Below are 55761 nucleotides of genomic sequence, written 5' to 3'. Positions count from 1 at the left end.
ATAGAACTCTTCACATCCTCTCCTGTGTCTCAAAAAGCATGGTCGGCCGGCGGTCCGGGATCGGCTCGGACCGCACCGCGCACGCATTCTTGGGGGGAGGGTCACCCGATCGGGGCAACCCGTCCACGCGGCGCGTAGTTTAACGGTTGCACCTCGAACGTGGCGCCAAAATCGATCGGCCCCTACAAAAAATTCGCATCGCTTGCAAGCTTTGTAAACCTGATCTCCGCAATAACCCTGAGAGCATGGGAATACGGTTGACCGTCAGACCGATTAGCCGTATAAAGGACTTCGCAGGATTTCAAGTGGCGAGTGAATTGGTTCTTTCGTAGTTCGCCCATCAACGGTACTCCGGTTGGTCCTATTACCCCTTCCTTGATTTTCCGCACACCATGGGCTTCGGCCCCGTTTTATTTTTTTAGGAACAAGTAACATGGCAACCGGTACCGTCAAGTGGTTCAATGACGCAAAGGGCTTCGGCTTCATCACCCCGGAAGGCGGCGGCGACGATCTGTTCGCGCACTTCTCGGAAATCCGCGTCGAAGGCTTCAAGACGCTGCAAGAAAACCAGAAGGTTGAATTCGAAGTGAAGACGGGCCCGAAGGGTCTGCAAGCTGCGAACATCCGTCCGGTCTAAGCTGGCGCGATCATTCGTGTAAAAAAGCCCCGCTTCGGCGGGGCTTTTTGTTTTTGGGCGCCGGTCATCCTGCATGGCGACCGGTAACCGCCCTCCACTCAGCCGAACAGTCGCTGCGCGTGAATACCGAGACCCGTCGCGACACTCGCGAGGCGATCGCCGAACACCGGCTGCGCATCCGGGAACGCGCCGGCGAGCGCGCCCGACAGGAATGCGAGCCCCGTCGAACCGCCGGTGAAATACAGCGCGCCGACATCGCGCGGCGCAACGCCCGCAAGCCGCACCGTCTCGCGCGCGGCATCGACGATGCGCGCGGTATCGTCCCGGCTCGCGTCGACGAGGCGATCCGCGTCGAACGCGATCAGCAGGTCTTCTTCCACGTCGTTCAGGTCGATCATCGTCTCCCCGCCCGCCGCAACGCCGATCTTCGCTTCTTCCGCGCGCGCCATCAGCGCATGCCCGAGCCGCTGCTCGACCACGCTCGTGAGCCGGTCGTACTGCCGCGGATCCTGGTACAGGTGCTTCATCAGCTTCAGCTCGCCGATCCGCTTCGGCGTGTAGACGGTATTGATCAGGTGCCAAGTCGCGAGATCGAAGTAGATCTTGTTCGGCAGTTCGCGCCCTTCCGGATCGAGCGAACGGTAGCCGAAGGCGGGCAGGATCGCCGCCAGCTCGACACGCCGGTCGTAGTCGGTGCCCGCGACGTGCACGCCGTGGTGCGCGAGCACGTCGTCCTTGCGCTCGAGCCGCGCCATCCGCTGCGGGCCGACGCGCACCAGCGAGAAGTCGGACGTGCCGCCGCCGATGTCGGCGACGAGCACCAGACGCTCGGCGGGCTGGCGCGATTCGTAGTCGAACGCGGCAGCGATCGGTTCGTACTGGAAGTGCACGTCCGCGAAGCCGACCGATTGCGCGGCCGCCTCGAGCTGAGCCTGGGCGAGGCGGTCGGCGCGCGGATCGTCGTCGACGAAGAACACCGGCCGGCCGAGCACCGCGCGGCCGATTGGCGCGCCCGCGCGTGCTTCGGCCTTGCGCTTCAGGTGCGTCAGGAAACGCGCGATGATTTCGGTGTACGCGATCGCACTGCCGTCGCCCAGATCGGTCGTCGTTTCCGCGAGCGGCGAGCCGAGAATGCTCTTCATCGAGCGCATCAGCCGGCCGTCGAAACCGTCGATATAGGAGGCCAGCGCCGCCCGGCCGTACTCGACCGTCTCTTCGTCGTTGTTGAAGAAGATTGCGGTGGGCAGCGTCAGATGGTCGCCCTCGACGGGCGCGAGGCGCATGCCGTCGCCGTCGGGCAGCGCCACGGCGGAATTGGACGTGCCGAAATCGATCGCGCAGTAAGTCATGGGAAGTTGCCGCAGCAGGCCGGCGCGAAAACGGAAAGGACGGGCTTTTTAACATGAAGCCCGCACGATCACAACCGGGCCGGCCACCGGGGCCGCGCAACGGGCACCGGCGGCGGCCGACGCGCGGCGTGGCGCGCCGGGAACATGCGCGGGCAGGATGCGCGACGCCGCCTGCTCGCCTGCAGGATCAGGCCGCCGTGTCGAAGCTCTTCTTCCACGCGCCCGCGTAGACCACTTCGCCGATCGCATGGCGCGTGCGCGGCGCCTTCTCGCGATCGCGCAGCACGGGATCGAGCTTGTCGACGTTGCCGTAGTGGCCGAGCGAGATGATCGACACGATCGCGACGTCCGCCGGAATTGCGAACGCGTCGCGGAACGCCTTCGCGTCGAACCCGCTCATCTGGTGCGCGGCGAGGCCGAGCGCGTGCGCCTGCAGCACCAGCGACATCGCGGCGGCGCCGGCGTCGTACAGCGCGGTCGGCGCCGGCTCGCCCTTCGGCGTCAACGTGTGCGCGGTGACCGCGATCAACACCGGCGCCGGTGCATTCCAGCCCTGGTTGAACGGCACCAGCGTCGCAAACGCACGCTTGAACGCGTCTTCGTCCTGGGTGCGATCGAATACGATGAAACGCCACGGTTGCGCGTTGTACGCGGACGGCGCCCAGCGCGCCGCTTCGAGCACCGCGTGGAGATCGCCGGCGCTGACGGGTTCATCCGAATACGCGCGCGGGCTCCAGCGGCCCGCGATCAGATCGTGAATCGAAACAGTGGTGGGAGCAGGTTTGACGGACATGCGGTTCCTCGCTGATATCGATGAAGGGGCGCGAACGCCCGGCGAACCGCAAGCATACCTGCTTGAGCGACAGCGCGCCCGATGCTGCCGCGCTATGCAAATATCCGTGCGTAAAATGGCCGGCCGCAGCGGGTGCGGCCGGCCGGGCCGCCGCGATCAGGCTGCCTGCGCGGCCGCGCGCGACGGACCGCGGTTGATCCGCAGCACGATCAGCGCGCCGACGATGCACAACGCGCCCGAGATCATCGACGCGATCGTATAAGTGCCGAGGCTCGCGCGCAACAGCCCCGCGCCGAGCGCCGCGAATGCCGCGCCGAGCTGGTGGCCGGCGACGATCCAGCCGAACACGACGGGCGCCGCGGCCTTGCCGAACACGTCGGTCGCGAGCCGCACGGTGGGCGGCACGGTCGCGATCCAGTCGAGCCCGTAGAACATCGCGAACAGCGGTAGCCCGAAGAAATCGATCCCGAACGCATGCGGCAGGTAGATCAGCGACAGCCCGCGCAGCCCGTAATACCAGAACAGCAGCACGCGGTTGTCGTAACGGTCGGACAGCCACCCCGACAGCGTCGTGCCGAACAGGTCGAACACGCCCATCGCCGCGAGCAGCGACGCGCCCTGCACTTCGGTCATCCCGTAGTCGCTGCACATCGCGATCAGGTGCGTGCCGACATAGCCGTTGGTGCTCGCGCCGCAGATGAAGAAGCTGAAGAACAGCAGCCAGAAGTCGCGCGAGCGGCTCGCCGTCAGCAGCGTGCGGAACGCGACCGCGAGCGGGTTCTCCTTCGTCGCATCGGGCGCGGGCGGCGCATCGGCCGGCTCGCCGTACGGGCGCAACTGCACGTCGGCCGGCCGCTCGGGCAGCAGGAACGCGACGAGCGGAATCACGATCGCGGCCGCCACCGCGACGACCAGCACGACCGGCCGCCAGCCGTGGCGCTGCGCGATCGCCGCGAGCATCGGCAGGAACACGAGCTGGCCGGTGGCCGTGCTCGCGGTCAGGATCCCCATCACGAGGCCGCGCCGCGCATGGAACCAGCGCGTGACGAAGGTCGCGGACAGCGTCAGCGCGACGACGCCGGTCGAGCAACCGACCATCAGCCCCCAGATCAGCACCATCTGCCAGCTCTGCGTCATCATCGACGACAGCGCGACGCCCGCGCTCATCGTCACGAGCGCGGTGAGGATCGTCGGGCGCAGCCCGAAGCGCTGCATCGCGGCGGCCGCGAACGGGCCCGTCAGGCCGTACAGCGCGATGTTCACCGAAATCGCCAGCGAAATCGCTCCGCGGCTCCAGCCGAGCTCGCGCTCGAGCGGCACCATCAGCACGCTCGGCGTCGCGCGCGTGCCGGCCGCCGCCAGCAGGATCAGGAATACCACCGCCGCCGCGAGCCATCCGTAATGGAAGCGCCCGCCGATTCGTGTCACTGCCCAGTTCATCTTCATGTTCTCCAGTTGGCGGTTCCGGTGTCGCCGCACCGGCTCCGCCCCAACCAGGCCACCTCCGCCGCACGCTGCATCGGCTGACCCGGGCCGATGCGTGGCAATTTTCCCGTCGATCCGGCCGGCATTGTTACCGGTCGGTCACAAGTGTGTTGCGATCGTAGTTACCAGTCGGTAACATGTCAAGCAATTCATCACGAAGTCGAGGGTCATCATGTCGGACATCGAGGCCGCCAAGCCGCTGGCGCGGCGCACGCGCCGGCCGATCGACGGCGCGACCGCGCAGGAGCACCTGCTGCGCGCCGCCGAGGAGCTGTTTTACAAGGAAGGCGTGCGCACGGTCGGCGTCGAGGCGGTGGTGGAGCGCGCGGGCGTCAACAAGATGAGCCTGTACCGCCAGTTTTCGTCGAAGGACGAGTTGATCCTCGCGTATCTGGAGCGGATGGACGCGTGCTTCTTCGAGCGGCTCGACACGAGCGTCGCGAAGCATCCGGGGCAGCCGAAGGCGCAGTTGATCCAGTACTTCGTCGATCTCGCCGAGCGGGCGACGCAAAAGGACTATCGCGGCTGCCCGTTCGTCAACGTCGCCGCCGAGTTCCCGGATGCGTCGCACCCGGCGCGCGAACGCGTCGCGCAGAACAAGGAACAGCTGATGAAACGGCTCGTCGCGCTTTGCGAAGGCGCCGGCGCGCGACAGCCGAAGGCGCTGGCCGATGCGCTCGCGCTGGTGATCGAAGGCATCTACGCGGCGAGCCAGACCTACCGGCACGGCGAAACGCCGATCGGCATTGCGCCCGCGCTCGTCACGCAGTTGATCGACGCCGCCTGCGCGTGACGGCCGGCGCGCGTTCGTCCCCGGCGCGCCCGCTACAATGCGGCCCTCTTCGCCCTTTCGCCCGACTGGCATCACGATGACCGACACCCGCCCCGACTCGCACGACGACATCCTCGCCGCCACGCGGCACTGGCTCGCGCGCGCGGTGATCGGGCTCAACCTGTGCCCGTTCGCGAAAAGCGTCTACGTGAAGGAACAGGTGCGCTACGCGATCAGCGAAGCGACGACGCTGGAAGACGCGCTCGCCGAACTCGAAACCGAGCTGCGCGCGCTGGAAGCGGCGGACCCGCGGCAGGTCGATACGACGCTCGTGATCTACCCGCATGCGTTCGCCGATTTCGTCGACTACAACGATGCGCTGTTCTTTGCCGAGCGGCTCGTGCGGCAATTGCGGCTCGACGGCGTGCTGCAGATCGCGAGCTTCCATCCGCAATACCAGTTCGAAGGCGCCGAACCCGACGACATCGAGAACTACACGAACCGCGCGCCCTATCCGATCCTGCACCTGCTGCGCGAGGACAGCATCGCGCGCGCGGTCGACGCGTTCCCGGACGCGTCCGCGATCTACGAAAAGAATCAGGAAACGCTACGCCGCCTCGGCCACGAAGGCTGGCGCGAATGGATGCGCCGGCCGGGCGACGACGTGTGACGCGGCGTACAACGCCAGGCGGCGCGGGCGCGATGCCCGCGCGGCCGCACGTCAGCCTTCGGCCGGCTCGACGGCGCCGCCGCCCGCCGCGGCGGCTTGCGCGACGAAGAAGCGCTCGTTGAGTTCGGCGAGCCCGAACATCCCGAGGATCTCGGTCAGCCGCTCGCCGGGCTTGCGGCGCGGCAGGTTCTTGTACTGCGCGATGATCAGCTCGTTCTTCATCGAATGCTCCCAGCCGACCAGCTCGGTCACGCTGACCTGGTAGCCGTGCGCTTCGAGCTGCAGGCAGCGCAGCACGTTGGTGATCTGGCTGCCGAATTCGCGCGTATGCAGCGGATGCCGCCACACCTCGGTCAGCGCATTCGCGAGCGACTTGCCCTTGTTCTTGCGCAGCACGCCCGCGACTTCCGCCTGGCAGCACGGCACCAGCACGATGTGCTGCGCGCGCTTCGCGAGCGCGAAGCGGATCGCGTCGTCGGTCGCCGTGTCGCATGCGTGCAGCGCGGTGACGACATCGACGGTTTCGGGCAGTTGCGGCGACGTGATCGAATCGGCGACCGACAGGTTCAGGAACGACATGCCGCCGAAGCCGAGCCGCGCGGCGAGCTCGGTCGAGCGCGTGACGAGCTCCTCGCGCGTCTCGATGCCGTACACGTGCGACGCGAACGCCGGCGTGCCGTGCCCCGGCTGCTGCTTGAAGAACAGGTCGTACAGGATGAAGCCGAGATACGACTTGCCCGCGCCATGATCGACGAGCGTCACGTCGCCTTTGTCGGCCTGCACGCCGGCGAGCAGCGGCTCGATGAACTGGAACAGGTGATACACCTGCTTCAGCTTGCGGCGGCTGTCCTGGTTCAGCTTCCCGTCGCGGGTGAGGATGTGCAGTTCCTTCAGCAGTTCGACGGACTGCTCCGGACGGATTTCGTGGGTCTTGTTCGACATCGTGAAGCGGCGCCGGGCCACGGTCTGTCGACCACGGCCCGCAGGCGGGAATTCGTGAGGAATGGCGGTAGTTTACCGAAAATACGCGCTCAGGCCCGGACGCCGAGCCGCCACAACGACGTGACCTCGGCGCGACGCGCCGCATGCAGCGGATCGTCGGCGTCCGTCGACTTCGGATGCGCGGGGCGGATGTCGTCGCGGCCGAGCACGACGAGGCCGGCTTCGTCGATCCACTGCAGCAAGGTGTCGCGCGGCCGCAGGCCGAGATGCTCGGCGAAATCGGACAGGATCAGCCAGCCCTCGCCGCCCGGCTCCAGATGCGCGGCCAGCCCGGCGAGGAAACCGCGCAGCATGCGGCTGTCCGGGTCGTAGACCGCGTATTCGATCGGCGCGCTCGGCCGGGCCGGCACCCACGGCGGGTTGCAGACCACGAGCGGCGCGCGGCCGGGCGGAAACAGGTCGGCCTCGACGATATCGACCCGGGCCGCGTGCCCGAGCCGCGCGACGTTCTCACGCGCACAAGCCAGCGCGCGCGGATCCTGGTCGGTCGCGACGATGCGCTCGACGCCGCGCGAGGCGAGCACGGCCGCCAGCACGCCGGTGCCCGTGCCGATATCGAACGCGAGCGACGTCGCCGGCAGCGGCGCACGCGCGACGAGCGTCACGTATTCGCCGCGCACCGGCGAGAACACGCCGTAGTGCGGATGGATCGGCGCGCCGCCGAGCGCCGGGATCGGCACGCCCTTCTTGCGCCATTCATGCGCGCCGACGAGGCCGAGCAGTTCGCGCAGCGACACGACCGACGGCGCACCGCCGGGGCCGTACGCCTCCTCGCAGGCCGCCCGCACGTCGGGCGCGCGGCGCAGCGGGATCGTGTAATCGGCGTCGAGCGGGATCAGCAGCATGCCGAGCGTGCGGGCGCGCTGCGATTGCGCGAGACGATGCAGGTTGAACGCATCGACGCCGGCCGCGGCTTTCGCCTTCTTCGGCTTGCGTTCGACACGGCGCGCCATCGCCTGCACGAGCTGGCGCGCATTCTGGAAGTCGCCCTGCCAGACGAGTGCGGTGCCCTCGCAAGCGAGACGGTAGGCCGCGTCGGCGGTGAGGCGGTCGTCGGCGGACACCGCGCGCTTCGGCGGTTGCACGCCGGCTTCGGAGCGCCAGCGCACGGCATGATCGACGCCGTCGGCGTCGGTCCAGTGGAAAACGGGGGAATCGGTCACGCGAACTCGGTACGGTTGGCTTCAACTGCGGCGAGAATTCACCGCGCGGACCACACCATACCGCGCTTTGCCCGGCCCGGCAAAACAGACGCCGCGACGGCCGCCCGAAAGCGTTCGTCGCGGCGCGACCGTCAATCAGGCGAGATCGAAGGTTTCCGCAACGGGCGCGTCGCGCTTGACGGCCGCGATGCCGTTCTCGCGTGCCTGCTCGCTGCTGTACGTCTCGCTCGTACCGATGACCTGGTGATTGGCCGCCTTCAGATTGAACATGGGCTCACCGTTGTGGGCGAGCTTCCGTTCGTAGCGCGCGTCGAGCGGCGCGTTTTCCCGTACGGACGCGATCCCGTTCCTCGCGCCGCTTTTCTCCTCGTACCGCTCGCTCGCGAGGATGATCTCGCCATTCGCCGACTTCAGGTGAAAGTAGTACTGACCGTTCGTGGCTTTCTTGAGCTCGAATTTTGCCGCCATGGATTTCCCCTAAAAGAACGTCCGACCCTCGGACATCGTCAAGTGTAGGGCCCACGCCGACGAAAATCGATATTCCACGGAGATAAGCGTTAAGTATTGTTAAATGGTGAATATTTAGACACATTTGACCGACGTTGCACACCGACGGACGATCTAGCCGCCCCACCCCGGCATGGTCGGCAGACGCAGCGTGCCCACGTCGCTGAAGTGCACCGTGCCCAGCACGCTGCCCGCGAGCCGGCCGCGCAGCGCATACGGCAGCTCGCCGTTCGCGGCCGCGCCGGGCAGGTTCCACGCCTGCCGCGCGGCCGCGAAAGCCGACACCGAAACCGGCACGTCGAGCACGGCCTCGCCGAACCGCGGCACGGTGCCCGCCCGGTCGCTGACGCCGCTCGCGAACGGCGTGCCGTTCAGATCGAGCGCGACCGAGATGCCGTCGTAGTCGATTGGCGCATCGTTCGGATTCTGCACGCGCAACTTCAGGCTGAAGCGCATCTCGAGGCCCTGCCCGACCAGGGGGTCGAGCCCGACGACCGACACGCGCGCCGGCTCGCGCGTGAGCGCCGCGCAACCACCCAGCAGGAACACGGCGGCGAACAGCAGCAGCACGGCGCGCAACGGCGCGATACGGAACAGGGCTCGCGGCATGGGACGGTCTCCTCGCGGCAATCGGTGAACGGGTTCGTCGCTGCATTGTACCGACCGTGCCGCCCTTCACCGGATTTCGTAGTTTTCGCGATGCCGCAAGATCGTTAATAGATTAAAACTACGAAATTTCCAGCTGAACGGAAAGCGCATTAATGCTTTTCAGCATTCAATGAAGCGCCAGGAATTCAATAGATGCGCTTTCTAATTTTTTCGTTTCCTTTACCCAAAACCATCAAGTATATTTACGCATCCTTGGAGCAAGCCGACAAACCTTGAAGCCGCATGACGGCGCACTTACGGGACGGCGACACGCTGTCCTTCCGTCCTGCGGACTGGCCCGGCCAGCCCCGTAGGTCGTCGGTTCAAAGGGATTGCGCGCCCGCACCGGGCGTGCGGCCCCGTGTCGTGCGCGCGAAATCAATTCAGTACAACACGCGCCCGGCCATTTTGAACCGGCCAGTTAAACGAAATCCGGAAATTCAGAGGGGGCAGTAAACCATGATTACCTTCACGTAGTCGGCCGCCGTCTTTTTCGAATAATCCGTCATTGGCATTTTTTCGCTGTTGATTAAACGGCGAGGGGATTGCTTTTGCCGGCGTTTTCGCAGCACTGAACGATTCTTTCAACAATCGAGGATTCAGTCATGTCGATTCATATTCGCAAGATGCGTTATCTGCCGCTCGTCGCCGCACTCGCGCTCGCCGGGTGCGGCGGCGACGACAGCGGTGCGGGCTCCGCTTCCGCGCTCAGCTCCGCCGGCGCGCCGCACACGGGCTCGTCGCCCGCCGTCACCGCGCCGCCGAGCGCATCCAACGTCGACAAGAGCGTGCAGCCCGTCGAACTGCCCGACACCGTGGTGCCCGTGAACTACCGGCTGTGGTTCCGCCCGAACGAAGCGCTGAACGCGTTCGACGGCCGCGCCGACGTCGAGATCAAGGTGCTGAAGCCGGTCAACAACATCGTGATCGCCGGCCACCGGATCAAGTTCACCAATGGCCGCATCACGCTGCAGCCGGGCAACATCCAGCTGATCGCAACGCCGCAGGACAAGGGCGACTTCTATCAGTTGCGCCCCGCCGCCGGCACGATCGCGCCGGGCAACTATTCGCTGCACATGGAGTGGTCGGGCATCATCAACTTCAAGTCGTACGACGATCCGGTCAACCACACGGGCGGCAGCTGCGGCGACGATCCGTATCCCGGCTGCTCGGCCGCGGAAGGCGTATTCCGCGTCGACCTGAAGGGCACCGACGGCAAGACGAGCGGCGCGATCCTCACGCAGGGCGAAACCAACCTGTCGCGCCAGTGGTTCCCCGGCTGGGACGAGCCGGCGTTCCGGCCGACCTATGAAGTGACGGCCGAAGTGCCGCAAAGCTGGCGCGTCGTGTCGAACGCGGCCGAGAAGCCGTCGACCAACGTCGGCGGCGGCTACAAGCTCGTGCAGTTCGAGAAGACCCCGCCGATGCCGTCGTACCTGCTGTTCTTCGGCGGCGGCATGTTCGACACCTACGAGGACGACTTCACGAGCCCGCTGCCGGGCGGCAAGGGCGGCCTGCACCTGCGCGTGTTCACGCCGCCGGGCATGAGCGAGTGGGCGAAGCCGGCGATGGACCGCACCAAGCAGGCGCTCGACTTCTACTACCGCTACACGGGCATCCCGCTGCCGCTCACGAAGTTCGACACGGTGGCCGCGAACGACGCGTTCAAGGAGCAAAAGGACCTGAACTTCGGCGGGATGGAGAACTGGGGCTCGATCCTCGAATTCGCCGACGACATCCTCCCGCAGCCGGGCCAACCGATGTCGCACTACGGCAACGAAGTGCTGACGCACGAAGTGGCGCACCAGTGGTTCGGCGATCTCGTGACGACCGACTGGTGGGACAACGTGTGGCTCAACGAATCGTTCGCGACGTTCTTCGAGACGAAGACCACGATCCAGTTCTTCCCCAACGAGTTCAGCTGGCTCGACCAGGTGAAGAACAAGTACCGCGTGATCAATCGTGACATCGGCCCGAACGCGTTCCCGGTCGCGCCGAACTTCAACGACTGGGCGTCGAACGACTTCGTGCTGAGCGCCAGCGCGTTCACGTACGACAAGGGCGGCCACGTGCTGAAGACGCTCGAGAACTATCTCGGCGAGCAGACCTTGCGCAAGGGGCTGCAGCAGTACCTGGTCGACTACTCGTTCGGCAACGGCACGCCGAAGCGTCTGTGGGATGCGCTGTCGAAGGAAAGCGGCCAGGCGGTCGGCCCGATCGGCGACAGCTACGTGCGTCAGACCGGCGTGCCGCTGATCTCGCTCGACACGCAGTGCGACCTGACGAAGAACCAGACGGTCGTCACGCTGAAACAGCAGCCGTTCCCGAACAAGAACGCGTATCCGGGCCTGCAGTGGACGGTGCCGATCACGCTCGCGTACGGCCAGGGGCTCGCGAAACGCACGACGCTCGCGCTGAAGGATACGCAGGCACAGACGCGGATCGACGGCTGCACGGGCGTGGTCGCCGATCCGAGCGGTCTCGACTACTACGTCGTGAACTACAGCGACGCGGCCTGGAGCGGGCTGCTCACGCAGGTCAACAGCTCGACCGATCCGGTGCTGCTGGCGAACCTGAAGAGCGAAGCCGCGCTGCTCGTCGCGAACAACCTCGCGCCGGCCTCGCGCTCGACGTCGATCGGCTCGGTCGCTTCGCCGGCCGCGATGAAGCTGCGCCAGACGCCGACCTTCGGCGGCATCGAACCGGTGACGAAGGAACGCCCGGCACGGCAATACCAGGGCATCTTCCGGCCGCGCAAGGTAGTGACGCAGTAACGGTGCGACTCCGGCCGGCGCCGCGCCACCCGCGGTGCCGGCCGGCGTACCGGTTTCTCCGACCTGTTGACGGGCCTCGCATGCGAGGCCCTTTTTTCATCGGCGGCGCCTCTGCCCGCCGTCCCGCCCACGCGGCGTTCCCGCGCCGGCTGCGCGAACCGCGCGGCGAAACGCGCTGCTGCGTCGATGCGTCGATGCGTCGCCCGATGCCGCGCTAGCGATCGTCGCGGCGCCGGAACGCCCACCACGCGGCCAGCGCGGTGAAGCCCGCGACGAGCAGCACCATCAGCCAGAACCCGTGCTTGTTCTCCGAGAACGGCACGCCGCCGACGTTCATCCCGAAGAAGCCCGCGACGATGTTGATCGGCAGCGCGATCACGGTGACGAGCGTCAGCGTGAACAGCGTCCGGTTGTTCTGTTCGTCGAGGCGCGAGCCGATCTCTTCCTGCAGCAGCTTGATGCGCTCGTTGAGTCCCGCCAGGTCGGCGAGCACCAGCGAGAATTCCTCGGTCGACTCGCGCAGCTCCTGCACGTCCTCCGTGTGCAGCCACGCGGGCGGCTTCGCGAGCAGCCGGAAGATCGACCCGGGCTCCGGCGCGAGCATGCGTTGCAGGCGCGTCAGCGTGCGGCGCATCGCACCGAGCTCGATGCGGTTCGACGTGAGCCGCTGCGACAGGAAACGATCCTCGATGCGGTCGACGTCGACGCTCGTGCGCCGCATGATCTGGATCAGCAGGTCGGCCTGGTCGCGCAGCAGGTGCACGAGCAATTCCGCGGGCGACCGGAACTGCTCGCCGTCGCGCACGCACGCGCGCAGCGTGTCGACCGAGCGCAGCGGCTTGAGCCGCGCGGTCACCATGATGCGCCGTTCGACGTGGACGAACAGCGTCGCGATCTCCGACGGCGTGAGCTCGAGATTGAACATCACGTCGTTGACGATCGCGCGCAACGCGCCGTCCTCCTGCTCGATGCGCGTCGAGCGCGAGCCTTCGTGCAGGAATTCGAAGAAGCTGTCGGGCAACCCGAGATGCGTGCGCATCCAGCGCTCGCTCGCGCCATGCGCGAGATTGAAATGCAGCCAGACGAAATCGTCCGACGCGGCCGCGCCGTGCTCGCGGCACGTGCGCAACCACGCGGCGGCCGCGTCGGCATCGAGCATCGTGCCGGCGCCGCCCGGAACGAAGCGGAATCCGCACACCATGCCGGACGTATCGGCGCCGTAAGTCTGTACGATCAGGTCCATCGTGTCGAAGGTCGTGCGGCGCGCGCCGCGCCGCACATCGCGGGTCGCGGGCCCGCGCCGGGAAAAGAAAGGAAACGTATGCCCGACGGGCGTGACGCGTTCGTGACACCGTCACGCGGCATCATACCGGCGGTCGCTCCATGCCCCAAAAACAACGCGCCGCCCAGTGGGCGGCGCTGACAGGAAAGACCTCGCGGCGTGCGCGGCACGCGTTACTGCCGCGTCTCCGACTGCGCGGCGCTCGGACACGCGGGGTCCTTGCCCCAGTGGCCGTCGCAGACGCGCCAGCGGCACAGCTGATCCTCGAAGAAACCGCGCTCCGAACACTCCTTCACGCGCGACGCCAGCGAGCCGCCGGTCGCCGCCGCCGTCTTGGTCGGCACCGCCTGCCCCTTCTGCGCGGCGAGTTTCTTGTCGGCCGGCTTCGTGCGCGCGACGAGCGCGGCGAGCAGATCGGCATCCGGATCGTCCTTCCCGGCCGCCTTCGCGGTTCGGGTCGGCGTCGCGTCGCGGCGCTTCTTCGCCTGCGCGAGCTCGGCCTGCTGTTCCTTGCGATGCTTGCGGGCTTCGGCCTTCGTGTCGGCCTTCGCATCGGTCTTGCCGTGCGCGGCGACCTTCGTGCCCTTCGACGCGTCGGCCTTCGCGGTCTTGGCCGTCGCCGCCGCGGCGGCCGCCGTTGCGGCTGCGCCGGCGGTGGCCGCGCCCGATGCGTCGTCGGCGCCGTTGGCAAGCGCACGCGACAGGCGGCCGGTGTCCGCGGACGCAGTCGAAGCAGACGCAACGGCCTGGGACGCCGAATCGTCGTTGACGATCGTGGCCGGTTGCACGGCCGATGCGGCGGACGCGCCGTTCTGCGCGACCTGCGCGGCGCCGCCGCTGGCCGGTGCGGCCTTCTCCGGCGCAGCCGCCGCGGGTGCCGGCGCGGCCGCGACGACCGCGGGCCGTTCGCCCGACGACTGCTGCATGCGCCACGCGCCCCAGCCGCCGACGGCCACGACCAACGCCACCACGGCGGCGATCGGCGCCTTCAGCGAACGGCGCGGCGGCTCGGCGGGCGGCGTGACACGCCCTTCCAGATCCGCGAGAATGCGCGACTGCCGAGGTCCTCCCTCGCCTGCCGGTTTGGTATCGGACAGCAGGCTGGGCGGAGTTTTCGAATTTGAATTTTCCGGCGCACTCATTCAGCGTCTCATTGAATCCTGGTTTAATTCACCGCGATAATATAGCCCGGCTTCTCGAAGCAGCCTGATTCTAAGAGCAAGCATTGCAAAACACAATCAATTCCAATTTCCGGGGATTTCGTTGATTGCCGTCGCACTCGTCGCCTATTTCGCCCTTGCCGTCGCCGTCGCGGCACTGTTGCTTTTACCGGGTATCCGCGCGACCGTTTTCGAATCCGTCGCCCAGTTTCACGGCCGCCTTACGCGTCGTGCGAACGATCGCGCCGCGCGCACGCGGAGTCAGATTGTTAAATCGGCAAGCGCGACGCGCGGCGCATTAAGCGATGTGCAAAATTTACTGATTCGGCGACGCTTGATGATTATGGTATCGGCAGGTATTCTTGCGACGCCGCCATTGGTCGCCATTGCGTTACGCGGCCGGCAATTGTTCCAGTACGACGACACGGCGCGCGTGCCCGACGAGAAAATCGCCGCGCTGCTGCAGGGCGAGCAACTCGTGCCACCCCCGCCGCTGCCGCCGGAAGTCTTCGCCACCAAGGAGGTCGAGCAGGTCCGCCCGGCGCTGAAGGATGCGAGCCGCGACTGGAATCTGCTGGACCCGGATTTCCGTACGCGTTTGCTGCTGGTCTACAAGATCATGCACGAACAGCACGGTTATGAAATGGCGTTGCTGGAAGGTTACCGGAGCCCGGAACGGCAGAACCGGCTGGCGCAGATGGGCAGCAACGTGACCAACGCGGCAGCCTTCCAGAGTTATCACCAATTCGGGCTGGCGGCCGATAACGCATTCCTGCGCGACGGCAAGCTGGTCATTTCCGAGAAAGATCCGTGGGCGATGCGCGGCTATCAGTTGTACGGCCAGGTCGCCGAGCAAGTCGGCCTGACCTGGGGCGGCCGATGGAAAATGATGGATCTCGGGCACGTGGAATACCATAAACCCGGTTTTAAACTGGGACGCGGCAGCTAGCCAGGGCTGCCGGACAAGAAATAATGAGGGCGGCATGGGGCTTTTTAATCACCCGGCAGGAAACGATTTGAGCGGCGCAAACAATCGGGCATTCCGGTGCGCGATTTTTTCCGGCCGCCGCTTCCGTTTTAAATCTCACAGCGTCCTTTCGTTAATGCGCGCGCCTTCTCCGATGCCGCGAGCGCGTTGATGCCAGCCTCCTTCATCCCGTTTGACAGCATGGCGACACATCGCGGCGCCACCCTTGCCGCTCGGCGCGCCTGCGTCGCCTCACCGAATCGCACCGGAACCTGAACGTCCTATGCAACGCATCCTCAACGTGCTGACTCATCCGCGTACGCTCTCGATCGTCGGGATCGTCGCGCTAGCGGCCATCCTGTTCATCGTCGCCGACATGCTGCAGTTGCCGCTCCTGTGGGCGGCGCTCGCGTTCGCGGCGGTCCTCGCGCTGTGGCTCGTCGTCGCGCTGTGGCGCCGCTGGCGCGTGAAGCGCGCGAACCAGCAGCTCGGCCAGGTGCTGGAAGAGCAGGCGGAAACCGGCAAGATCGCCGCCCCGGCCGCCGCGGCGCTCGCACCGGACGCGAAGACGGCCGACCTCGACGTGCTGCGCACGCGCCTGTCGGATGCGGTGAAGACGATCAAGACGTCGAAGATCGGCCAGGTGTCGGGCGGCTCCGCGCTGTACGAACTGCCGTGGTACATCGTGATCGGCAATCCGGCCGCGGGCAAGAGCAGCGCCGTGCTCAATTCCGGCCTGCAGTTCCCGTTCGCGGACAAGAACAGCGCCGTGATCCACGGCATCGGCGGCACGCGTAACTGCGACTGGTTCTTCACGACCGAAGGGATCCTGCTCGACACGGCCGGCCGCTATTCGGTGCACGAGGAAGACCGCAGCGAATGGCTCGGCTTCCTCGGGCTGCTCAAGCGCTATCGTCCGAAGGCGCCGATCAACGGCATCATCGTCACGGCCAGCATCGCCGAACTCACGGGCAACCGCCCCGAATTCGCGATCAACCTCGCGAAAAACCTCCGCCAGCGCGTTCAGGAGCTGACGGAGAAGCTGGAAGTGTTCGCGCCGGTCTACGTGATGTTCACGAAGGCCGACCTGATCACCGGCTTCACCGAATTCTTCAGCAGCAGCGACAAGCACGAGTACGACCGCGTGTGGGGCGCCACCCTGCCCTACGAGCCCGACGACAAGCGTGACGTCGTCGCGCAGTTCGACACGCACTTCGAGGAACTCTACGAAGGGCTGAAGGAGATCAGCGTCGCGCAGCTGTCGCTGTCGCGCGGCAACCAGCTGTCGCCGGGCCAGTTGAGCTTCCCGCTCGAATTCTCGACGATCAAGCCGTCGCTGCGCGCGTTCCTCGCGACGCTGTTCGAGAACAACCCGTTCCAGTACAAGCCGATCTTCCGCGGCTTCTACTTCACCAGCGCGCTGCAGGAAGGCGAAACCAACAGCGCGGCCGCGCAGCGCATCGCGCACCGCTTCGGCCTCGACGGAAGCGCGCTGCCGAAACCGCACAGCGCGTTCTCGAAGAACGGCTTCTTCCTGCGCGACCTGTTCTCGAAGGTGATCTTCGCGGACCGTCAGACGGTGCGCCAGTTCGCGAGCCCGACCAAGACGCGGCTGCGCTACGCGACCTTCTTCGGCTTCGTCGCGGCGCTCGCGCTCGCGCTCGGCGGCTGGACCTGGTCGACGATCGGCAACCAGCAGCTCGTCGCGAACGTGCAGGCCGACCTCGACAACGTCACGCGCCTGCAGCAGGGCCGCAACGACCTGCAGTCGCGCCTGCAGGCGATGGACATCCTCGAGGACCGGATCGAGCAGCTCGAACAGTTCCGCCGCGACAAGCCGCTGTCGGTGTCGCTCGGCCTGTACCAGGGCGACCGCCTCGAACAGCACCTGCTGACCGAGTACTACAACGGCGTGCGCCAGATCCTGCTGGCGCCGGTGTCGCAGAACCTCGCGTCGTTCATGAAGGACGTGAACGCGCACCCCGAACAGCTCGTGCCGATGACGCGCCCGCCCGAATCGGGCGCCGTGCAGGGCGGCACGCTGCCGGTCTCGACGAACGCGGCAGGCGCCGCGCCGCAGGCCGGCGCCGTGCCGGCCGCGTCGGGCGCCGCACCGGCCACCGCCCCGCAACAGGCGGCCGCGCCGCAGGGCGGCCTCTACAGCGACGCGTCGCCGACCAACGTGCAGGACGCGTACAACGCGCTGAAGACGTACCTGATGCTGTCCGACAAGCGTCACGTCGAGCAGGCGCATCTGACCGACCAGCTCGCCCGCTTCTGGCGCGGCTGGCTTGAGACGAATCGCGGCAACATGCCGCGCGACGAGATGATCAGGAGCGCCGAGCGCATGATCTCGTTCTACCTGTCGCGCGTGAACGACAACGACTGGCCGATGATCGACGCGAACCTCGCGCTCGTCGACCAGACCCGCGAGAACCTGCGCCGCGTGGTGCGCGGCATGCCGGCCCGCCAGCGCGTCTACGAGGAAATCAAGGCCCGCGCATCGACCCGCTTCGCGCCGATGACCATCGCGCGCATCGTCGGCGACGGCAACCAGTCGCTGGTTGCCGGCAGCTACGCGATTCCGGGCACGTTCACGCGCGAAGCGTGGTTCGACTACGTGCAGCCGGCGATCCGCGATGCCGCGACCAAGGAACTGCAGGCGAAGGACTGGGTGCTGAACACGTCGACGCAGGACGACCTGACGCTCGAGGGCAGCCCCGAGCAAATCCAGAAGACGCTCGTCGGCATGTACAAGACCGAGTACGCGCAGCACTGGCAGAAGTTCATGCAGGGCATCGCGGTACAGGGCTTCACCAGTTTCGGCCAGGCCGTCGACGGGATGAACCGCCTCGGCGACCCGCAGGATTCGCCGATCCGCAAGATCCTCGAGACCGCGTACGACCAGACGTCGTGGGACAACCCGTCGCTCGCGAACGTGACGATCAAGAAGGCGCAGACGGGCGTCGTGAACTGGGTCAAGCAACTGTTCTCGCGCTCGCAGGCCGGCCAGGTGGCGGCGGCCAACATCGACATCAACGGCAATCCGGCCGAGGTGCCGATGGGTCCGATCGGCCAGGAGTTCGTCGGGCTCGCGCGGATCGTCGCGACGCATGACGGCACGTCGATGCTGAAGGGCTACATGGAGTCGCTGTCGAAGGTCCGCACGCGCTTCAACGTGATCAAGAACCAGGGCGACCCGGGCCCGGGCGCGCGCCAGCTGATGCAGCAGACCCTCGACGGCAGCGGTTCGGAGCTCGCCGATTCGCTGAAGCTCGTCGACGAGCAGATGCTGACGGGCCTGACCGATTCGCAACGCAAGTCGCTGCGCCCGCTGCTGGTGCGGCCGCTGATGCAGGCGTTCGCGGTCGTGATCCAGCCGGCCAGCGCCGAAGTCAACAAGGTGTGGAACGCGCAGGTCTACCAGCCGTTCCAGAGTTCGCTCGCGACGAAGTACCCGTTCGCGGCGAACGCGAAGGTCGAGGCCGGCGCCGGCGAAATCGCGCAGGTGTTCGGTCCGGACGGCTCGATCGCGAAGTTCGTCGGCACGACGCTCGGGCCGCTCGCGGTGCGCCGCGGCGACACGCTCGCCGCCCGCACGTGGGGCGACATGGGCATCGGGCTCACGCCGGAGTTCACGAACGGCTTCGCGCGCTGGGTCGCGCCGCTCGCCGGCGGCGCCGCCGGCAGCGCGGCCGCGTCGGCCGAGCCGCAGACCGTGTTCCAGATCCTGCCGCAACCGAGCACGGGCACGACGGAATACACGATCGCGATCGATGGCCAGCAACTGCGCTACCGCAACACGCCGCCGCAGTGGACCAACTTCGTGTGGCCGAACCCGCAGGGCTCGCCGGGCGCGACGCTGTCCGCGACGACCTTCGACGGCCGCACGGTGCAGCTCGTCAACGAGCCGGGCCGCTACGGCCTCGAGAAGCTGATCAACTCGGCGCAACGCAAGCGCCGTCCGGACGGCACCTTCGACCTGACGTGGGCACAGGGCAGCGTGAACGTGTCGGTGACGATGCGCATCATCAGCACGTCGCAACCGTCGGCCGGCGGCGGCGACCAGCCGCAGCAACAGAGCCTGCGCGGCCTGCAGCTGCCGTCGTCGGTCGCCGACGCGAGCGCGGGCGCCGCGCAGAACGCGACGCAGTCCGCAACCGGCACCTCCGCCACCGGCACGCCGGGCGCAGCGCCGGCCGTCGCGGCCGCCAACGCAACGAATGCACAGAGGGCGCAATGACGCAAACGGTACAGGCGCAAATCGCCTACTTCGGCAAGATTCCGTCGCGCGGCGACTTCGTGAAGAGCGCGCACAATCCGCAGTTGCTGCAGACGCTCGATCGCTGGATCGCGCAGGCGCTGGAGCTGCTCGCGGAAGATCCGCGCTGGAAGATCGTCTACGAGGATGCGAAGCCGATGCATTTCGCGTTCCTCGGCTCGCGCAGCAAGCTCGCGATCGCGGGCCACATGGTCGCGAGCCACGACGTGTCGATGCGCCGCTTCCCGTTCCTCGGCGCCACCGCGCTGGAGGTCGACCGGCCGCTCGCGTTCCTCGCGCGCAGCCCGCTCGCGTTCGCGCGGCTGTGGTCGCGCGTCGCCGCGCAGATCCCGCCGCTGCTCGGCAAGGACGAGCCGCCCGGCGCGCTGCAGGCGCTCGGCGACACCCAGGTGCCGATCGACATCGGCGGCCCGGGCACGTCGCATGACGGCACCTTCAACGATTTCGTCGAACACCAGTCGCTGTACGGCCTGCAGCAGATGCTGCTCGAAAGCGGTCATCCGGTGCGGCTGCGCGGCGCGATGCTCGCGCTCGGCTCGCTGCTGCGGCCGGTGATGCAGAGCGGCTCGTCGCACATCGAGCGCGGCCTCACGCTGCCGCTGCCGGTCGATCCGTTCTACCGCAGCCTCGTCGCCGCGTTCTGGCTCGAGCTGATCGCGCCGTTCGTCGCGCAGGCCGACTTCGAGCTCGCGATCTTCATCGGCACGATCGCCGAACGCGAACGGCTCATCATCGGCTTCAACGGTGCGTCGGCGAAAACGCTGCTGAGCGTCGTCGACCCGCAGACCTACGCCGCCCACAACATCGACATCGACGATCCCGAGTGGATCGACGCCCATGCGCAAAACGATCAGCAGATCAGCAAGCTCGTCAGCTACCTCGACCAACCGCAACTCTCGCTGCGCGTCGCCATCGACGCGTTCCGCGAAGCGTTCATCGGAGGCTGACGGCATGCATCGCACGATTCAGGTCCGGCGCGCGCGCCTGTCGGCCGCCGTCTCGCCCGCCCTCGCCGCACTGTTCGCGGCCGGCCTCGTCGCGAGCGGCGCGGCCTTCGCGCAGAACACGGGCGCGACCGTCACGCCGGTCGGCAACGGCACGGTCGCGACGACCGTGCTGCCGCAGGCCAACCCGAACGCCGGCGGCGCGTCCGGTACGGCGGTACACGGCACCGCCGGCACGATCGCGCCGCCGCCCGCGAACGCGACGCCCGGCCAGGTGGTCGTCGGCGGCAAGGTGCCCGACGAAGCGACCAAGGCGGCCGTGCTGCAGAAGCTGCGCGACACCTACGGCGCGACGAACGTCGTCGACCAGATCGAGGTCGGCGACGTCGCGACGCCGCCGAACTGGAGCGCGAACGTGCAGAAGCTGCTCGGCGCGCAGCTCAAGCAGATCAGCAAGGGCCAGTTGAGAATCAACGGCACGCAGATCGAGATGAAGGGCGAGGTGCACAACGAGGCGCAGCGCCAGCAGCTCGCGAGCGACATGGCGAACACGCTGAACCCGACGTACACGATCAAGAACGGGCTGCGCGTGTCCGCGTCCGAACAGGGCGTGCTCGATCAGACGCTCGCGAACCGGACGATCGAGTTCGAGACCGGCAGCGCGACGCTGACGCCGCAGGGCAAGCTGATTCTCGACCAGATGGCGGCCGCGCTCGCGAAGATGCCGAACCGCACGGTCGACATCATCGGCCACACCGACAACTCGGGGAATCGGACGTCGAACATCGCGCTGAGCCAGGCGCGCGCGGACGCGGTGAAGGGCTACCTGATCACGAAGAGCATTCCGCCGCAGCAGATGACGACGACGGGCGTCGGACCGGATCAGCCGATCGCGCCGAACGATACGGCGGACGGACGGGCGCGGAACCGGCGGATCGAATTCCGCGTCGGGCAGTAACGGGAAACCGGCCAGCCGCTCGCGCGACGGCGATGCGGCACGGCGCGGCACATGACGGGCGGCGGCAGCAATGCGCCGCCCGTCCCGCGTTTACGACTGCTCGTCGGGCCGCACGCCCAGCAGCTCGCGAATGTGCGACAGCGAGCCGTCGTCCTTCACGACGCTCTCGAGCCACTTGTGCAGCGGCATGTCGGCCCATTCGGCCGCCTTGTCGGCGAGATACGCGACCGGGCTGTGCGGCTCGGTCTGGCGGAAATAGCGCGCCACCGCGCGCAACTGATCGACCGCCTGCGCACGGTTCTGGATGCCGGCGATCATCGGCGTCGCCGGAGGACGCGAAGCGGTCTGCTGCGGCACGTGAGTCTCCTCGGTCTGGATCGGCTGGCCGAACACCGGCTCGATGCGTTCGGGCTGGGCCTGCGGCGCCACCTGCGCGTGCGGCGCGCTGCCCGTATAGCCCTGTTCGCGCGCAAAGCGCTCGGCGAGCCGGTACACGGTCTCGAACGCGTCGCGCGCCTGCCGGAAGCTCGGCGCCGAATCGCCCGCGCGCTCGACGAGCCGCTCCTCGAACGCATCGAGCGCGAATTCGAACGCCTTCAGGTTCGCCAGCAGCGCCGTGTAGAACGCGATCGACGTCATGCGCCGCGACGCATCGATCTGCTCGATCGACGGCTTGCCGCGCGCGATGTCGTCCGCGTGCTCGGGGTCGCGCTTGATCGACTGCGCGACGTGCTGCGCGACTTCCCAGTCGAGCGTGCTGAACGCATTCGATGCGCCGTCCGTCAGCGGCACCGCGCGCAGCAACTCGGCCGTGCGGCCGGACAGCCACGCGACGTTGCCGAGCCGGTGCTCGATGTCGTCGTCCTCGGGCAGCGGATGGAAGGTGTCCCAGAACTCGCGGCACAGGCCCTCGAGCAGCGCATAGCCTTCGGTGAGGCCCGTGATGCCGTCCTCGAGCGCGAGCGCCTCGGTCAGCCATACGGCGAGCCGCAGGTCCTTCGTGCGCGTGCGCAGCAGCTCGCCCGCACGATCGACGACGAAGCCCCAGTCGGCCTCCTTGATCTCGGTCACCCATTCGCCCTGGTCGAGCGTCGGGTCGTCATAGCGCCGCGCGTCCTGGATCGCGTCGAATTCGTTCGAAAACAGCAAGTCGTCGCCGCTGGGCGACGTCTCGCTGATCGGCGTCAGCAGCTCGGGGAGATTGATCGGCATGGTTCGGTCAGTTCATCAATGCTGGGCTGGGCGCGGCCGCGCTCATTCGACGGTGTACGCGAATTCGCCGGCCTCGTCCGCGCGCACCGCGATGCGCGCGATGGCCGCGCCGTCGGCGATCCGGCCGAGCACGTGGCCCGCGATCTCCGGCAGCAGCGTGCCGTTCAGGATGTGGTCGACGTTGCGGGCACCCGAGTCGACCTCGGTGCAGCGCGCGAGCACCGCGTCGACGAGCGACTCGTCCCATTCGAACGCGGCCTTGTGGTTCGTCTCGATCCGGCGGCGGATGCGCTCGAGCTTCAGCTCGATGATCTCGGCCAGCACGTCGTCGGAAATCGGATAGTACGGCACGACCTTCATCCGGCCGAGGAACGCCGGCTTGAAGGTCTTGTACAGTTGCGGACGCAACGTCTCGGCGAGCGCGTCCGGATCGGGCAATTCGTCGGCCGGCTTGTTCAGGCAGGCCTGCATCACCGCGGCCGAGCCGACGTTCGACGTCAGGATGATCAGCGTGTTGCGGAAGTCGATCTCGCGGCCTTCGGCGTCGTCCATCGTGCCCTTGTCGAACACCTGGAAGAACATTTCGAGCACGTCCGGGTGCGCCTTCTCGACCTCGTCGAGCAGCACGACGGAATACGGGTTGCGGCGCACGGCCTCGGTCAGCACGCCGCCTTCGCCGTAACCGACGTAGCCCGGCGGCGACCCCTTCAGGCCCGACACGCTGTGCGCTTCCTGGTACTCGCTCATGTTGATCGTGACCATCTTGCGCTCGCCGCCGTACAGGATGTCGGCCAGCGCCAGCGCCGTCTCGGTCTTGCCGACGCCCGACGGCCCGACGAACATGAACACGCCGCGCGGCTTGTTCGGATCCTCGAGGTTCGCGGTCGCGGTGCGCACGCGCTGCGCGATCGCCTCCAGCGCATGGTCCTGGCCGATCACGCGCGCGGCGAGCAGCGGCTGCAGGTTCAGCACGGTGTCGATCTCGTCCTTCACCATCCGGCCGAGCGGAATGCCCGTCCACGCGGCGACGATCTCGGCGACCACGTGGCCGTCGACCTGCAGCGGCACCATCGGCTCGCCGCCCTGCAGCGCATGCAATGCCGCGACGCGTTCGGCGAGCTTGTCGCGGGTGGCCTGCACGTCGACCGGCTGGCCGTCTTCCGACGGGCCGCGCGCGCGATCGAGCGCGTCGCGCAGTTCGGTGATCTCGGCGACGATCGCCCGCTCGGCTTCGTAGCGTTCTTCGTCCTTCGCCAGTTGTTCGAGCGCCGTGTCGCGCGCGCCGCGCAGCTCGCCGAGCCGCTCGTCGTGCACCGCACCGCCCGCCGCCTCGCGCTCCAGCGACGCGATTTCCGCATCGATACGCTCGATGCGCTTCTTGGTATCGTCGATCGCCGCCGGCGTCGCGCTGTGCGCGAGCGCGACCTTCGCGCACGCGGTGTCGAGCACGCTGATCGCCTTGTCCGGCAACTGGCGGCCGCTGATGTAGCGGTGCGACAGGCGCACGGCCTCGGTGATCGCGTCGTCGAGAATCCGCACGTCGAAATGCTTCTCCATCAGGCCCGACATCCCGCGCAGCATCGCCGCGGCCAGCGGCTCGCTCGGCTCCTCGACCTTCACGACCTGGAAGCGCCGCGCGAGCGCCGCATCCTTCTCGAAGTACTTCTTGTATTCGCTCCACGTCGTCGCGGCGATCGTGCGCAGCTCGCCGCGCGCGAGCGCCGGCTTCAGCAGGTTCGCCGCGTCGTTCTGGCCGACCTGGCCGCCCGCGCCGATGATCGTGTGCGCCTCGTCGATGAACAGGATGATCGGATGCGCGCTCTTCTTCACCTCGTCGATCACGCTCTTCAGGCGGTTCTCGAACTCGCCCTTCACGCTCGCGCCGGCCTGCAGCAGCCCCATGTCGAGCACGTGCAGCGCGACGCCGCGCAGCGGCGGCGGCACGTCGTCGGCCGCGATGCGCAGCGCGAGCCCTTCGACGACCGCCGTTTTGCCGACGCCGGCCTCGCCGGTCATGATCGGGTTGTTCTGGCGGCGGCGCATCAGGATGTCGATCGCCTGGCGGATCTCCGCTTCGCGGCCGATCACCGGGTCGATCTTGCCGTCGCGCGCGCGCTGCGTGAGGTTGGTCGTGTACGTGTCGAGCGCGGGCGTCTTCGACGGGCCGGCCGCGGGCGCCATGCCGTCGGCGACCGGCGCGACGTCGCTGCCGTCTTCATCCGCCTGACGCGGCTCGGCTTCGCTCGAACCGGCCATGATTTCGTCGAACTTGTGCTTCAGGTCCGTCACGTTCATTTCCGCGAACCGCGACGACATCCGTTGCGCGAACTGCGCGAGATCGGGCGCGGTCAGCAGCGCGAGCAGCAGGTGCCCCGAACGGATGCGACCGAGCTGCGAATCGAGCGACGCGATCAGCCACGCCTGCTCGAACAGCGCGATCAGATGCACGGAGAACACCGGCGTGCGCGTGTTGCCCGTCTTCAGGCGCGTCAGCTCGCGTTCGAGATCGGCATGCAGCGCATGCGGGTCGACGCGGCTCGCGCGCAATGCGAGCGGCAGGTCGCCCGTCGCTTCGTCGAGCAACGCGAGGAACAGATGCTCCAGATCGACCTCGTAGTGGCCGCGCGCCAGGCACGCGCTCGCCGCGCGCTCGGTCGCGTGGCGGCACAGCGGGTTCAGTTTCGTGATCAGGGTCTTCAGAGGCGTGCTCATGGCGTCGATCTCAGGTTCGATTGCTTGTTGTTGTCAGGGTCAGTGAATCACGTGCAGTTCGTAGCGGGCGTCGGAGCGGTCTTCGGCGGCGTCGCGCGTGCAGAGAAACGCATCCCAGCCGAGCCGCGAGCCCGTGCCGAGCATGCTCGCGCCGACTTCCGTGCGCTTCAGCACGAGCCTCACCTCGTACTCGAGCGTGACGCCGGCGAGCAGCGTCAGCATCCGCTCGAGCGCGACGGCGTGCGCGCCGCCGGGCAGGAACGCCTCGTAATCGCGCTTGGACAGCGGGCCGACGACGATCCGCGCGCGCATGTCGCGCTGCCACACGCGCTCGCCGACGAGCGCCGTCGCGCCGAGCACCGCGTTGACTTCGCCGAGCACGCTCAGTTGATCGTGCGGCACGTCGTACCACTTGCCGACGAACTGGTCGATCTTCACCGGCACGCGGAAGTAATCGGACAGCGTGCGCTGCAGGTAAGCCGCCGACATCGGCCGGTGCCGCGCGGCCAGCGCGTAGCCGGCCACGGCCTCGTCGAGCACGCCGCCCGGGCCGGCGGCGAGACTGTCGCGCACCTCGTCGCTCGGCACGCCGGCGATCGCGAGCAGCAGCGGCAGGTAGCGCTCGTCGCGGTCGAGTTCGTAATGGAACGGCAGCCGGTATTTCTTCCACGCCGCATAGAACAGCGCGGTCGCGCGGTTCGAGAACACGTCGAAGAACGCACGCGCCGCGTGGTCGCGCCTCAGATGCTCGCGCGCGACGATCTGCTCGGTGTAGTGCAACGGCAGCGCGCCCTGCCCGCCGAGCAGCCCGAAGAACGCGGGCGTCAGCTCGACGCGGCCGAGCTCGCCGGCGGCCAGCGCGGCGTCGCGCTGCTCGTCCGAGTTCAGCGGCGTGCCGTCGTCGTGGTACGAACGCGCGCCCTCGATCTCGCTCGGCGGGAAGCCGAGCGACAGCGTGTTGCGAAATGCGATGCGCTGCGCGACCACGTCGCCCTGCCGCCACGCGCCGGGCGCATCCGATGCCTGCCGCGCGAACAGCCCTTCGAGCACGCGCACCGCCTGAAAGAACTCGAAGCGATGCGGCTCGTCGAGCAGCGCGTCGACTACGCCAGGATCGATTCGCCGGTTCGGGGCTTGCATCGAATGATCTCCTCGCCGGTGCGCTTCGACACGACGACCAATTGAACGAAACTGTTGAGGTGGACGTACAGCCCGAAGAAGCTGTCGAGCACGCGCACGAACGACGCGAGGCTCGCGCCGACGAAGTGTTCCTCGTCGATCGTCAGCCGGATCTCGATGCCGCGCACGAACGTCGCGAACGGCTTGCCGGGCAGCCACTGCACGGCGCCGCGCTGCTCGATGCCGGCGAGGCCGTCGATCTGGCGCATCGACACGGCGGTGCGTCGCAGGTCGTACAGCGTCAGCATTTCCTTCAGCGGCGCGAGGCCGTGCGCGACGAGCGACACGTGGTTGAGCGCGAGGTGCGACACGAGCCGCCAGTGCGCGGCGCGGCCGCGCTCGAAGCGCACGCTTTGCGTCGGGCGGCGCAGCAGCGAGATGCCGCTCGTCTGCGCGCCGCCTTCCTGGAACAGGTCGCCGCCTTCGAGGCCGAACGCCAGCATCGCCGGCAGGTCGCGGTTCGTGCAGGTGAGGTCGAGGCTCAGCGTGTCGGTCTGCGGCGACGTCGGCTCGAAGTCGATGTCGACGATCGAGATCTCGGTTTCGTAGCCGGGGCTTTTCTGCGCGACCCAGTCGTTGCGGCGCGCGAACCAGTAATGGCCGATCCGCGCCGATTCGCCGTGATGCAGCGAATAGAACGGCCGGAACTCGATCACCGATTCCTCGTGCGCCTGCTGCCGGACGAGCTTCACCGAATCGATCGAGTACACCTCGTACGCGAACGCGCGCCGCGCCTCGGCGATCACCGGATACGACACCGCGCGGTGCGTGATGCGGATCGGCTCGCCGTGCTGCTGGAACAGGTTGACGATCGGCGTGCAGAACAGCCGGAAATGGCTCGCCGTCAGCAGCTCGAGCAGGCGCGCGACGTGCGAATCGCTGCGCACGTCCTGCAGCACGAGGTGCAGCGTCGCGCGCTGGCAGCGGCCGGCCGCGCGTGCGATCGCCGCGAGGTCGAAGTCGACGAAATCGAACTTGTCGGGGAACGCGAAGTATTCGGTGAGCAGCCGGTACGCGGGATGCGATTTCGCCGGATAGTCGATCAGCGCGTCGTCTTCGGCGAAGCCGGCCTGCGCGATCGGCAGCTTGCGCAGCGCGGTCCAGCGGCCGTTGCGTTCGGGCTCGACGTACGCGCCGAGCACGTTGACGAACAGGCAGTCGGTCAGCGCGGCGACGAACGACTGCTCGCCGTGCAGATGCGCGCGCAGCGTCGACACCTTCAGCGCGCCGAGATCGAGCTGCGCGGCGAGCGATTCGAACGTGATCGAGATCACGCCCGTCGCGTTCGACGGCAGCACCGTCGCGCTCGGCGCGAGCGCGACCGGCGTATAGCGCGCCTCCGAGATGCGGATCGGCGCGAGCGTCACGTCGTAGGCGGTACGGAACCGGCATTGCACGCCGCGGATCGGGCGGCTCTTCAGCTCGGTGCCGCGATCGACCACGACCGGTTCGGTCTGCTGGCCGGGCGAAGCCGGCGTGAACTGCGCGATCGAGCACGACGGAAACGGCCGCAGGTAGTGCGGATACAGCACTTCCAGCAGCGCTTCGGTGAATTCCGGGTAGTCGTCGTCGAGCTTCTTGTTGATGCGCGCGCCGAGCAGCGCGAACGATTCGATCATCCGCTCGACGTGCGGATCCTCGCAATGCTCGCCGGACAGCGCGAGGCGCGCGGCGATCTTCGGATAGCGTTCGGCGAAATCTCGCGAATAGCGCCGCAAAAACGATAATTCGCGTTCGTAATACGGCAGCAACTCTTCCATCGACGACCCCGAACCTCAATGTTTCATGCCGGACCTGATCGACCACCGGGCGGTCCGGCCCGCTCGGCGGCTTGATTTACTGCATTCGTGCCGCGCGTGCACGCGTGACCGAATATTGCAGCGTCGACGGTTGCAACATCGCGTCGAAACTCACCGGCTCCTCGGCCGGGTGCACGACGAGCAGCGCCTGGATCGCGAAGTAGAGCGCGTTGGTGGCTTGCTCGTTCAGCTCGAACGTCACCTGCACCTGCTGCAGGCGCGGCTCGTGGCGCGCGATGGCCTGCTGGATCGACTTGCAGATGAACGCGCGATCGTAGTGGCTCGCGAGGCTCAGCCCCGCGAAATCGTTCAGTCCGTAGGTCAGCACCGATTTCTGGCATTCCGGCAGGGCGGCCAGCTCGTCCTCGGTGTGCGCGATACGGGTGTTGAGGATCGCCTCGACGTCGCGGGCGACCGTATTCTTGAGCTCGTCCAGCGACAATTGCCGCATCGCGGCCGTTGCCGGCAGATGCGGTTCGTCGTCGAACAGCTTGTCGAGAAAACTGGGTTCGAATCGTTTCATGACGAAAACGGCAACGGGACGCGACGCGCCCCGTTGCCGCAACCGACCTTAGACCGCGTAGGTCTTGTCGTTCTTCGTCAGGCTCCAGGCGCCTTGCGTGTTGCCGCCCTGGTTGCCGCCGATCTTCTGCTGGGTTTGCTTCCACTGCACGGCTGCGTACTTCAGCGAGAACGTCTCGAGCGGCAGACCTTCCTCGCGAACGCTCGGCGCGATGCTCGAGATGATCACGTACTTGAGCTTGACTTCCAGATACTGCACGCGCTTGCCTTCACCGTCCGCGCGCGAGAAATGGACCGTCACTTCGTCGAACGTGGTACCGCCCGAAGCGTGCTGATACAGCAGCGGGCTCGACGAATCGATTTCCTTCGTGAAGATCATGTCGCCGTGCTCGCAACGCGTCATCGTGTGACCGCCAGCGGTCGATGCGGTTGCCGAACGCGGCTGAATGATCGAGTGATCCCACGATTTCAGTTCGATCCAGCCCTGATGGTCTTTGTCCGCGGACTCGCCCTTCACCGCGGGACTACCAAACTGCAAGTGCATATGTAACATGGCCCTTCGACTCCCCAAAGAGGTGGTTTTAACGTCCTACCCAGGCGGCCCGCCCGGGCGATTTACTCGCTTATGAATTTGCCGGTTTGGGCAGATCAGCGACAAGTCGCAGAGAAATCGAGAGTTCGTCGAGCTGAAAGTGCGGACGCAGGAACGCGACCGAACGATACGAGCCCGGCTTGCCCGGAATCTCCGACACTTGTATGGATGCCTCGCGCAGCGGAAATTGCGCTTTCTGTTCCTGCGAGGCGTTGTCGTCGAGCAGGACGTATTGCGAAATCCACCGGTTGAGGAAAGTCTCCACGTTCTGCGCCGATGCGAAGCTGCCGATCTTGTCCCGCATCATCGCCTTCAGGTAGTGCGCGACGCGCGATACCGAGAAGATGTACTGAAGCTGGGCGGACAGGACGGCGTTCGCGTTCGCGCTGTCGGTGCTGTATTTTTTCGGCTTCTGCACCGATTGCGCAGCGAAGAACGCGGCGTAATCTGAATTCTTGCAATGGACGAGCGGGATGAAACCGAGGTCGCTCAGCTCCTTCTCGCGGCGATCGGTGATCGCGATCTCGGTCGGGCACTTCAGCGCGACTTCACCGTCGTCGGTCTTGAACGTGTGGGTCGGCAGATCCTCGACGAGGCCGCCGCCTTCGACGCCGCGGATCGCCGCGCACCAGCCGAAGTCGTCGAACGCGGCCGTCAGGCGCGCCGCGAAGGCCCATGCCGCGTTGCACCACAGGTATTTGTCGTGATCGGTGCCGTCGACTTCCTCGACGAAGTTGAAGTTCTCCGCGGTCTGGCCGTCCTTCGGATTGAACGGCAGGCGGCCGAGGAAGCGCGGCAGCGTCAGGCCGACGTAGCGCGAATCCTCGGCGTCGCGGAACGACTTCCACTTCGCGTATTCGACGGTATCGAACACCTTGCCGAGGTCGCGCGGCTTGCCGAGGTCGGCGAACGACTCGAGACCGAGCAGTTCCGGCGACGCCGACGCGATGAACGGCGCATGCGCGGCCGCCGCGACGTGCGACATCTGCTCGATGAAGTACATGTCTTCCGGCTGGCGCGAGATCTCGTAATCGCCGATCAGCGCACCGAACGGCGAGCCGCCGAACGTGCCGAATTCCTCTTCGTAGACCTTCTTGAACAGCGCGCTCTGGTCGAACTCGCTCGCGCCCTTGAAGTCGCGCACGAGGTCGCGCTTCGGTGCGTGCAGCGCCTTGATCTTGATCGTCTGGCCCGTGTTGCTTTCCTTGACCAGATAGTCCATCCCGCGCCACGTGCTTTCGAGGCGCTGGAATTCCGGCGCGTGCATCACGGCGGAAAGCTGCGTGGAAATCAGGCGGTCGAGTTCCGCGACGCGTGCGTCGATCGTGGCCGACAGGTTGTCCGACACGATCACCGTGCCGTCGAGCACCTGGTGCACGAGTTCGCCGATCAGGTCCTTCGCACGCGCATGCTCGGAATCGGATTTCGCGACCTTGCTCTTCTCGACGATGTCGTCGAGCAACGAAGTCCCGGCGGCGTATTCCGCGCCGCTCGCTTGGGCCGCAGCCGTTTGCTGGTTCATCTCAACACTCCGTCGTCATTCGCCGTCTTTGTCGCCGCCGGTGCCCTTCGCGAGCTCCTGCAGCTGCTGCGTGTTCTTCAGCACCTCGGACAGCAGATCCTCGAGCTTGTCGTTGCCGGCGAGCTTGTTGCGCAGGTCGGCGAGCTTCGAGCGCGCCTCGAGCAGGCGGCGCAGCGGCTCGACCTGTTCGACGACCTGGTCCGGGCTGAAATCCGACAGCGAGCGGAACTTCAGGTCGACCGCGAACTTGCCGCCTTCCGGGCTCAGGCGGTTTTCCACCTGGAACGCGGCACGCGGCTCGATCGCCTTCATCACGTCGTCGAAATTGTCGCGGTCGATATTGACGAACTTGCGGTCGCGCAGCTTCGGCTGCTCGATTTCGGACTGCCCCGCCAGATCGCCGACGACCCCGACGACGAACGGCAGTTCCTTCACCTCGATCGCATCGCCCTTCTCGACCTCGTAGGTCAGCTGGACGCGCGGCGGCCGTATTTTCTGCAAGCTTTTCTGAATGCTTTCTTTCTTGGCCATCTCGACGGCTCCCAGGTTAGTTGTGGTTATCGCGTCAGTTGCGGTTTCAGTTGCGCAGTGCGCCGAACGGATCCGCGCTGCCCTTTTGCGCCGCGGGCGGCGTCGGCATGGTCGACGCCGCCGCCTCGGCGGCCGGTGCGGCACCGCCCTTCGGACGATGGACGACCCGGCGCGGCGGGCGCGGTTTCGCGACCTTCGTTTCCGGCGGGAACAACGCCGATTCGCCGAGCGTGTCGCGCAGCTGCTTCGCGAGCGCCTGCGCGTCGGACTTCGCGTCGCCCGCGAGCGACGCGTCCTGGCGCAGCTCGCCGAGCGACTGCGTCGCGATCCGCAGGCCGGCGACGGCCAGCACGCTCTTCGCCTGACGATCGGTCGCGTCGCGCTGCAGCGCTTCCTGGGCGGCGACGATCGCCTGCCCGTAATGGTTTTGTGCGAACTGGATTTGCGCGATGCGCGACCACGGTTCCTCGCGCGTCGGATCCGACTTCGCGAGCTGCTGGTACAGGCCGAGCGCCTTGTCCTGGTCCCCCGCCTTCGCGACGGCGTCTGCATCGGCCAGCGACTTGTTGAACACTTCCGCAGTCGGCGGCGCGGGAGGCTGGCTCGCACAGCCGGCGATCACGCCGCAAGCCACCACTACCCCAGACAGTTTTGCGAACAGACGGTCTTTCATCGTTATATCCACCGGCGCGTGAGTTTTAAATCGTTGAGAATCTGGTTCTTTTGCTTTGCAAGAAGCGCGCGGGTATAGTACCGATCAATTTTTCATAATTCAATCGTCGTGTGAAGAGTAATTCCTTTTAAAACCGGGCGCTACCCCCTCGAATGGCCTCTCGCCGCGGGCTCGCGGCGGTTTTTCCTTTCGACCGGAATGCGCAAGTTTTACTGGCCGCACGACCCGCCGCCCGGATGGCGGAAAAAATTTCCGAACGCTTGCCTGGCGCGGGCGGGCTTAATAGTTGAACGATGCAATGTCGGGGATACGCAGCGAACGCGGCAATATCCCGGCAGTTTTGACAGGGATAAAGGCGGCACGCCGGAAAAACGATGAGATCGTCCATGATTCGCTACGCGCTGCCGCTGGTTGCGTGCGCCCTTCTGGCCGGATGCGCGGCCGCCCCGCTGCTCGGCTCGGCCGCCAGCGCCGTGATGTCCGCGGCCGGCATCGGCAAGCCCGAGGTGCCCGACGCGCAGAAGCCGCCGCGCAACATCGGCCTCACGCTGGCCGCCGCGCCGAACCTGAATGCCGCGACCGACCACAAGCCGCTCGCGCTCGTCGTCCGGCTCTATGCGCTGAAGGACCCGACCTCGTTCCAGCAAGCGCCGTTCGACGCATTTACCGATCCGACCAAGGAAAAAGCCGCACTCGGCGCCGATCTGCTGAATGTGCGCGAAATCACGCTGATTCCGGGCCAGCGCTATACGGCAACCGAGAAGGTGTCGCGTGAAGCGCAGGCATTCGGCATCGTCGCGCTGTTCCGCGATCCCGCAATACAACGATGGAAACTGACGTTCGATCCGGTGAAGTCGGAGAAATCCGGCATAATCGTCGGCCTGCATAATTGCGCGATGACGGTCACCGACGGTACGGTCATCGCTCCGCAGCAGGGTGCGCCGTCGCAACCGCTGAATATGCTTTCTTCGGTCTCCTGCGGTTAAACATGACGCACGAATGTCAATTAACAAGAGTTAACAATTGGCGATTTAATTCGGGCACGAACAAATCGATTACATCGCAACGCCACATTAACCGGATTTGACATGAGTTATTCGGCCAAGGTGCTGTGGGGGGAAGGGCTGTTCCTCCGGCCTCAACACTTTCAGCGGCAGGACGCGTACCACGAGGCGCGCCTGTTCGAGTCCATCCAGGCGATCCAGCCGTACAACTGGGGCGTGCGCTCGGTGCGCATCGACCGCGACGCGCTCGGCAGCAACGTGCTGCGGGTGGCCGAGCTCGCGCTCGTGTTCCCGGACGGCGCGCTGTATGCCGCGCCGCAGGCCGACGATCTGCCGCCGCCGATCGCGCTGGATACGTTGCCCGACGGCATCAACGAATTCGTGTTCTATCTCGCGCTGCACCCGCTGCGCGAGAACGGCACCAACTACAGCGACGATCCGGCCGCCGGCTTCATGACGCGGTTCGTCAGCGAGCAGACGAGCGTCGCCGACAACTTCACCGACGCCGCCGAAGCCGACATCACGTTCCTGAAGACGCAGGTCAAGCTGATCGCGCACAGCGAGCCGCGCGACCAGTTGCTGTCCGTGCCGCTCGTGCGCGTGCGCCGCACCGCGACGTCCGGTTTCGAGATCGACGACAGCTTCGTGCCGCCCTGCCTCGCGATCGAAGCGTCGCCGATCCTGCACCAGCGGCTGCGCCAACTGGTCGACGCACTGCAGGCGAAGGTGAACGCGCTGTACGGCTTTCACCGCGAGCCGTCGAAGAACATCATCGAATTCCGCTCCGGCGACATCGCGTCGTTCTGGCTGCTGCACACCGCGAACGCCGCGTTCGCGACGCTCGCGCACCTGCACCAGCACGCGGCGCTGCATCCGGAGCGGCTGTTCCACGAACTGCTGCGCCTCGCCGGTCAATTGATGACGTTCTCGAAGGGCTATACGCTCGCCGACCTGCCCGTGTACCGCCACGACGATCCCGGGCCGAGCTTCGCGCGTCTCGACCTGATGCTGCGCGAATTGCTCGACACCGTGATCTCGACGCGCTATTTTGCGATCACGCTCGACGAGGTGCGCCCGTCGTTCCACCTCGGCCGCCTCGATTCCGGCAAGATCGACGACAAGACCGAGTTCTACCTCGCGGTATCGGCGGACATGCCGAGCGTCGAGCTCGTCGATGCGGTGCCGGCCCGCTTCAAGGTCGGTGCGCCCGACGACGTCGACAAGCTCGTGCTGTCGGCCATGCCCGGCGTGCGGCTGTCGTACACGCCGCAGGTGCCGCCCGCGATTCCGGTGCGCCCCGGCGCGTGCTACTTCGCGCTCGATTCGCGCAGCCCGCTGTACGAGCGCATGCTGCAGGCCCAGTCCGCGATGATCTACGCGCCGACTGGCATCAATGACCTGAAATTCGAACTGATCGCGGTCACATCATGAGCTACGCGCCCTCCCTGTTCGGCGACAACGTGCCGCCGCCCCAGCATAGCCCCGCGTCGACGGACTCCGCGTTCCAGGCCCGCTCGCTGCTCGATCTGCTGTACGACGGGTTCTTCATGCTGTTCCTGCTCAAGAACGGGCGGGAGCCGGACAGCGCCAGCGAGTTCAGCACGCGGATCCAGGAATTTCTGTCGGATTTCGAGCGCGGCGCGAAGAAGCTGAACATCGCCGCCGAGGACGTGTACGGCGCGAAGTTCGCGTTCTGCGCGGCCATCGACGAGATGGTGCTGTCGTCGCAGTTCAAGATCCGGACCGACTGGGAACGCCGGCCGCTGCAGCTCGTGCTGTTCGGCGAGCAACTCGCGGGCGAGAAGTTCTTTCAGTATCTCGAGGAAGGTCGTGCGCAGGGTGCGGCCCGACTGCAGTCGCTCGAGGTGTTCCATATGTGCCTGCTGCTCGGCTTCCAGGGCAAGTACCTGCTCGAGGGGCCGGAAAAGCTCGCGTATCTGACCGCGCGGCTGGGCGACGAGATCGCCCACATGAAGGGCAAGCGCGCGCCGTTCGCGCCGCATTGGCCGCTGCCCGATCAGATCGCGCATCGGCTGAAGCGCGAGGTGCCGGTCTGGGCGATCGGGGCGGTTTTCGCGCTCGTCGCGCTGCTCGCGTTCATCGGGCTCAACACGTATCTGAAGGACAAGACGCTGCAGACGCTCGCGCCCTATTCGCAGGTGATCAAGGTCGGGCCGGAGTCGGCTAATTTGACGATTTCGCTGCCGTAACGGGCATACGTTTTTCGAACGCCGTTTCATGGGAAAAGGACCGCTTGGCGGTCCTTTTTCGCTTCTGTCGGCTTTGTCCGGACAACTGAAGAAGACCGACGGCGTACCGATTCGTCACGCCATCCAGACGTCTTCGTAGCCGGCATCGTCGATGATGAAGCGTGCGCCTGGCGGCAACCGCAGATAAGGCAGAACCCATGGCAGGCAGGTCGACAAGTGCGCGGCGTGCACGGGCTGATAGAAGTCGGCGGCGTCGCTGTATTCGCCGCAATGGAAGAACCAGCCGACGTTGTCGCCTTCGGACAGCGCGATGCGCGTGCCGTAGACGGGCATGCGCCCGAGCGTCGACAGCGCGACGGCAACCATGTCTTCCGGTTCGACGGCATGCAGCCCGTAACGTGCGCAAACGGCATCCTGTTGTGCGCGCAGCGCTGCCGGATCGTCGGCCATGTTCGTTTTCTTCCTGTCTTGCGGCGAGTCAGCCGGGTTGCCAGCACAACCGCGGATCGGCGCCGCCGGTCGATACGAAATGGGCAGCCGCCTGCGCCGCCGTCGCGCGGTCAACGCACTGCCGCGCCGGATAGGTGCCTCGCTGCCCGCCTGCCACGAGTTCGATCGTTTCATCTGCCGGCGCCTCGGGCGTCGTCAGGGTCAGCAACGCTGCGTCGATCTCCGATGCGATGAAGACGACGTATCGACCGTCGTGGCCACCGCCGATCGTCATCACCGTTGCGTCGCTCGCGTCGAAGGCGACGGTCGAGCGATCGCGGCCATTCAGTCGTTCGACGGCCGCGATCGCCAGCGCGGGATCGTCGCACGGCGCTTCCGTCACGTGCGACCGGTTGCCGACGATCGCTTCCTCGATCACGATCGTCGTTCGCATTCGCCGGCTCGTCGTCATAACAGGATGAACGCGTCGTTCTCGACGTAGAAAACGAACGCGTCGAGCAATTGCGCGACGCTCGGCTCGTCGACCTGATCGTGCGCGTTGATCACGATGTCCTCGATCGTCGCGCTGTCCAGCGTGACCTTCCAGCCAGGCCGGGCCGCGATGGCAGACGCAACGTCCGCTTGCGCGTCATCGGCATCTTCGAAAAACGCGCCCTCGGTGTCGAGCGTCCACGGCATCGGCGGCAGGTAAAGCCACCCGGAGAAATCGCCGGGACGTTCGAGAATATGGTGCAGCGACACTGCGCTAGGTGAATCGAGCGACATGGGTATTGCGGTGGTATCCGGATTGATTGCGTTGCATCGGCCGCGCGCGACCCGCGGCAGGCCGTGATTATGCCAATTCCCGGCGCGCCCGCCTCCGCGCGCGCGTCAGTCGATGCGCAGCGTGACCGGTGTTCCCGCAAAAACCGCCGCCAACCCCTGCTTCACGTGTTCCAGTCCGTCCGTCGCGCGCACCACGATCGTGACCCGCGCCAGCCCTTGCGCCCATCGCGCATCCGGCGCCAGTTGGATATTCAGCATTTCTCCACGCAACGAGACGGACTCGACACCGCCGTAGCCGGCCACCCCGCTCTCGCACACTTCCATGTGATACGTGCCGAGGCCGAGCGCCTCGTCTCGTTCGTCGTCTTCGGCACCGCGCTGCAGGATCACGTAGTGTGTCGGCGGGTCGCGATCCGCCACGCCGACGACATGAACGCCGTCCTCGAACGTGTAAGCCGCGACCTCGGCGAAAAAACTGAAATCCATGTCGATCTGCTCCCGGCCCGATGATTTCGGCGCCCTCCGGCGCACTATTTTCGTCAGATTATTCGGCCTGCGCGAGCACGTCACCGGTTTTTCGTGAAATCGATTGCAATCAGGGCCACTTCGACTTCCGGTAAGGCACGGTTGCGAGTAGTGTCTACGTGCCCGTATTTCGGCTCAGCCGGGCCCGACCGCGCCCGGCGCTCATTACCCCACGCTGCACACTGGAGATCTGCGATGAAACGTTCGAAGTTCCTGTTGTCGGGCCTGCTGCTCGCGTCGGCCCTCGGCTTCACGGCCGTCGCCGCGCACGCGGACGACCTGCTCGATTCCGTGAAGAAAGCCGGCGTGCTGCGCGTCGGCCTCGAGGGCACGTATCCGCCGTTCAATTCGCGCGGCACGTCCGGCCAGCTCGAGGGCTTCGACGTCGACGTCGCGAACGCCGTCGCCGGCAAGCTCGGCGTGAAGACGCAGTTCATCCCGACCGAATGGAGCGGCATCATCGCCGGCCTGCAGGCCGGCAAGTTCGACGTGATCGTCAACCAGGTCACGATCACGCCGCAGCGCAAGGAAGCACTCGACTTCAGCGAACCGTACACGTACTCGGCCGCGCAGCTGATCCAGCGCAAGGACGACACGCGCAACTTCAAGTCGCTCGACGATTTCAAGGGCAAGAAGCTCGGCGTGACGCTCGGCACCAACTACGACCAGATGGCGCGCACCGTGCCGGGTATCGAGGTGCAGACGTATCCGGGCGCGCCGGAGAAGCTGCGCGATCTCGCCGCGGGCCGCATCGAGGCGACGCTCGACGACCGCTTGATGCTGCCGTACATGATCAAGACGTCGAACCTGCCGCTGCGCGCGGGGGCGGTGCTGAACGGCGGCAAGCAGGAAATGGCGATCCCGTTCCGCAAGGGCAACCCGAAGTTCGAGAAGGCGATCAACGACGCGCTCGAGTCGCTGCGCAAGGACGGCACGCTGAAGAAGATCTCGACGCACTGGTTCGGCAGCGACGTGACGGTGCCGGTCGCGCAGTAAGCGATCGGGCGCTTCGACGCGTCGCGCCGGTCATGTCGACGAAGGCGTGACGCGTCTCCTCAAGCCGCTTCGTCGAAGCGCGCGAGCAGCATCTGGCCGATCGGCGTCAGCGCCGGACGCACGGCCACCGCATTCACGCGCACCTGCGTCGGGTCCACCAACCGCTTCTCGACCAGCACGGCGAAAGCGGGATTCGATTGATCGACACTGTCCGGCGCACGTGCAATGCGCAGCAGCATCGAGAATTCATGCGGGCTCAGCATGGTTCGTGTCTCCTGATCGTCCGCGATCCGGTCCGAACCGGCGTCGATCGTGTTTTCGAAGGAAATGGCGCGATGCATGATCGCTGCAGCGCCGGGAGCGAGATCCCGGTGGTCTGCCTGCGACGCGGGCACGTCGTCGCCTGCAGGTTGCGCGGTCGCGATCGGGCAAGGTCGCCGCGACGGGAACGTAACGTTAGGGGTGCACCGTGACGCGGGCGTGACAGCGAAACGGGGGCGAAACGACGGCAGCCGTCCACCACAGGGAGCGTGCTGCAACTGATATGCGTGGTCGCACGTCGAGCATGGACTTCGAGCAGAATCGAAAAACTGCGTCAGTCCTGCGTGAACTGTTCGTGGAGCCGCCCCGGCTTCGCTTTGCCTTTCGCAATTGCTCAACCGCATCGGACGCATTGGCGTAGGTTTAACGCCGTCGGGTTCGAGCACGTCGAGAGCTTGTCGTCACATAGCCCGATGCGCGAGCGATGGGCAACCCAAAGTTCTGTTCGAATCGGACAACGACAACGCAATCCTGGACATCCGAGAACCCTACTTGCTCTTCTGCATGCGTTGGTCAGACGCAATAGTGCAGCCGAATTGATTCTCTCGAGACGCGAGAAGTGCGCCAGAAAAGACGAAGGGCCGGGAGAACAAATCTCCCGGCCCTTCGTTCAATGTGGTGCGGCTGCAGGACTCGAACCCGCCACCTGATGATTACAAAGCTCCGGATGAATATTGGAAAATCAAGGTGTTAGATGAAAATTCATTCTACATAGACGCCGCAAGGGGAGCGCTGAAACGCAGTGCCGACAAGGCGTCAACTTTGGTTGTAGAACAGCACGCGGCCCCTCCGCGCCGGCGCTCGGACGGTTTCGGACCATCGAACCGAGGATCGGCATCACCGGCAGAATCGAAAATCTGTTCACTCTCTTTTTTCAAACAGATCGCCAAACAACGTATCGGAGTTGTCAATTAGCCAATTCACCTCCCCGGCTGGGGGTTTTATATTTCCCGTATGTTTGGTCATAAGACAAACCCAACATTGTCACACCATTGCAGGTCGAACCAATGCCGCCGACAGCCCGACCAACATTATTAACGATCCGCTCAGGATGAAGATCATCAAATGGACTAGGGCGAACAGCATAATAAAATTCCGCGACACATATTGTTACCTTGGCGATCTGCTCATCGACATACTTGATAGAGAAAATTTTACTAGCGTTTTGGCATTCAACTTTTTTCCGAGTCACCCCGGCACTTATAACATCGACCACCTTCCCGTAATTAATACAATCCGTAATTCGCGCGGCACCGATACGCATAAGGCTAGTACTAAGCTCGAACGCACCACCTATCCCAAGGGGCATGGCCTGTCGTATGCGAGGAGTCTCAATTGCCAGCTTACTGTTAAGGCTCCGCTTCGCCTTAAAAAAAACCTCTCGATCCTCCTCAACGCGCTTATCGTCTGCGCCCGACGTTAAATCGTCGCTCAATGTTGACGCCGCGTCGAGAAATTCGTCAAATGCCTGATTTGTTGTATCAATTGACAGACGAACTTCATCCATATTTTTCCGCATTGCTTCCTGTTGACGCTGCTCCTGTTGATAACGCTCAGAAAGCCATGTTCCAACGAGTCCAGAAAATATGAACGCAACGATCGTCAAGGTGATCGGATGTCTAGCGATTGGGTCTGCTCGCTCAAAAAAACCGCGCTTATCGGACGTTACTACCGTGAATCCAATTTTTCTGAGCGTCGGCGGCAGGCGGTTTTTGAACATACATTTAGGGAGATTGTGCTTGGTTCTCGGGAAATTGTATGCTCAAAGTTCAGCCCGTGGTGAGGTCCGATATCCTGACCAGGATGCAACGGTCCAGTCGCCAGATTTGTGATTTTGTGTTTAGCACTCAGCCAGATAAAAGGGTCACATATCTGTTGCGTATATGTTGATAGCCGACCAAAAGTGACCCGTTTGCAGCAAGTTTTTTCATCGAAAATTGACCCACATGTTCGAATACCTGCTTGGGACGCCAAGCAGGAGAACCGGAGTGATTACGGTGAGCATGTTGGCCAAAATACGGCGGATGCACTTCCGCGATGGCGTCCCTCTCCGGGACATTTCTCGACGTACAGGGCTGTCCAGAAACACGATTCGACGATGGCTTCGAGAGCCATCCACTGGCGAGCCAAAGTATCCGAAACGTGCAAGCAAGAGTGTCATCGACGCTTGGGCGGAGCAACTGCGTCAGTGGTTGATTGCTGACTCACGCCGGCCGAAACGGGATCGGCGGACTGCAACGCAGATGTAGGAGGAGTTGCGTGCCGCTGGCTACGACGGGAGCTACTTGATCGAATCTCTGCGCGCATAGGTGGCGACACATGCCCGTTGGCAGCATCCGTCAGGCCGGTGGCGAGCCAGAACGCGTATTCCGGCCATTGAAGTGGTCGGCGAACTCGCAAAGTTACTTGGTGAGCTTTCCCTAAGAAAGACCGCGCACAATCCAAGGTCAACTCGGTTGATCGTCGACGAACACGGCAAGCCTTTGGGGCAAGCGGCACTACGGTTCAGATTTGACCGCGCACGTGACGCCACAGGAATCAAGAAAAATGATTTCCAGTTTCGCGACCTGCGAGCCAAAGCGGCAACCGACAAAGAATCATCCGATGATTTGAGGTCAGCTCAAGCTCTGTTGGGCCACGGCAATGTTTCAATGACGGAGCATTACGTTCGCACGCGTGGAAAGAAGGTGACACCGACACGCTGATATTTTCTTTTTTGTCTCCTTGATTCAGCGCCAGTAAAACAGCTTTGCAAACACATATTTTTTGCCGCCTGATACAATCGCGAGCACCTGGAACCAACGTTGCCTACTTGTTTGGGTTGTGCGTTGATACTGGCTTGGTTTCCAAAGCAACCGCACTCTTGCCTCTCAGAGTGCGTCAGAAACATTTCACACGCTGAACAACAATACAAAATATGAGCAAAGATACGGAAACAGTCGAGCAGCTTATCTCAAATTTGAGAAAGGCAACGAAGTTCGGGTACGTTAGGGCCGTTGTCGAGGGCGGCGGTGGGATCCCGAACCGTAGCTGGGATCTCTTCCGAAGAGACGTACTTGCCGGCGTCGTCGGGTTGCCGTTGGCAAAACTCAATCCTCTGCTGAGTGGACTGTATGCGGATCAGTTGGTCGGTGGTGAACGCTACATTCGCGTTCACCAGCCAGCCAAAGCCGATCGCGAAGTGCTTTGGAACTTGGTGAGCAAGGCGAAGCCTGCGAAAACCACAGCTTCGCAACGGTTCCCCTATTTCCTGTCCGATTCGGAGCTCGCAGACATCCCCACTCGACCTACTTTCACGGGACGGTCAGAGCTCGACGATGGGTCTATCGCGTTGACTTTTCTGTCCGGCCGGTACATCGATGAGCGTATCAAGTACAGGCAGGACGAAGTTTCGGAGGCAGTTCAAAAGGCGTTTGCCGGGTTCGACGAATTCATCGTCGTCCGCAAGATCTTCAAGCAGTGCGCAGATGCGGTCGTGGTCTCGCCGAATGGCAAGAGAGTGGAACTTCGGCTCGATGTACCGAGCACAAACAACATCGAATTCGGCGAAATCTGCGCCCAACAGCTCACAAACGAGCTTAACGCACTCGTTCATGGACCAGGCGGCGCTCCGTTGCTAGGCAATCGGGTCAATTTTTTTCCCGCGATCCATAGCCTATACTCCGATGCGAAGGCAGGCCGTGTTGTCGAGCTTGGCTTCGAGACCCCGACGAACTCGGTCAAGACCGAGCGTATGCGCGATCGAGATTCGGACTTGCGGAAAGAGCTGTTTCACAAGGGCGGCAAAGTTGCGGTCCCGAACATCACGCCGTTCAAGATATCTGTTAAGTTCGGCGACTCTACTAAGAAGTTCGGCGAGATCTTGCCTACGCTGTCGCTGCCCGGAAACTTCCGGGAGCTTTCAAAGCCGAAAGGTGAACTGTACCTTGCGGTTGTGGACGGTTGCCTTACAGAAGACTTGTTCCGGCAAACCATCGACACACTGCTCAACCATTGCTGACCATCATGCGAATCGACGAGGCGCTAGATCGCGTTAAGGACGTCTGGCAGGACCGCCCTGAGGGCGTTCTGTGCGGCGCGCTCGTCGATTTTCTCGCGCATCGAGCTCGGGAGACGAATCGAATTTCGTTCGGGCTGATCCAACAGATGGCTGAGAAGCGTTCGATTGCAGACCAAACCGTTGTGGCCGGAGTTGTCCAGTATCTGATTGGTCACGATCTACACCTGCTCGACCCAGTCTATGAGTACATAGACGAAGACGACCAGGTATTCGAACTACCCAATTCAGAAATTAAGTACACACTTAATAACGGAGAGTTCTTCCATCCCATGACCGGTGAGCCAGACAAGGAGTTCGAAACTCGAATTTTCCTTTCCTTTGCTCCGTCTGACCTTGCAAAGGAGCTCACAGCACCGGTATGAGCGACAACGAACTTGCAGGGGGGCAGCGCGTGGATGTGCGTACTGCCAGAGCACTCTTGCGCCTCGCGTCCTATGGAGATCGCGCTCTAGAGCGGGCGGCGGCGGACACTTACGCCGAGTTCGTTTCGGTGTTGCATGACGATCTCGATGAGATCTTCGGCCGGCTCGAAGACAATAAGAGCCACTATTGCGAGGCGAGCGAAGACGCGATCACCATTGCAATCGTGGGTCAACTCAAGACGGTTGGGTACATTGCGAACCACGATCCAGACAATGGCGGTCATTGCGACGTTGTAGTTGAAAGTCGCTGGAAACCAAACTTCAAGTGGTTGGGCGAAGCCAAGATCGACAATGGCCCTGCTTACCTTTGGGGAGGATGGTTACAACTCACTGAACGCTACAGCAACGCCCGCCCCGAAAATAATAAGGGCGGGATTTTGGTCTACGTCCAGTCGAAGAATGCAGTTGATCGCATGAATTCGTGGTCAGAGCACCTCCATCAGAACGGTATTGGTGCTGCATTCGAGTGGTCAGGAATACGCCAACGGTTGGCGTTCGCGACCGATATCCAACACGACTCAGGACAGAACTATGGCGTCCGACACATGGCTCTGAACGTCTACCACAAGCCCACAAAGTAAGGTTGGTGCCCACGTAGCGTACGACTCCCAGTCCCCGTGACCGCCAACGTTTGTAGAACAGCGCGAACTTTGTAGAACAAAAAAAAGCGGGTTCCATTGCTGGAACCCGCTTCGGTGTTGGTGCCGGCTGCAGGACTCGAACCCGCCACCTGATGATTACAAATCAACTGCTCTACCAGATGAGCTAAGCCGGCGTAGCGCGAGATTCTACCTCATTTCACGATCTTGAGGCGAGGTCTGCTGCCGCCTTTCGAGCCGTCGCCGTCGGTTTTCGGCGGTTCGTCGGCCCCTTCGGACGGCTCCTCGTTCGCGCCGCTGTCGGCGACCGGCGCCAACGGCGAGACGGACTCGTCGCGCTGCGCGTCATCGGCCGGCACGGCGTCATCGTCGAACGCGCCCGAATCCTCGCCTTCGCCTGCGACCGCATCGACCTGGAACGCCATGCCCTGCCCGTTCTCGCGCGCATAGATCGCGAGCACGTTGGCAACCGGAATCTCGATCTTGTGCGCCTTCCCGGAGAACCGGGCCGTGAACTCGATCCACTCGTTGCCCATCTGCAACTGGCTCGTCGCCTCGAAGCTGATGTTGAGCACGATCTCGCCGTCACGCACGAACTGACGCGGCACGCGCGTCGAGTTGTCGACCCTCACCGCGATATGCGGCGTGTAACCGTTATCGGTGCACCACTCGTACAACGCGCGCAGCAGATAAGGCTTCGTTGAAATCTCTTGCATCACAATCCTCGAACCCGGAGCGGGCACGCGGCACGCCGCGCCGCCCGCTCCGTCATGCCTTCATTGCAACGTTAACGACGCATGACCTTTTCGGACGGCGTCAGTGCTTCGATGTAGGCCGGACGGCTGAAGATCCGCTCGGCATACTTCATCAGCGGCGCGGCGTTCTTCGACAGCTCGATGCCGTAGTGATCCAGGCGCCACAGCAGCGGTGCGATCGCGACGTCGAGCATCGAGAACTCCTCGCCGAGCATGTACTTGTTCTTCACGAAGATCGGCGCGAGCTGCGTCAGGCGATCGCGGATCGCGAGGCGGGCCTTCTCGTGATTCTTCTCCGCCGCCTTGCCCTTCTCGTTCTCGAGCGTGCTGACGTGGACGAACAGCTCCTTCTCGAAGTTGAGCAGGAACAGGCGCGCACGCGCGCGCTGCACCGGGTCGGCCGGCATCAGTTGCGGGTGCGGGAAGCGCTCGTCGATGTACTCGTTGATGATGTTCGATTCGTACAGGATCAGGTCGCGCTCGACCAGGATCGGCACCTGACCGTACGGGTTCATCACCGAAATGTCTTCCGGCTTGTTGAACAGGTCGACGTCACGGATTTCGAAGTCCATGCCCTTCTCGAACAGCACCAGCCGGCAACGCTGGGAGAACGGGCAAGTTGTGCCGGAATACAGAACCATCATATTTGCGTTTCCTCAAAAAAGCCGAGGGCCGGCACGCGGCGAAACCCCTTTCACGGGTTCCGCCTTGCGCCGGCCCCACGCCGGTCAGGCGTGTTTACTTGATATCTTTCCAGTACGCGGCATTCAGCCGCCAGGCCAGGAAAGTCAGGACACCGAGAAAGATCAGCACCCACACGCCGAGGCGCTTGCGGGTCTGCTGGGCCGGCTCGGACATCCATGTCATATAGGCCACCAGGTCGGCCACCGCAGCATCGTAGTCGGGCGACGACAGCGTCCCCGGCGTGACCTGCTGGAAGCCGACGAGCGTGTGGACCTTCTCGCCCGTCTCCTCGTCCGTCTTGTCTTCGAATTTGGCTACGCGTTGCCCCTGCAGTTGCCACAACACATGGGGCATGCCGACGTTCTCGAACACCGCGTTGTTCCAGCCGGTCGGCCGCGTATCGTCGCGGTAGAAGCTGCGCAGATACGTGTACAGCCAGTCGCGGCCGCGCGCGCGCTCCTCGACCGACAGGTCGGGCGGCGTGGTGCCGAGCCAGTTCTTCGCGTCGTCGGGCCGCATCGCGACGGACATCGTGTTCCCGACCTTGTCGGTCGTGAACAGGAGATTCTTTTCGATCTCCTTCTGGGATATGCCCAGATCCGTCAGACGGTTGTAGCGCATCAGGTTCGCGCTGTGGCAGTTCAGGCAATAGTTTACAAACAATTGCGCGCCGTGCTGAAGCGAAACGAGATTTTCCGTGTTATCGGGCGCCCGGTCGAGCGGAAAATTACCCTCCGCCCGCGCGGCCGGCACCGCCAGCAACGCACAGGCGGTCGCCCCGATCAGCGCGAGCGTCGAAAGCAGTTTCTTCATGTCGTTCTCTCCTCGCTCACGTTAATGGGGCTTGAAGCGCACCCGTTCCGGCGGCTGCTTGAACGTGCCAAGCGGCGTCCAGACGGGCATGCCGAGGAAGAACGCGAAGTAGATCAACGCACAGGCCTGCGCGATCAGCGTCGCCGCCGGCGATGGCGGGCGCGTGCCGAGGAACGCGAGGGTCAGGAACGCCGCGACGAAGATCCCCAGGAACACCTTGTGGAACAGCGGCCGGTAGCGGATCGACTTCACCGGGCTGCGGTCGAGCCAAGGCAGGAAGAACAGCGTGATCACCGCCGAGCCCATCACGACGACGCCCCAGAACTTCGACTCCGTCAGGTACATGAACACGACGATCGCGGCGGCGAGCACCGGCAACCCGACCTTCCACTTGCCGCGCGCGCGGATCAGCGCGAGCACGCCGAGCAGCGCAATCACGATCATCAGCACGATCTTGAACGGGTCGGTGGTCGCGCGCAGCATCGCGTAGAACGCGGTGAAGTACCAGACCGGCGCGATCTCGGGCGGCGTCTGCAGCGGGTTCGCCGGGACGAAGTTGTTCGCCTCGAGGAAGTAGCCGCCCATCTCCGGCGAGAAGAACACGATCAGCGCGAACACCATCAGGAACACGCACACGCCGAGGAAGTCGTGCACCGAGTAGTACGGGTGGAACGGGATGCCGTCGAGCGGAATGCCGTTCTCGTCCTTCTTCGCCTTGATCTCGATGCCGTCCGGGTTGTTCGACCCGACTTCGTGCAACGCAACGAGGTGCGCGACGACGAGCCCGACCAGCACGAGCGGAATCGCGATCACGTGGAACGCGAAGAAGCGGTTCAGCGTGACGTCGGACACGACGTAGTCGCCGCGAATCCACAGCGACAGGTCCGGGCCGACGAACGGGATCGCCGAGAACAGGTTCACGATCACCTGCGCGCCCCAGAACGACATCTGGCCCCACGGCAGCAGATAGCCGAAGAACGCCTCGGCCATCAGGCACAGGAAGATCGCGCAGCCGAAGATCCACACGAGCTCGCGCGGCTTGCGGTACGACCCGTACAGCAGCCCGCGGAACATGTGCAGGTAGACGACCACGAAGAACATCGATGCACCGGTCGAGTGCATGTAGCGGATCAGCCAGCCCCACGGCACCTCGCGCATGATGTACTCGACCGACGCGAACGCGAGCGTCGAGTCGGGCTTGTAGTTCATCGTCAGGAAGATGCCCGTGACGATCTGGTTGACGAGCACCAGCAGCGCGAGGGAGCCGAAGAAGTACCAGAAGTTGAAGTTCTTCGGCGCGTAGTATTCGGATACGTGCTTCTTCCAGGTGGACGTGAGCGGGAAGCGCTGATCGATCCAGCCGGTGAAACCTGTCGTGGAGACTTCCTTGTTGTCGACGGCCATCACGCTTCTCCTTTCTCGTCCTTGCCGATCACGAGGGTCGTCGCCGACGTGAACATGTAGGGCGGGATGTCGAGATTCTGAGGCGCCGGCTTGTTCTTGAACACGCGGCCGGCGAGGTCGTAGGTCGAACCGTGACACGGGCACAGGAAACCGCCCGGCCAGTCGTCCGGCAGGTTCGGCTGCGGACCCGGCGTGAAGCGTTGGCTAGGCGTGCAGCCGAGGTGCGTGCACACGGCCATCACGACGAGAATGTTCTTGCGATCGGCCCGCGCGCGATATTCGTTCGCGCAATACGCGGGCAACGGCATCGAATACGGGGATTTCGTGGTCGGATCGGCCACTTCCTTGTCGGCCTTGACCACGTCGGCCAGCATCGAATCGGTGCGATTGAGGATCCAGACGGGTTTGCCGCGCCACGGCACGGTGACCATTTCGCCGGGCTTCAGGCCGCTGATATCGACCTCGACCGGTGCACCGGCCGCTTTCGCTTTCGCGGACGGCGCGAGCGACGCCGCGAAAGGTATGACGGTGGCTACGCCTCCTACGCCACCTGCTACGGATGTCGCAATCAGCCAGGTACGGCGGCCGCTGTCGACGCGTTTCTCTTCCTTGTCTCGCATCACACGCCCCACTTCTGAGTTGGATTTTCCGTCACGACTTTTCATTCCGCCGCTAGTTTGCGCGAATGGAGTCGCCATTTACAAGGCCCGGCGATGAAAATCCCTTCGAAGTGATTGATAGTTAAGGGTTATCCCCCACTATCGGAGCGATTAAATCATTTCTCTTTTAAGCAGATGCTACATTGTCGAATTTCGATGCGCTGCCGCAAATCCGTCGCTCAGACCGGATTATGAATATCGATAAAAAGGTGTTCGAGATCGAATTCTTCGGACAAGTGGCGCCCCAGCGCCTGAATTCCGTAGCGCTCGGTCGCATGGTGCCCCGCCGCAACGAACGCGACACCGCTCTCCGCCGCCGCGTGCGTGGTCGATTCGGACACCTCGCCGGTCAGGAACACGTCCGCGCCGGCATCGATCGCCGCGTCGAAATAGCTTTGCGCGGCGCCCGTGCACCACGCGATACGGCGCAGTTGCGTGTCCGGGTCGCCGAGCACGAGCGGCGTGCGGCCGAGCGTGCGCTCCACCTTCGCGACGAAGTGCTCGAGCGTGACCGGCATCGGCAGCGTCGCCATCCAGCCCAAGTCGCCTTCGCCGAAGCGCTGCTCGCCGATCAGGCCGAGCTTTTCGCCGAGCTGCGCGTTGTTGCCGAACTCGGGATGCGCGTCCAGCGGCAGGTGAAACGCGAACAGGTTCAGGTCGTTCGCGAGCAGCAGCTTCAGGCGCTGATACTTGCGGCCGGTGATCTGCGGCGCCTCGTTGCGCCAGAAATAGCCGTGATGGACGAGCACGGCATCCGCCCCCCATTCGAGCGCGGCTTCGAGGAGCGCGACCGACGCCGTCACGCCGGTGGCGATCTTCTCGATCTTGCGACGCCCTTCGACCTGGAGGCCGTTCGGGCAATAGTCCTTGAAGCGCGCGGTTTCAAGGGTATTGTTCAAGTACAATTCAAGTTCGATCCGATCCATATAAACCTCTAATCCATTCAGATGCTTAGACGCTTCTGGCTGTTCTTCGCGCAGGCGGTGACCGTACTGCTCGCGCTGATGTTCATCGTCGTGACGCTCAAGCCGCAATGGCTGCAACGGCAAGGACAGCTCGGCAAGCAGCTCGCCACGCCGATCGTCGCGCTGCGCGAAGTCGCGCCGGGCATCGGCGGCGCACCGGCGACCACGTCGTATGCCGAAGCCGCGCAGAAGGCGATGCCGGCCGTCGTCAACGTGTTCTCCAGCAAGGACGGCTCGCTGCCGCCCGACCCGCGCGCAAAGGATCCGCTGTTCCGTTACTTCTTCGGCGACCGCAACGCCCGCAAGCAGCAGGACGAGCCGGCCGCCAACCTCGGCTCCGGCGTCATCGTGAGCCCTGAAGGTTACATTCTAACGAACCAGCACGTCGTGGACGGCGCCGACCAGATCGAAGTCGCGCTCGCCGACGGCCGCACGGCCACCGCGAAAGTGATCGGCAGCGATCCCGAAACCGATCTCGCGGTGCTGAAGATCAACATGACGAACCTGCCGACGATCACGCTCGGCCGCTCCGACCAGTCGCGCGTCGGCGACGTCGTGCTCGCGATCGGCAACCCGTTCGGCGTCGGCCAGACGGTGACGATGGGGATCATCAGCGCGCTCGGCCGCAACCACCTCGGCATCAACACGTTCGAGAACTTCATCCAGACCGACGCGCCGATCAACCCCGGCAATTCCGGCGGCGCACTGGTCGACGTGAACGGCAACCTGCTCGGTATCAACACGGCGATCTACTCGCGCTCGGGCGGCTCGCTCGGCATCGGCTTCGCGATTCCGGTGTCGACCGCGCGCACGGTGCTCGAAAGCATCATCACGACCGGCTCGGTCACGCGCGGCTGGATCGGCGTCGAGCCGCAGGACGTCACGCCGGAAATCGCCGAGTCGTTCGGGCTCCAGCAGAAATCGGGCGCGATCGTCGCGGGCGTGCTGCAGGGCGGCCCCGCCGACAAGGCCGGCATCAAGCCGGGCGACATCCTGGTGAGCGTCAACGGCGAGGACATCACCGACACGACGAAGCTGCTGAACGTCGTCGCGCAAATCAAGCCGGGTACGCCGACCAAGGTGCACGTCGTCCGCAAGGGCAAGCAGTTCGACGTGAACGTCGTGATCGGCAAGCGTCCGCCGCCGCCGAAGCAGACGCTCGACGAGCAGGACAGCGACACCGAATGAGGCGCGGCGGGCGGCACGCCGCTTGCCGTTCGCGATGCGATTTGATGCGGCGCGGAAATGAAAAAGGGCAGCCGGCTGGCTGCCCTTTTGCTTTGCTTCGAACGATGTCCGGTGCCGGAAAGGCCGCGTTGGCATGTGCTGGCTGGCGGCCAATCACGGGTACCGGCCCCTCCGGCCTGACCGGAAAAGCCGCCCGGCGCCGCGCCGTCAACCCGCGGCTTCGCCGTTCCCCGCCTCGCCCTCTTCCGCCGGCTTCTTCGGCACGAAGAACCGCGCGGCCAGCAGCCCGATCTCGAACAGCACGACGAGCGGCAGCGCCAGCATCAGTTGCGAGAACACGTCCGGCGGCGTGACGACCGCCGCGACCACGAATGCGCCGACGATCACGTACGGTCGCATTTCCTTCAGCTTCTTCAGGGACAGCACGCCCATCCGGACGAGCAGCACGACGACGATCGGCACCTCGAACGTGACGCCGAACGCGATGAACATCCCGAGCACGAAGCTCAGGTAGTTGTCGATGTCGGTCGTCATCTCGGCCCCGAGCGGCGCGTTGTAGTGCGCCATCACGCGGAAGATCGTCGGAAACACGAGGAAGTACGCGAATGCCATCCCGCACAGAAACAGCACGTAGCTGCTGCCGACGAGCGGCGTGACGAGCTTCTTCTCGTGCTGGTACAGCCCAGGCGCGACGAACGCCCAGATCTGGTACAGCACGATCGGCAGCGCGATCACGAGCGCGACGAGCATCGTGACCTTCATCGGCACGAAGAACGAGCCGGTGACGTCGGTGACGATCATCTTGCCGTCTTTCGGCAGGTTCTCCATCAACGGCCGCGCGAGCAGCCTGAAGATGTCGGGCGCCCAGTAGACGAGCCCGAGGAACACGACGATCACGGCCAGCCCCGCGCGAATGATGCGATCGCGAAGCTCGACGAGATGGGAAATGAAGGTTTCTTCCGGGGCGTCGCCCGGGTTCTGCTGGGGGTCGCTCACACCGGCCCTCGGTAGGATTGACGAGCGAGCATGCGCTCGACTCAGAAGAAGCGCGTCGGCCGGCGCAGGCTGGCCGGCTGGTGGCGCGCGACGCGTGCGGCGCCCGACTGCACGTGGGTGCGGCGGGTCGTCGCGCGCTTGTACCAGACAGGCGTCGCCGCCTGCTTGATGCGCCAGTTGCGACGCTTCGGCGCAAGCGCCGCAGAACTGCCGCCACGCCACGACGGCGCCGCGGGCGTGTCGCTACCGTACGTGCCGGCATCGACCGAGCCTTCGTTGACCCCGCCGACCGCGGAATGCCACGTGTCGTTCAGCGCCTTCTCGTGCTCGCGCAGGTTGTCGTGAATCGTCGTCTCGACATTGCGCGCGGCCGATTCGAAATCGGTCTTCATCGTCCGCAGCGCGTCGAGTTCGATTTCGCGCGAGACCTCGGCCTTCACGTCGTTGATGTACCGCTGCGCGCGGCCGAACAGCGCGCCGGCCGTACGCGCGACGCGCGGCAGGCGCTCGGGGCCGAGCACCACGAGCGCGACGACGCCGATCAGCGCCATCTTCGAAAGACCGAGATCCAGCATCGCGAATGCCTGTCAGCGTGCCGGCGTTACGCCTTGTTCGAATCGGAACGCGTCGTTTCCTTCGCGTTGACGTCGACCGTGCCCGAACGCGGCAATTGCTGCGCGTCCGCCGGCGTTTCGCCTTCCTTCATGCCGTCCTTGAAACCCTTCACGGCGCTGCCGAGGTCGTTGCCGATGTTGCGCAGCTTCTTCGTACCGAAAACCAGCGCGACGATCAGCAGCACGATCAGCCAGTGCCAAATGCTCAATCCACCCATGATGAAACCTCTCCTCAACCACGCCGCGATGCGGCGCAAATCGCCGGCGACGCGCCGGCTTCGACTATCGGATGCGGGGAAACGCCCCGCGTCGTCAACCCATCCGTTGCCACGGGCGCGGGCCGGCCAGGATATGCGCGTGCAGGTGGTAGACCTCCTGCCCACCGCCCGGGCCCGTGTTGATCACCGTGCGAAAACCGGTTTCGCCGCCCGTATACGCGACCCCGAGCTGGTCGGCCAGACGCGCGACGAGCAGCATCAGCCGGCCGAGCATCGGCGCATCGGCGTCGCCCACCGCCGACAGCGTCGGCACGTGCCGGCGCGGAATCACGAGCACGTGCGTCTCGGCCGCCGGGCGGATGTCGCGGAACGCGACGAATTCGTCGTCCTCGTGCACCTTCGTGCTCGGGATCTCGCCTGCCGCGATCTTGCAGAACAGGCAATTCGGATCGTGACTCATGTTGCTCCTGCAAACGCCCGCGCGCGGCCGGTCAGAACCACGCCTGCGGATCGAGCGTCTTGTTGTCGTTCAGGTACAGCCAACCCTTGATGATACGGTACAGCGTCCAAATCCATGTGACAAACATCACGACGAATCCGACCGCGACGAACAGCAGCGCGATCCCGATCGCGTAAGCGATCAGCGCGCGCCAGAACGTGCGGATCTGCCACTCGAAGTGATCGGCGTACGGCGTGCCGGCCACGTCGCCGCGCTTCACGTAGTTGATGATGATCGCGACGATGCCGGTGACACCGCCCGTCAGCCAGTGAATCGCATAGAGGCCGTACAGCACGTGGGTCAGCGTGCGCAGCCCGTTCAGGCGTTCGGCATCGGCTGCTCCCGGCACCGCCGGCGTCGGAAACTGGTTCGACGTTTCGTTCATGATGCTACCCCCGTCAGATGACAATTCTTACAGCTTACCGCACTGTTGCCACCGCGGCGGGGCCTGTGCGTCACCCGCCGTTTTCCTCGCGCTCGCGGCGCTTGCGCAGCGCTTTTTCCTCGATGCCCGACAAGCCTTCGCGGCGCTCGAGTTCGGCGATCACGTCGGCCGGGCTCAGGTCGAAATGCGACAGCATCACGAGGCAGTGGAACCACAGGTCGGCCACCTCGCCGACGAGCGCGCTCGGCGCGCCGCCCTGGCGCACGTCCTTCGCGGCCAGCACGACTTCCGTCGCCTCTTCGCCGATCTTCTTCAGCACCGCGTCGTCGCCCTTGTGGAACAGGCGCGACACGTACGATTGATCGGGATCGCCGCCCTTGCGGCTATCGATCACGGCCGCGAGGCGCAGCAGCGTGTCTTCGGTCGATTGCGTCATTTGTAGATGTGTTCGGGGTCTTTCAGCACCGGCTCGACCGCGACCCAGTCGCCGCCGTCCACGGTGCCTTCGAATTTCTGGAAGAAGCACGAATGCCGGCCGGTGTGGCACGCGATGCCCGACACCTGTTCGACCTTCAGCAGCACGACGTCCTCGTCGCAGTCGAGCCGCACCTCGTGCACGTGCTGCACGTGGCCCGACTCCTCGCCCTTGAACCACAGGCGCTTGCGCGACCGCGAATAATAGACCGCGCGCCGGGTCTCGATCGTCTTCGCGAGCGCCTCGCGATTCATCCACGCGAACATCAGCACGTCGTTCGTCGACGCTTCCTGCGCGATCACCGGCACGAGGCCGTTGTCGTCCCAGCGGACTTTGTCGAGCCACGCGGGCAGGGATTTCGTTTCGGTATTCATCACAGCCTCACCGGGATGCCCTGGTCGGACATGAAACGCTTCGCCTCGCCGACCGTGTGCTCGCCGTAGTGGAAGATGCTCGCGGCCAGCACCGCGTCGGCGCGACCGTCCTTGATGCCGTCCGCGAGATCCTGCAGGCAGCCGACGCCGCCCGACGCGATCACCGGCACCGGCACCGCGTCCGACACGCCGCGCGTGAGCGCGAGGTCGAAGCCCGACTTCGTGCCGTCGCGGTCCATGCTCGTGAGCAGGATCTCGCCCGCGCCGAGCTCGGCCATCTTGCGCGCCCATTCGATCGCGTCGAGGCCCGTGTTCTTGCGGCCGCCGTGCGTGAACACTTCCCAGCGCGGCGTCTCGCCGTCCGCCGATACGCGCTTCGCGTCGATCGCGACGACGATGCACTGCGAGCCGTACTTGTCGGCCGCGTCGCGCACGAGCTGCGGATTCGCGACCGCCGACGAATTCATGCTGACCTTGTCCGCACCCGCGTTCAGCAGGCGCCGTACGTCCTCGACGGCACGCACGCCGCCGCCGACGGTCAGCGGAATGAACACCTGCGACGCAACGGCTTCGATGATCGGCAGGATCAGGTCGCGCTGGTCGGACGTCGCGGTGATGTCGAGGAAAGTCAGTTCGTCGGCGCCCTGCTCGTCGTAGCGGCGGGCGATTTCGACGGGGTCGCCGGCGTCGCGCAGCTCGACGAAATTGACGCCCTTGACGACACGCCCGGCAGTCACGTCCAGGCAGGGGATGATGCGTTTAGCTAGAGCCATGATGTTGCGCCAAATGCCGCGCTGGGACGGCCGGTTGCGGAAGCCTCGCGCGAGGCTTCCGGTCGGGGCTGCTCGCGGGCAGCCCCGGCGAACGCGACGACCGCGGTTACGCGTTGTCGAGTTCGCCGTTCAGTTCGTCCGCGCGCTTTTGCGCGGCCGCGAAATCGAGATCGCCGGAGTAGATCGCACGGCCGCAGATCACGCCTTCGACGCCGTGCTCTTCCACTTCGCACAGGCTCTCGATGTCCGTGAGGTTCGACAGGCCGCCGCTCGCGATCACCGGGATGCCGACCGCCTGCGCGAGCTTCACGGTCGCGTCGATGTTGATGCCCTGCAGCATCCCGTCGCGGCCGATGTCCGTGTAGACGATCGATTCGACGCCGTAGTCCTCGAACTTCTTCGCGAGATCGATCACTTCGTGGCCGGTCAGCTTGCTCCAGCCGTCGGTCGCGACCTTGCCTTCCTTCGCGTCCAGCCCGACGATGATGTTGCCCGCGAACGCGGTGCATGCGTCCTGCAGAAAGCCCGGATTCTTCACGGCGGCCGTGCCGATGATCACATAGGACAGGCCGGCGTCGAGATACTTCTCGATCGTCTCGAGGCTGCGGATGCCGCCGCCGAGCTGCACCGGGATTTCGTCGCCGACTTCGTCGAGGATCGCTTCGATCGCCTCGAGATTCTTCGGCTTGCCGGCGAATGCGCCGTTCAGGTCGACGAGATGGAGCCGCCGGGCGCCGAGATCGACCCACTTGCGGGCCATCGCCGCCGGGTCCTCGGAGAAAATCGTGGCCTGGTCCATATCGCCCTGTTTGAGGCGCACACACTGACCGTCTTTGAGGTCGATGGCCGGAATCAGCAACATAGCAATCGGGTGTCGTCGTGGAAAATGAAAAGAATCCGGCGCGTACCGGCCAAACCGGTGCCGCGCCGTCTCGCTAGTTTAGTACAACTCTATCGGCGCTTAAGCGGGCAAGCCCCGCGCGACAGGCCGTTCGGCCAGATCGACTGTGGCTCGCGCACCACGTTTACGGTTTCCAGTGTACGAAGTTGCGATACAGACGCAACCCGACCTCCGCGCTTTTCTCGGGGTGGAATTGGGTCGCGAAGAGATTGTCCCGCGCGACCGCGGACGTAAACGGCGCGCCGTAGGCCGTTTCGCCGACCGTGTGCGCCGGGTTGTCCGGCGTCACGTAATAGCTGTGCACGAAGTAGAAATACGCGTCGTCGGGCACGCCGTCCCACAGCGGGTGCGGCCGCGCCTGGCGCACGCGGTTCCAGCCCATCTGCGGCACCTTGAAGCGCGAGCCGTCGTCCTGCAGCCGGCCGTCGAGCTCGAAGCGCACGACCTTGCCGGGCAGCAGCCCGAGGCCCTTCGTGTCGCCTTCCGCGCTCCAGTCGAACAGCATCTGCTCGCCGACGCACACGCCGAGCAGCGGCTTCGTGCGCGACGCTTCGATCACCGCTTCCTGCAG

General features: G+C 64.8%; 59 protein-coding genes, 1 tRNA gene and 1 pseudogene (2 of these 61 running past the window's edge). 18 read left to right on the top strand and 43 right to left on the bottom strand.

Annotated elements, in window-relative coordinates; translation table 11 throughout:
- Positions 1-14, bottom strand: the 5' portion of a protein-coding gene (locus WS54_RS15245; protein WP_034209817.1) for an APC family permease. The gene continues 1585 nt to the left of window position 1, outside the view; only the first 14 of its 1599 coding nucleotides appear in the window; its start codon is at positions 12-14; the stop codon falls past the left edge of the window.
- A 419-nt stretch (positions 15-433) separates the two neighbouring features.
- Between WS54_RS15245 and WS54_RS15240 the strand changes: the two genes are divergently transcribed.
- Positions 434-637, top strand: a complete 204-nt coding sequence (locus tag WS54_RS15240; protein ID WP_006477070.1) for a cold-shock protein — start codon at positions 434-436, stop codon at positions 635-637.
- Between the two features lie 98 nt (positions 638-735).
- Here WS54_RS15240 and WS54_RS15235 read toward each other — a convergent pair whose 3' ends face one another.
- The 3 genes from WS54_RS15235 to WS54_RS15225 all read right to left on the bottom strand — a co-directional run bounded on the left by WS54_RS15235 (position 736) and on the right by WS54_RS15225 (position 4219).
- Positions 736-1986, bottom strand: a complete 1251-nt coding sequence (locus WS54_RS15235) for an Hsp70 family protein (protein ID WP_034209816.1) — start codon at positions 1984-1986, stop codon at positions 736-738.
- Positions 1987-2173: 187 nt separating this feature from the next.
- Entirely contained in the window at positions 2174-2779 is a 606-nt protein-coding gene (locus WS54_RS15230) for a nitroreductase family protein (RefSeq protein WP_034209815.1), read from the bottom strand.
- Positions 2780-2935: 156 nt separating this feature from the next.
- Positions 2936-4219 carry an MFS transporter gene (locus WS54_RS15225; protein WP_059780323.1) on the bottom strand — a complete coding sequence of 428 codons (1284 nt, stop codon included), beginning with the start codon at positions 4217-4219 and terminating at the stop codon, positions 2936-2938.
- 217 nt (positions 4220-4436) lie between these two features.
- Between WS54_RS15225 and WS54_RS15220 the strand changes: the two genes are divergently transcribed.
- A complete protein-coding gene (locus tag WS54_RS15220) occupies positions 4437-5057 on the top strand; it encodes a TetR/AcrR family transcriptional regulator (protein WP_059780281.1) in 621 nt (206 codons plus the stop codon).
- Between the two features lie 76 nt (positions 5058-5133).
- Positions 5134-5706, top strand: coding sequence for a DUF1415 domain-containing protein (locus WS54_RS15215; protein WP_034209813.1), 573 nt, complete (start codon positions 5134-5136; stop codon positions 5704-5706).
- Between the two features lie 51 nt (positions 5707-5757).
- On the opposite strand, the gene WS54_RS15210 is transcribed toward WS54_RS15215, so the two are convergent.
- From WS54_RS15210 to WS54_RS33665, 5 genes are all read right to left on the bottom strand, one after another.
- Positions 5758-6648 (bottom strand): class I SAM-dependent methyltransferase, encoded by an 891-nt coding sequence (locus WS54_RS15210; protein ID WP_059780324.1) that lies wholly within the window; start codon positions 6646-6648, stop codon positions 5758-5760.
- 89 nt (positions 6649-6737) lie between these two features.
- The gene (locus WS54_RS15205; RefSeq protein ID WP_034209812.1) at positions 6738-7871 is read right to left on the bottom strand and encodes a methyltransferase; all 1134 of its coding nucleotides are present in this window, start codon (positions 7869-7871) and stop codon (positions 6738-6740) included.
- A gap of 135 nt (positions 7872-8006) precedes the next feature.
- Positions 8007-8339, bottom strand: coding sequence for a YegP family protein (locus WS54_RS15200; protein ID WP_034209811.1), 333 nt, complete (start codon positions 8337-8339; stop codon positions 8007-8009).
- A 153-nt stretch (positions 8340-8492) separates the two neighbouring features.
- Positions 8493-8987, bottom strand: a complete 495-nt coding sequence (locus WS54_RS15195) for an LEA type 2 family protein (protein WP_059780282.1) — start codon at positions 8985-8987, stop codon at positions 8493-8495.
- Positions 8988-9404: 417 nt separating this feature from the next.
- Positions 9405-9614: a hypothetical protein gene (locus WS54_RS33665; RefSeq protein WP_159086678.1), complete on the bottom strand. Its 210-nt coding sequence runs from the start codon at positions 9612-9614 to the stop codon at positions 9405-9407.
- A gap of 17 nt (positions 9615-9631) precedes the next feature.
- Between WS54_RS33665 and WS54_RS15185 the strand changes: the two genes are divergently transcribed.
- On the top strand, positions 9632-11800 hold the full coding sequence (locus WS54_RS15185; protein WP_059780283.1) for a M1 family metallopeptidase: 2169 nt from the start codon (positions 9632-9634) through the stop codon (positions 11798-11800).
- Positions 11801-12014: 214 nt separating this feature from the next.
- Here the strand turns inward: WS54_RS15185 and WS54_RS15180 are convergent, their stop codons facing one another.
- Positions 12015-13043, bottom strand: coding sequence for a transporter (locus WS54_RS15180; RefSeq protein WP_034209876.1), 1029 nt, complete (start codon positions 13041-13043; stop codon positions 12015-12017).
- A gap of 212 nt (positions 13044-13255) precedes the next feature.
- Positions 13256-14224 (bottom strand): hypothetical protein, encoded by a 969-nt coding sequence (locus WS54_RS15175; RefSeq protein ID WP_059780284.1) that lies wholly within the window; start codon positions 14222-14224, stop codon positions 13256-13258.
- A gap of 121 nt (positions 14225-14345) precedes the next feature.
- Here WS54_RS15175 and WS54_RS15170 point away from each other — a divergent pair, with 121 nt between their 5' ends.
- From WS54_RS15170 to WS54_RS15155, 4 genes are all read left to right on the top strand, one after another.
- Entirely contained in the window at positions 14346-15191 is an 846-nt protein-coding gene (locus tag WS54_RS15170) for a M15 family metallopeptidase (RefSeq protein ID WP_034209807.1), read from the top strand.
- Positions 15192-15492: 301 nt separating this feature from the next.
- Positions 15493-19452 (top strand): type VI secretion system membrane subunit TssM, encoded by a 3960-nt coding sequence (gene tssM / locus WS54_RS15165; protein ID WP_059780285.1) that lies wholly within the window; start codon positions 15493-15495, stop codon positions 19450-19452.
- Positions 19449-20438 (top strand): type VI secretion system-associated protein TagF, encoded by a 990-nt coding sequence (gene tagF / locus WS54_RS15160; RefSeq protein WP_034209805.1) that lies wholly within the window; start codon positions 19449-19451, stop codon positions 20436-20438. The genes tssM and tagF overlap by 4 nt, the downstream gene beginning before the upstream one ends.
- 4 nt (positions 20439-20442) lie before the next feature.
- Positions 20443-21393, top strand: a complete 951-nt coding sequence (locus WS54_RS15155) for an OmpA family protein (protein ID WP_059780286.1) — start codon at positions 20443-20445, stop codon at positions 21391-21393.
- 90 nt (positions 21394-21483) lie between these two features.
- Here the strand turns inward: WS54_RS15155 and tssA are convergent, their stop codons facing one another.
- From tssA to WS54_RS15110, 9 genes are all read right to left on the bottom strand, one after another.
- Positions 21484-22605, bottom strand: a complete 1122-nt coding sequence (tssA, locus tag WS54_RS15150) for a type VI secretion system protein TssA (RefSeq protein ID WP_059780287.1) — start codon at positions 22603-22605, stop codon at positions 21484-21486.
- Between the two features lie 42 nt (positions 22606-22647).
- Positions 22648-25317 carry a type VI secretion system ATPase TssH gene (gene tssH / locus WS54_RS15145; protein ID WP_059780288.1) on the bottom strand — a complete coding sequence of 890 codons (2670 nt, stop codon included), beginning with the start codon at positions 25315-25317 and terminating at the stop codon, positions 22648-22650.
- 39 nt (positions 25318-25356) lie between these two features.
- On the bottom strand, positions 25357-26457 hold the full coding sequence (tssG, locus tag WS54_RS15140; protein ID WP_059780289.1) for a type VI secretion system baseplate subunit TssG: 1101 nt from the start codon (positions 26455-26457) through the stop codon (positions 25357-25359).
- The gene (tssF, locus tag WS54_RS15135) at positions 26421-28256 is read right to left on the bottom strand and encodes a type VI secretion system baseplate subunit TssF (protein ID WP_059780290.1); all 1836 of its coding nucleotides are present in this window, start codon (positions 28254-28256) and stop codon (positions 26421-26423) included. Before tssF ends, tssG begins: the two co-directional genes overlap by 37 nt.
- 76 nt (positions 28257-28332) lie before the next feature.
- Complete coding sequence (gene tssE / locus WS54_RS15130) at positions 28333-28818, bottom strand: type VI secretion system baseplate subunit TssE (RefSeq protein ID WP_034209799.1); 486 nt, start codon at positions 28816-28818, stop codon at positions 28333-28335.
- Between the two features lie 48 nt (positions 28819-28866).
- Entirely contained in the window at positions 28867-29370 is a 504-nt protein-coding gene (locus WS54_RS15125) for an Hcp family type VI secretion system effector (RefSeq protein ID WP_059780291.1), read from the bottom strand.
- Between the two features lie 70 nt (positions 29371-29440).
- On the bottom strand, positions 29441-30931 hold the full coding sequence (gene tssC, locus WS54_RS15120) for a type VI secretion system contractile sheath large subunit (protein WP_034209797.1): 1491 nt from the start codon (positions 30929-30931) through the stop codon (positions 29441-29443).
- A 15-nt stretch (positions 30932-30946) separates the two neighbouring features.
- Complete coding sequence (gene tssB / locus WS54_RS15115; protein ID WP_059780292.1) at positions 30947-31462, bottom strand: type VI secretion system contractile sheath small subunit; 516 nt, start codon at positions 31460-31462, stop codon at positions 30947-30949.
- A 46-nt stretch (positions 31463-31508) separates the two neighbouring features.
- Entirely contained in the window at positions 31509-32135 is a 627-nt protein-coding gene (locus tag WS54_RS15110; protein ID WP_059780293.1) for a tetratricopeptide repeat protein, read from the bottom strand.
- A 374-nt stretch (positions 32136-32509) separates the two neighbouring features.
- Here WS54_RS15110 and tssJ point away from each other — a divergent pair, with 374 nt between their 5' ends.
- The 3 genes from tssJ (at position 32510) to icmH (ending at position 35349) form a co-directional block, all read left to right on the top strand.
- Complete coding sequence (gene tssJ, locus WS54_RS15105; RefSeq protein ID WP_034209794.1) at positions 32510-33121, top strand: type VI secretion system lipoprotein TssJ; 612 nt, start codon at positions 32510-32512, stop codon at positions 33119-33121.
- A gap of 102 nt (positions 33122-33223) precedes the next feature.
- On the top strand, positions 33224-34570 hold the full coding sequence (tssK, locus tag WS54_RS15100; protein WP_034209793.1) for a type VI secretion system baseplate subunit TssK: 1347 nt from the start codon (positions 33224-33226) through the stop codon (positions 34568-34570).
- A complete protein-coding gene (icmH, locus tag WS54_RS15095) occupies positions 34567-35349 on the top strand; it encodes a type IVB secretion system protein IcmH/DotU (protein WP_034209792.1) in 783 nt (260 codons plus the stop codon). Before tssK ends, icmH begins: the two co-directional genes overlap by 4 nt.
- Before the next feature lie 114 nt (positions 35350-35463).
- On the opposite strand, the gene WS54_RS15090 is transcribed toward icmH, so the two are convergent.
- The 4 genes from WS54_RS15090 to WS54_RS15075 form a co-directional block, all read right to left on the bottom strand.
- Positions 35464-35799 (bottom strand): immunity protein Imm33 domain-containing protein, encoded by a 336-nt coding sequence (locus tag WS54_RS15090; RefSeq protein ID WP_059780294.1) that lies wholly within the window; start codon positions 35797-35799, stop codon positions 35464-35466.
- Between the two features lie 28 nt (positions 35800-35827).
- A complete protein-coding gene (locus tag WS54_RS15085; RefSeq protein ID WP_159086677.1) occupies positions 35828-36232 on the bottom strand; it encodes an Imm1 family immunity protein in 405 nt (134 codons plus the stop codon).
- 14 nt (positions 36233-36246) lie between these two features.
- Positions 36247-36564, bottom strand: a complete 318-nt coding sequence (locus WS54_RS15080) for a DUF7716 domain-containing protein (protein WP_059780296.1) — start codon at positions 36562-36564, stop codon at positions 36247-36249.
- Positions 36565-36669: 105 nt separating this feature from the next.
- Positions 36670-37050 carry an Imm10 family immunity protein gene (locus tag WS54_RS15075; protein ID WP_059780297.1) on the bottom strand — a complete coding sequence of 127 codons (381 nt, stop codon included), beginning with the start codon at positions 37048-37050 and terminating at the stop codon, positions 36670-36672.
- Positions 37051-37284: 234 nt separating this feature from the next.
- On the opposite strand from WS54_RS15075, the gene WS54_RS15070 reads away from it, so the two are divergent.
- Entirely contained in the window at positions 37285-38085 is an 801-nt protein-coding gene (locus tag WS54_RS15070; protein ID WP_011546588.1) for a transporter substrate-binding domain-containing protein, read from the top strand.
- A 59-nt stretch (positions 38086-38144) separates the two neighbouring features.
- On the opposite strand, the gene WS54_RS15065 is transcribed toward WS54_RS15070, so the two are convergent.
- Both WS54_RS15065 and WS54_RS33660 read right to left on the bottom strand, forming a co-directional pair.
- Positions 38145-38348 (bottom strand): hypothetical protein, encoded by a 204-nt coding sequence (locus tag WS54_RS15065; RefSeq protein ID WP_027783368.1) that lies wholly within the window; start codon positions 38346-38348, stop codon positions 38145-38147.
- A 965-nt stretch (positions 38349-39313) separates the two neighbouring features.
- Positions 39314-40126: a hypothetical protein gene (locus WS54_RS33660; protein WP_159086676.1), complete on the bottom strand. Its 813-nt coding sequence runs from the start codon at positions 40124-40126 to the stop codon at positions 39314-39316.
- 277 nt (positions 40127-40403) lie between these two features.
- On the opposite strand from WS54_RS33660, the pseudogene WS54_RS15060 reads away from it, so the two are divergent.
- From WS54_RS15060 to WS54_RS33655, 5 genes and pseudogenes are all read left to right on the top strand, one after another.
- Positions 40404-40652 (top strand): annotated as a pseudogene (locus WS54_RS15060) (helix-turn-helix domain-containing protein); the annotation flags it as partial.
- 63 nt (positions 40653-40715) lie between these two features.
- Positions 40716-41111 carry a tyrosine-type recombinase/integrase gene (locus WS54_RS15055; RefSeq protein ID WP_082725024.1) on the top strand — a complete coding sequence of 132 codons (396 nt, stop codon included), beginning with the start codon at positions 40716-40718 and terminating at the stop codon, positions 41109-41111.
- Positions 41112-41323: 212 nt separating this feature from the next.
- Positions 41324-42406, top strand: coding sequence for a hypothetical protein (locus WS54_RS15050; protein WP_059780298.1), 1083 nt, complete (start codon positions 41324-41326; stop codon positions 42404-42406).
- 5 nt (positions 42407-42411) lie between these two features.
- The gene (locus tag WS54_RS15045) at positions 42412-42828 is read left to right on the top strand and encodes a hypothetical protein (protein ID WP_155646976.1); all 417 of its coding nucleotides are present in this window, start codon (positions 42412-42414) and stop codon (positions 42826-42828) included.
- Positions 42825-43469 carry a hypothetical protein gene (locus WS54_RS33655; protein WP_043887533.1) on the top strand — a complete coding sequence of 215 codons (645 nt, stop codon included), beginning with the start codon at positions 42825-42827 and terminating at the stop codon, positions 43467-43469. Before WS54_RS15045 ends, WS54_RS33655 begins: the two co-directional genes overlap by 4 nt.
- A gap of 118 nt (positions 43470-43587) precedes the next feature.
- On the opposite strand, the gene WS54_RS15035 is transcribed toward WS54_RS33655, so the two are convergent.
- The 7 genes from WS54_RS15035 to WS54_RS15005 all read right to left on the bottom strand — a co-directional run bounded on the left by WS54_RS15035 (position 43588) and on the right by WS54_RS15005 (position 48728).
- Positions 43588-43663 (bottom strand) — tRNA-Thr (locus WS54_RS15035).
- An 18-nt stretch (positions 43664-43681) separates the two neighbouring features.
- Entirely contained in the window at positions 43682-44203 is a 522-nt protein-coding gene (locus WS54_RS15030; protein ID WP_027809263.1) for a ClpXP protease specificity-enhancing factor, read from the bottom strand.
- 71 nt (positions 44204-44274) lie between these two features.
- Positions 44275-44886 (bottom strand): glutathione S-transferase N-terminal domain-containing protein, encoded by a 612-nt coding sequence (locus WS54_RS15025; protein WP_006400565.1) that lies wholly within the window; start codon positions 44884-44886, stop codon positions 44275-44277.
- A 94-nt stretch (positions 44887-44980) separates the two neighbouring features.
- On the bottom strand, positions 44981-45739 hold the full coding sequence (locus WS54_RS15020) for a cytochrome c1 (protein ID WP_034209787.1): 759 nt from the start codon (positions 45737-45739) through the stop codon (positions 44981-44983).
- A 21-nt stretch (positions 45740-45760) separates the two neighbouring features.
- Positions 45761-47143 (bottom strand): cytochrome b, encoded by a 1383-nt coding sequence (locus tag WS54_RS15015; protein ID WP_034209786.1) that lies wholly within the window; start codon positions 47141-47143, stop codon positions 45761-45763.
- Positions 47143-47763, bottom strand: coding sequence for a ubiquinol-cytochrome c reductase iron-sulfur subunit (gene petA / locus WS54_RS15010; RefSeq protein WP_034209785.1), 621 nt, complete (start codon positions 47761-47763; stop codon positions 47143-47145). The genes WS54_RS15015 and petA overlap by 1 nt, the downstream gene beginning before the upstream one ends.
- Before the next feature lie 218 nt (positions 47764-47981).
- Positions 47982-48728, bottom strand: coding sequence for a Nif3-like dinuclear metal center hexameric protein (locus WS54_RS15005; RefSeq protein WP_034209784.1), 747 nt, complete (start codon positions 48726-48728; stop codon positions 47982-47984).
- A gap of 21 nt (positions 48729-48749) precedes the next feature.
- Here WS54_RS15005 and WS54_RS15000 point away from each other — a divergent pair, with 21 nt between their 5' ends.
- Complete coding sequence (locus tag WS54_RS15000; protein WP_034209783.1) at positions 48750-49955, top strand: Do family serine endopeptidase; 1206 nt, start codon at positions 48750-48752, stop codon at positions 49953-49955.
- A 207-nt stretch (positions 49956-50162) separates the two neighbouring features.
- Here the strand turns inward: WS54_RS15000 and tatC are convergent, their stop codons facing one another.
- From tatC to hisH, 10 genes are all read right to left on the bottom strand, one after another.
- A complete protein-coding gene (tatC, locus tag WS54_RS14995; RefSeq protein WP_034209782.1) occupies positions 50163-50951 on the bottom strand; it encodes a twin-arginine translocase subunit TatC in 789 nt (262 codons plus the stop codon).
- 41 nt (positions 50952-50992) lie between these two features.
- On the bottom strand, positions 50993-51526 hold the full coding sequence (gene tatB / locus WS54_RS14990; RefSeq protein WP_059780300.1) for a Sec-independent protein translocase protein TatB: 534 nt from the start codon (positions 51524-51526) through the stop codon (positions 50993-50995).
- Between the two features lie 26 nt (positions 51527-51552).
- Positions 51553-51783 (bottom strand): Sec-independent protein translocase subunit TatA, encoded by a 231-nt coding sequence (gene tatA, locus WS54_RS14985; protein ID WP_034209780.1) that lies wholly within the window; start codon positions 51781-51783, stop codon positions 51553-51555.
- 94 nt (positions 51784-51877) lie between these two features.
- Positions 51878-52243, bottom strand: a complete 366-nt coding sequence (locus WS54_RS14980; RefSeq protein ID WP_034209779.1) for a histidine triad nucleotide-binding protein — start codon at positions 52241-52243, stop codon at positions 51878-51880.
- A gap of 31 nt (positions 52244-52274) precedes the next feature.
- Positions 52275-52667 (bottom strand): DUF4870 family protein, encoded by a 393-nt coding sequence (locus WS54_RS14975; protein WP_034209778.1) that lies wholly within the window; start codon positions 52665-52667, stop codon positions 52275-52277.
- Between the two features lie 70 nt (positions 52668-52737).
- Positions 52738-53103, bottom strand: coding sequence for a phosphoribosyl-ATP diphosphatase (locus tag WS54_RS14970; protein ID WP_011546603.1), 366 nt, complete (start codon positions 53101-53103; stop codon positions 52738-52740).
- On the bottom strand, positions 53100-53516 hold the full coding sequence (hisI, locus tag WS54_RS14965; protein ID WP_059780301.1) for a phosphoribosyl-AMP cyclohydrolase: 417 nt from the start codon (positions 53514-53516) through the stop codon (positions 53100-53102). The genes WS54_RS14970 and hisI overlap by 4 nt, the downstream gene beginning before the upstream one ends.
- Positions 53516-54289: an imidazole glycerol phosphate synthase subunit HisF gene (gene hisF / locus WS54_RS14960; protein WP_059499735.1), complete on the bottom strand. Its 774-nt coding sequence runs from the start codon at positions 54287-54289 to the stop codon at positions 53516-53518. Before hisF ends, hisI begins: the two co-directional genes overlap by 1 nt.
- 106 nt (positions 54290-54395) lie before the next feature.
- Complete coding sequence (gene hisA / locus WS54_RS14955; RefSeq protein WP_059780302.1) at positions 54396-55151, bottom strand: 1-(5-phosphoribosyl)-5-[(5-phosphoribosylamino)methylideneamino]imidazole-4-carboxamide isomerase; 756 nt, start codon at positions 55149-55151, stop codon at positions 54396-54398.
- 163 nt (positions 55152-55314) lie between these two features.
- Positions 55315-55761, bottom strand: partial view of an imidazole glycerol phosphate synthase subunit HisH gene (hisH, locus tag WS54_RS14950; RefSeq protein WP_059780303.1) — the 3' portion only. Its footprint extends 195 nt past the window's final position; only the last 447 of its 642 coding nucleotides appear in the window; its start codon lies beyond the right edge, outside the window; it ends in the stop codon at positions 55315-55317.

The organism is Burkholderia sp. NRF60-BP8, assembly GCF_001522585.2.
Classification (GTDB): domain Bacteria; phylum Pseudomonadota; class Gammaproteobacteria; order Burkholderiales; family Burkholderiaceae; genus Burkholderia.
Note: the sequence above shows the minus strand (reverse complement) of the source record. Positions and strands in the feature narration are given on the sequence as shown.

Bases quoted from the DNA above. Each gene is read 5' to 3' on its own strand.
- WS54_RS15240 (WP_006477070.1), top strand. From the start codon at position 434: ATGGCAACCGGTACCGTCAAGTGGTTCAATGACGCAAAGGGCTTCGGC.
- WS54_RS15235 (WP_034209816.1), bottom strand. From the start codon at position 1,986: ATGACTTACTGCGCGATCGATTTCGGCACGTCCAATTCCGCCGTGGCG.
- WS54_RS15230 (WP_034209815.1), bottom strand. From the start codon at position 2,779: ATGTCCGTCAAACCTGCTCCCACCACTGTTTCGATTCACGATCTGATC.
- WS54_RS15225 (WP_059780323.1), bottom strand. From the start codon at position 4,219: ATGAACTGGGCAGTGACACGAATCGGCGGGCGCTTCCATTACGGATGG.
- WS54_RS15220 (WP_059780281.1), top strand. From the start codon at position 4,437: ATGTCGGACATCGAGGCCGCCAAGCCGCTGGCGCGGCGCACGCGCCGG.
- WS54_RS15215 (WP_034209813.1), top strand. From the start codon at position 5,134: ATGACCGACACCCGCCCCGACTCGCACGACGACATCCTCGCCGCCACG.
- WS54_RS15210 (WP_059780324.1), bottom strand. From the start codon at position 6,648: ATGTCGAACAAGACCCACGAAATCCGTCCGGAGCAGTCCGTCGAACTG.
- WS54_RS15200 (WP_034209811.1), bottom strand. From the start codon at position 8,339: ATGGCGGCAAAATTCGAGCTCAAGAAAGCCACGAACGGTCAGTACTAC.
- WS54_RS15195 (WP_059780282.1), bottom strand. From the start codon at position 8,987: ATGCCGCGAGCCCTGTTCCGTATCGCGCCGTTGCGCGCCGTGCTGCTG.
- WS54_RS15185 (WP_059780283.1), top strand. From the start codon at position 9,632: ATGTCGATTCATATTCGCAAGATGCGTTATCTGCCGCTCGTCGCCGCA.
- WS54_RS15180 (WP_034209876.1), bottom strand. From the start codon at position 13,043: ATGGACCTGATCGTACAGACTTACGGCGCCGATACGTCCGGCATGGTG.
- WS54_RS15175 (WP_059780284.1), bottom strand. From the start codon at position 14,224: ATGAGTGCGCCGGAAAATTCAAATTCGAAAACTCCGCCCAGCCTGCTG.
- tssM (WP_059780285.1), top strand. From the start codon at position 15,493: ATGCAACGCATCCTCAACGTGCTGACTCATCCGCGTACGCTCTCGATC.
- tagF (WP_034209805.1), top strand. From the start codon at position 19,449: ATGACGCAAACGGTACAGGCGCAAATCGCCTACTTCGGCAAGATTCCG.
- WS54_RS15155 (WP_059780286.1), top strand. From the start codon at position 20,443: ATGCATCGCACGATTCAGGTCCGGCGCGCGCGCCTGTCGGCCGCCGTC.
- tssA (WP_059780287.1), bottom strand. From the start codon at position 22,605: ATGCCGATCAATCTCCCCGAGCTGCTGACGCCGATCAGCGAGACGTCG.
- tssH (WP_059780288.1), bottom strand. From the start codon at position 25,317: ATGAGCACGCCTCTGAAGACCCTGATCACGAAACTGAACCCGCTGTGC.
- tssG (WP_059780289.1), bottom strand. From the start codon at position 26,457: ATGCAAGCCCCGAACCGGCGAATCGATCCTGGCGTAGTCGACGCGCTG.
- tssF (WP_059780290.1), bottom strand. From the start codon at position 28,256: ATGGAAGAGTTGCTGCCGTATTACGAACGCGAATTATCGTTTTTGCGG.
- tssE (WP_034209799.1), bottom strand. From the start codon at position 28,818: ATGAAACGATTCGAACCCAGTTTTCTCGACAAGCTGTTCGACGACGAA.
- WS54_RS15125 (WP_059780291.1), bottom strand. From the start codon at position 29,370: ATGTTACATATGCACTTGCAGTTTGGTAGTCCCGCGGTGAAGGGCGAG.
- tssC (WP_034209797.1), bottom strand. From the start codon at position 30,931: ATGAACCAGCAAACGGCTGCGGCCCAAGCGAGCGGCGCGGAATACGCC.
- tssB (WP_059780292.1), bottom strand. From the start codon at position 31,462: ATGGCCAAGAAAGAAAGCATTCAGAAAAGCTTGCAGAAAATACGGCCG.
- WS54_RS15110 (WP_059780293.1), bottom strand. From the start codon at position 32,135: ATGAAAGACCGTCTGTTCGCAAAACTGTCTGGGGTAGTGGTGGCTTGC.
- tssJ (WP_034209794.1), top strand. From the start codon at position 32,510: ATGAGATCGTCCATGATTCGCTACGCGCTGCCGCTGGTTGCGTGCGCC.
- tssK (WP_034209793.1), top strand. From the start codon at position 33,224: ATGAGTTATTCGGCCAAGGTGCTGTGGGGGGAAGGGCTGTTCCTCCGG.
- icmH (WP_034209792.1), top strand. From the start codon at position 34,567: ATGAGCTACGCGCCCTCCCTGTTCGGCGACAACGTGCCGCCGCCCCAG.
- WS54_RS15090 (WP_059780294.1), bottom strand. From the start codon at position 35,799: ATGGCCGACGATCCGGCAGCGCTGCGCGCACAACAGGATGCCGTTTGC.
- WS54_RS15085 (WP_159086677.1), bottom strand. From the start codon at position 36,232: ATGCGAACGACGATCGTGATCGAGGAAGCGATCGTCGGCAACCGGTCG.
- WS54_RS15080 (WP_059780296.1), bottom strand. From the start codon at position 36,564: ATGTCGCTCGATTCACCTAGCGCAGTGTCGCTGCACCATATTCTCGAA.
- WS54_RS15075 (WP_059780297.1), bottom strand. From the start codon at position 37,050: ATGGATTTCAGTTTTTTCGCCGAGGTCGCGGCTTACACGTTCGAGGAC.
- WS54_RS15070 (WP_011546588.1), top strand. From the start codon at position 37,285: ATGAAACGTTCGAAGTTCCTGTTGTCGGGCCTGCTGCTCGCGTCGGCC.
- WS54_RS15065 (WP_027783368.1), bottom strand. From the start codon at position 38,348: ATGCTGAGCCCGCATGAATTCTCGATGCTGCTGCGCATTGCACGTGCG.
- WS54_RS33660 (WP_159086676.1), bottom strand. From the start codon at position 40,126: ATGTTCAAAAACCGCCTGCCGCCGACGCTCAGAAAAATTGGATTCACG.
- WS54_RS15050 (WP_059780298.1), top strand. From the start codon at position 41,324: ATGAGCAAAGATACGGAAACAGTCGAGCAGCTTATCTCAAATTTGAGA.
- WS54_RS15045 (WP_155646976.1), top strand. From the start codon at position 42,412: ATGCGAATCGACGAGGCGCTAGATCGCGTTAAGGACGTCTGGCAGGAC.
- WS54_RS33655 (WP_043887533.1), top strand. From the start codon at position 42,825: ATGAGCGACAACGAACTTGCAGGGGGGCAGCGCGTGGATGTGCGTACT.
- WS54_RS15030 (WP_027809263.1), bottom strand. From the start codon at position 44,203: ATGCAAGAGATTTCAACGAAGCCTTATCTGCTGCGCGCGTTGTACGAG.
- WS54_RS15025 (WP_006400565.1), bottom strand. From the start codon at position 44,886: ATGATGGTTCTGTATTCCGGCACAACTTGCCCGTTCTCCCAGCGTTGC.
- WS54_RS15020 (WP_034209787.1), bottom strand. From the start codon at position 45,739: ATGAAGAAACTGCTTTCGACGCTCGCGCTGATCGGGGCGACCGCCTGT.
- WS54_RS15015 (WP_034209786.1), bottom strand. From the start codon at position 47,143: ATGGCCGTCGACAACAAGGAAGTCTCCACGACAGGTTTCACCGGCTGG.
- petA (WP_034209785.1), bottom strand. From the start codon at position 47,763: ATGCGAGACAAGGAAGAGAAACGCGTCGACAGCGGCCGCCGTACCTGG.
- WS54_RS15005 (WP_034209784.1), bottom strand. From the start codon at position 48,728: ATGGATCGGATCGAACTTGAATTGTACTTGAACAATACCCTTGAAACC.
- WS54_RS15000 (WP_034209783.1), top strand. From the start codon at position 48,750: ATGCTTAGACGCTTCTGGCTGTTCTTCGCGCAGGCGGTGACCGTACTG.
- tatB (WP_059780300.1), bottom strand. From the start codon at position 51,526: ATGCTGGATCTCGGTCTTTCGAAGATGGCGCTGATCGGCGTCGTCGCG.
- tatA (WP_034209780.1), bottom strand. From the start codon at position 51,783: ATGGGTGGATTGAGCATTTGGCACTGGCTGATCGTGCTGCTGATCGTC.
- WS54_RS14980 (WP_034209779.1), bottom strand. From the start codon at position 52,243: ATGAGTCACGATCCGAATTGCCTGTTCTGCAAGATCGCGGCAGGCGAG.
- WS54_RS14975 (WP_034209778.1), bottom strand. From the start codon at position 52,667: ATGAACGAAACGTCGAACCAGTTTCCGACGCCGGCGGTGCCGGGAGCA.
- WS54_RS14970 (WP_011546603.1), bottom strand. From the start codon at position 53,103: ATGACGCAATCGACCGAAGACACGCTGCTGCGCCTCGCGGCCGTGATC.
- hisI (WP_059780301.1), bottom strand. From the start codon at position 53,516: ATGAATACCGAAACGAAATCCCTGCCCGCGTGGCTCGACAAAGTCCGC.
- hisF (WP_059499735.1), bottom strand. From the start codon at position 54,289: ATGGCTCTAGCTAAACGCATCATCCCCTGCCTGGACGTGACTGCCGGG.
- hisA (WP_059780302.1), bottom strand. From the start codon at position 55,151: ATGTTGCTGATTCCGGCCATCGACCTCAAAGACGGTCAGTGTGTGCGC.